General features: G+C 44.6%; 49 protein-coding genes and 6 tRNA genes (1 of these 55 running past the window's edge). 41 read left to right on the top strand and 14 right to left on the bottom strand.

Annotated elements, in window-relative coordinates; translation table 11 throughout:
• The first annotated feature begins 13 nt into the window (after positions 1-13).
• Both Xsto_RS03725 and Xsto_RS03730 read left to right on the top strand, forming a co-directional pair.
• A tRNA-Asp gene (locus Xsto_RS03725) sits at positions 14-90 on the top strand.
• Between the two features lie 7 nt (positions 91-97).
• Positions 98-173, top strand: a tRNA-Trp gene (locus Xsto_RS03730).
• A 151-nt stretch (positions 174-324) separates the two neighbouring features.
• Here Xsto_RS03730 and hdfR read toward each other — a convergent pair.
• A complete protein-coding gene (hdfR, locus tag Xsto_RS03735) occupies positions 325-1,161 on the bottom strand; it encodes an HTH-type transcriptional regulator HdfR (protein ID WP_099124134.1) in 837 nt (278 codons plus the stop codon).
• 116 nt (positions 1,162-1,277) lie between these two features.
• Here hdfR and Xsto_RS03740 point away from each other — a divergent pair, with 116 nt between their 5' ends.
• Entirely contained in the window at positions 1,278-1,616 is a 339-nt protein-coding gene (locus Xsto_RS03740; protein ID WP_099109288.1) for a MaoP family protein, read from the top strand.
• Positions 1,617-1,672: 56 nt separating this feature from the next.
• Here Xsto_RS03740 and Xsto_RS03745 read toward each other — a convergent pair whose 3' ends face one another.
• Positions 1,673-3,199 carry a YifB family Mg chelatase-like AAA ATPase gene (locus Xsto_RS03745; protein ID WP_099124135.1) on the bottom strand — a complete coding sequence of 509 codons (1,527 nt, stop codon included), beginning with the start codon at positions 3,197-3,199 and terminating at the stop codon, positions 1,673-1,675.
• 568 nt (positions 3,200-3,767) lie between these two features.
• Between Xsto_RS03745 and Xsto_RS03750 the strand changes: the two genes are divergently transcribed.
• The 6 genes from Xsto_RS03750 (at position 3,768) to ilvA (ending at position 10,347) form a co-directional block, all read left to right on the top strand.
• Entirely contained in the window at positions 3,768-3,860 is a 93-nt protein-coding gene (locus Xsto_RS03750) for an IlvGEDA operon leader peptide (protein ID WP_099109290.1), read from the top strand.
• A 137-nt stretch (positions 3,861-3,997) separates the two neighbouring features.
• Positions 3,998-5,644: an acetolactate synthase 2 catalytic subunit gene (ilvG, locus tag Xsto_RS03755; protein WP_099124136.1), complete on the top strand. Its 1,647-nt coding sequence runs from the start codon at positions 3,998-4,000 to the stop codon at positions 5,642-5,644.
• Positions 5,641-5,898 (top strand): acetolactate synthase 2 small subunit, encoded by a 258-nt coding sequence (gene ilvM / locus Xsto_RS03760; RefSeq protein WP_099109292.1) that lies wholly within the window; start codon positions 5,641-5,643, stop codon positions 5,896-5,898. The genes ilvG and ilvM overlap by 4 nt, the downstream gene beginning before the upstream one ends.
• A 25-nt stretch (positions 5,899-5,923) precedes the next feature.
• Positions 5,924-6,850, top strand: coding sequence for a branched-chain amino acid transaminase (locus Xsto_RS03765; RefSeq protein ID WP_099109293.1), 927 nt, complete (start codon positions 5,924-5,926; stop codon positions 6,848-6,850).
• Positions 6,851-6,946: 96 nt separating this feature from the next.
• Entirely contained in the window at positions 6,947-8,797 is a 1,851-nt protein-coding gene (gene ilvD, locus Xsto_RS03770; RefSeq protein ID WP_099124137.1) for a dihydroxy-acid dehydratase, read from the top strand.
• Between the two features lie 2 nt (positions 8,798-8,799).
• Positions 8,800-10,347 carry a threonine ammonia-lyase, biosynthetic gene (ilvA, locus tag Xsto_RS03775; protein WP_099124138.1) on the top strand — a complete coding sequence of 516 codons (1,548 nt, stop codon included), beginning with the start codon at positions 8,800-8,802 and terminating at the stop codon, positions 10,345-10,347.
• A gap of 83 nt (positions 10,348-10,430) precedes the next feature.
• On the opposite strand, the gene ilvY is transcribed toward ilvA, so the two are convergent.
• Positions 10,431-11,342, bottom strand: coding sequence for an HTH-type transcriptional activator IlvY (gene ilvY, locus Xsto_RS03780; RefSeq protein ID WP_099124139.1), 912 nt, complete (start codon positions 11,340-11,342; stop codon positions 10,431-10,433).
• Between the two features lie 166 nt (positions 11,343-11,508).
• Here ilvY and ilvC point away from each other — a divergent pair, with 166 nt between their 5' ends.
• Positions 11,509-12,987, top strand: a complete 1,479-nt coding sequence (gene ilvC / locus Xsto_RS03785) for a ketol-acid reductoisomerase (RefSeq protein WP_099124140.1) — start codon at positions 11,509-11,511, stop codon at positions 12,985-12,987.
• Positions 12,988-13,044: 57 nt separating this feature from the next.
• On the opposite strand, the gene Xsto_RS03790 is transcribed toward ilvC, so the two are convergent.
• On the bottom strand, positions 13,045-14,160 hold the full coding sequence (locus tag Xsto_RS03790; RefSeq protein WP_099124141.1) for a class II histone deacetylase: 1,116 nt from the start codon (positions 14,158-14,160) through the stop codon (positions 13,045-13,047).
• Between the two features lie 245 nt (positions 14,161-14,405).
• On the opposite strand from Xsto_RS03790, the gene rep reads away from it, so the two are divergent.
• Positions 14,406-16,436, top strand: a complete 2,031-nt coding sequence (gene rep / locus Xsto_RS03795) for a DNA helicase Rep (RefSeq protein WP_099124142.1) — start codon at positions 14,406-14,408, stop codon at positions 16,434-16,436.
• A 95-nt stretch (positions 16,437-16,531) separates the two neighbouring features.
• Here rep and gppA read toward each other — a convergent pair whose 3' ends face one another.
• Positions 16,532-18,040, bottom strand: coding sequence for a guanosine-5'-triphosphate,3'-diphosphate diphosphatase (gene gppA / locus Xsto_RS03800; RefSeq protein WP_099124143.1), 1,509 nt, complete (start codon positions 18,038-18,040; stop codon positions 16,532-16,534).
• Between the two features lie 37 nt (positions 18,041-18,077).
• Positions 18,078-19,361, bottom strand: coding sequence for an ATP-dependent RNA helicase RhlB (rhlB, locus tag Xsto_RS03805; RefSeq protein WP_099109301.1), 1,284 nt, complete (start codon positions 19,359-19,361; stop codon positions 18,078-18,080).
• Between the two features lie 134 nt (positions 19,362-19,495).
• Here rhlB and trxA point away from each other — a divergent pair, with 134 nt between their 5' ends.
• The 19 genes from trxA (at position 19,496) to Xsto_RS03900 (ending at position 37,356) form a co-directional block, all read left to right on the top strand.
• Positions 19,496-19,822, top strand: a complete 327-nt coding sequence (trxA, locus tag Xsto_RS03810; protein WP_369800383.1) for a thioredoxin TrxA — start codon at positions 19,496-19,498, stop codon at positions 19,820-19,822.
• Between the two features lie 705 nt (positions 19,823-20,527).
• Positions 20,528-21,787, top strand: a complete 1,260-nt coding sequence (gene rho, locus Xsto_RS03815; protein ID WP_010845326.1) for a transcription termination factor Rho — start codon at positions 20,528-20,530, stop codon at positions 21,785-21,787.
• Between the two features lie 360 nt (positions 21,788-22,147).
• Entirely contained in the window at positions 22,148-23,236 is a 1,089-nt protein-coding gene (wecA, locus tag Xsto_RS03820) for a UDP-N-acetylglucosamine--undecaprenyl-phosphate N-acetylglucosaminephosphotransferase (protein WP_099124144.1), read from the top strand.
• A gap of 33 nt (positions 23,237-23,269) precedes the next feature.
• Positions 23,270-24,325 carry an ECA polysaccharide chain length modulation protein gene (gene wzzE, locus Xsto_RS03825; protein ID WP_099109304.1) on the top strand — a complete coding sequence of 352 codons (1,056 nt, stop codon included), beginning with the start codon at positions 23,270-23,272 and terminating at the stop codon, positions 24,323-24,325.
• A 56-nt stretch (positions 24,326-24,381) separates the two neighbouring features.
• The gene (wecB, locus tag Xsto_RS03830; protein WP_099109305.1) at positions 24,382-25,512 is read left to right on the top strand and encodes a non-hydrolyzing UDP-N-acetylglucosamine 2-epimerase; all 1,131 of its coding nucleotides are present in this window, start codon (positions 24,382-24,384) and stop codon (positions 25,510-25,512) included.
• A complete protein-coding gene (wecC, locus tag Xsto_RS03835; protein WP_099124145.1) occupies positions 25,509-26,771 on the top strand; it encodes a UDP-N-acetyl-D-mannosamine dehydrogenase in 1,263 nt (420 codons plus the stop codon). The genes wecB and wecC overlap by 4 nt, the downstream gene beginning before the upstream one ends.
• Positions 26,768-27,868, top strand: a complete 1,101-nt coding sequence (gene rffG / locus Xsto_RS03840) for a dTDP-glucose 4,6-dehydratase (RefSeq protein ID WP_099124146.1) — start codon at positions 26,768-26,770, stop codon at positions 27,866-27,868. Before wecC ends, rffG begins: the two co-directional genes overlap by 4 nt.
• Positions 27,869-27,886: 18 nt before the next feature.
• Positions 27,887-28,762 carry a glucose-1-phosphate thymidylyltransferase RfbA gene (rfbA, locus tag Xsto_RS03845; protein ID WP_099109308.1) on the top strand — a complete coding sequence of 292 codons (876 nt, stop codon included), beginning with the start codon at positions 27,887-27,889 and terminating at the stop codon, positions 28,760-28,762.
• Positions 28,746-29,477 (top strand): dTDP-4-amino-4,6-dideoxy-D-galactose acyltransferase, encoded by a 732-nt coding sequence (gene rffC / locus Xsto_RS03850; RefSeq protein WP_099124147.1) that lies wholly within the window; start codon positions 28,746-28,748, stop codon positions 29,475-29,477. The genes rfbA and rffC overlap by 17 nt, the downstream gene beginning before the upstream one ends.
• Positions 29,464-30,612, top strand: a complete 1,149-nt coding sequence (gene rffA / locus Xsto_RS03855) for a dTDP-4-amino-4,6-dideoxygalactose transaminase (protein ID WP_099124148.1) — start codon at positions 29,464-29,466, stop codon at positions 30,610-30,612. The genes rffC and rffA overlap by 14 nt, the downstream gene beginning before the upstream one ends.
• 1 nt (position 30,613) lies before the next feature.
• Complete coding sequence (gene wzxE, locus Xsto_RS03860; protein WP_099109311.1) at positions 30,614-31,864, top strand: lipid III flippase WzxE; 1,251 nt, start codon at positions 30,614-30,616, stop codon at positions 31,862-31,864.
• Entirely contained in the window at positions 31,861-32,961 is a 1,101-nt protein-coding gene (locus Xsto_RS03865; RefSeq protein WP_099124149.1) for a TDP-N-acetylfucosamine:lipid II N-acetylfucosaminyltransferase, read from the top strand. The genes wzxE and Xsto_RS03865 overlap by 4 nt, the downstream gene beginning before the upstream one ends.
• A complete protein-coding gene (gene wzyE, locus Xsto_RS03870; RefSeq protein WP_099124150.1) occupies positions 32,958-34,376 on the top strand; it encodes an ECA oligosaccharide polymerase in 1,419 nt (472 codons plus the stop codon). Before Xsto_RS03865 ends, wzyE begins: the two co-directional genes overlap by 4 nt.
• A complete protein-coding gene (wecG, locus tag Xsto_RS03875; protein WP_099109314.1) occupies positions 34,367-35,104 on the top strand; it encodes a lipopolysaccharide N-acetylmannosaminouronosyltransferase in 738 nt (245 codons plus the stop codon). The genes wzyE and wecG overlap by 10 nt, the downstream gene beginning before the upstream one ends.
• A gap of 256 nt (positions 35,105-35,360) precedes the next feature.
• Positions 35,361-36,761 (top strand): bifunctional threonine/serine APC transporter ThrP, encoded by a 1,401-nt coding sequence (thrP, locus tag Xsto_RS03880; protein ID WP_099124151.1) that lies wholly within the window; start codon positions 35,361-35,363, stop codon positions 36,759-36,761.
• 148 nt (positions 36,762-36,909) lie between these two features.
• Positions 36,910-36,986, top strand: a tRNA-Arg gene (locus Xsto_RS03885).
• A gap of 75 nt (positions 36,987-37,061) precedes the next feature.
• Positions 37,062-37,137: transfer RNA gene (locus Xsto_RS03890), tRNA-His, on the top strand.
• A 16-nt stretch (positions 37,138-37,153) separates the two neighbouring features.
• Positions 37,154-37,240 (top strand) — tRNA-Leu (locus Xsto_RS03895).
• Between the two features lie 39 nt (positions 37,241-37,279).
• A tRNA-Pro gene (locus tag Xsto_RS03900) sits at positions 37,280-37,356 on the top strand.
• Positions 37,357-38,114: 758 nt separating this feature from the next.
• Here Xsto_RS03900 and hemY read toward each other — a convergent pair.
• The 4 genes from hemY to hemC are packed head-to-tail and all read right to left on the bottom strand — an operon-like array spanning position 38,115 to position 42,293.
• On the bottom strand, positions 38,115-39,323 hold the full coding sequence (gene hemY / locus Xsto_RS03905; protein ID WP_099109316.1) for a protoheme IX biogenesis protein HemY: 1,209 nt from the start codon (positions 39,321-39,323) through the stop codon (positions 38,115-38,117).
• 2 nt (positions 39,324-39,325) lie between these two features.
• A complete protein-coding gene (hemX, locus tag Xsto_RS03910; RefSeq protein ID WP_099124152.1) occupies positions 39,326-40,507 on the bottom strand; it encodes a uroporphyrinogen-III C-methyltransferase in 1,182 nt (393 codons plus the stop codon).
• A gap of 20 nt (positions 40,508-40,527) precedes the next feature.
• On the bottom strand, positions 40,528-41,301 hold the full coding sequence (gene hemD / locus Xsto_RS03915) for a uroporphyrinogen-III synthase (RefSeq protein ID WP_099124153.1): 774 nt from the start codon (positions 41,299-41,301) through the stop codon (positions 40,528-40,530).
• The gene (gene hemC / locus Xsto_RS03920; RefSeq protein WP_099109319.1) at positions 41,298-42,293 is read right to left on the bottom strand and encodes a hydroxymethylbilane synthase; all 996 of its coding nucleotides are present in this window, start codon (positions 42,291-42,293) and stop codon (positions 41,298-41,300) included. The genes hemD and hemC overlap by 4 nt, the downstream gene beginning before the upstream one ends.
• A gap of 659 nt (positions 42,294-42,952) precedes the next feature.
• On the opposite strand from hemC, the gene Xsto_RS03925 reads away from it, so the two are divergent.
• The gene (locus Xsto_RS03925) at positions 42,953-45,538 is read left to right on the top strand and encodes a class I adenylate cyclase (RefSeq protein ID WP_099124154.1); all 2,586 of its coding nucleotides are present in this window, start codon (positions 42,953-42,955) and stop codon (positions 45,536-45,538) included.
• Positions 45,539-45,668: 130 nt separating this feature from the next.
• Here the strand turns inward: Xsto_RS03925 and cyaY are convergent, their stop codons facing one another.
• Complete coding sequence (gene cyaY, locus Xsto_RS03930; RefSeq protein WP_099124155.1) at positions 45,669-45,986, bottom strand: iron donor protein CyaY; 318 nt, start codon at positions 45,984-45,986, stop codon at positions 45,669-45,671.
• Between the two features lie 76 nt (positions 45,987-46,062).
• Between cyaY and lptM the strand changes: the two genes are divergently transcribed.
• The 9 genes from lptM (at position 46,063) to Xsto_RS03975 (ending at position 53,810) form a co-directional block, all read left to right on the top strand.
• A complete protein-coding gene (lptM, locus tag Xsto_RS22115) occupies positions 46,063-46,278 on the top strand; it encodes an LPS translocon maturation chaperone LptM (protein ID WP_241537915.1) in 216 nt (71 codons plus the stop codon).
• 36 nt (positions 46,279-46,314) lie between these two features.
• Positions 46,315-47,139, top strand: coding sequence for a diaminopimelate epimerase (gene dapF / locus Xsto_RS03940; RefSeq protein ID WP_099109322.1), 825 nt, complete (start codon positions 46,315-46,317; stop codon positions 47,137-47,139).
• A gap of 24 nt (positions 47,140-47,163) precedes the next feature.
• Positions 47,164-47,868, top strand: a complete 705-nt coding sequence (locus Xsto_RS03945; protein WP_099124156.1) for a DUF484 domain-containing protein — start codon at positions 47,164-47,166, stop codon at positions 47,866-47,868.
• Positions 47,865-48,779 carry a tyrosine recombinase XerC gene (gene xerC / locus Xsto_RS03950; protein WP_099124157.1) on the top strand — a complete coding sequence of 305 codons (915 nt, stop codon included), beginning with the start codon at positions 47,865-47,867 and terminating at the stop codon, positions 48,777-48,779. The genes Xsto_RS03945 and xerC overlap by 4 nt, the downstream gene beginning before the upstream one ends.
• Complete coding sequence (gene yigB, locus Xsto_RS03955; protein WP_099109325.1) at positions 48,779-49,495, top strand: 5-amino-6-(5-phospho-D-ribitylamino)uracil phosphatase YigB; 717 nt, start codon at positions 48,779-48,781, stop codon at positions 49,493-49,495. Before xerC ends, yigB begins: the two co-directional genes overlap by 1 nt.
• 190 nt (positions 49,496-49,685) lie before the next feature.
• Positions 49,686-51,851, top strand: coding sequence for a DNA helicase II (gene uvrD / locus Xsto_RS03960; protein WP_479688476.1), 2,166 nt, complete (start codon positions 49,686-49,688; stop codon positions 51,849-51,851).
• A 139-nt stretch (positions 51,852-51,990) separates the two neighbouring features.
• Complete coding sequence (gene corA, locus Xsto_RS03965; RefSeq protein ID WP_099109327.1) at positions 51,991-52,941, top strand: magnesium/cobalt transporter CorA; 951 nt, start codon at positions 51,991-51,993, stop codon at positions 52,939-52,941.
• Positions 52,942-53,194: 253 nt separating this feature from the next.
• Positions 53,195-53,515 (top strand): type II toxin-antitoxin system RelE/ParE family toxin, encoded by a 321-nt coding sequence (locus Xsto_RS03970; protein ID WP_099124159.1) that lies wholly within the window; start codon positions 53,195-53,197, stop codon positions 53,513-53,515.
• Positions 53,505-53,810, top strand: a complete 306-nt coding sequence (locus Xsto_RS03975; protein WP_099124160.1) for a helix-turn-helix domain-containing protein — start codon at positions 53,505-53,507, stop codon at positions 53,808-53,810. The genes Xsto_RS03970 and Xsto_RS03975 overlap by 11 nt, the downstream gene beginning before the upstream one ends.
• 76 nt (positions 53,811-53,886) lie before the next feature.
• On the opposite strand, the gene rarD is transcribed toward Xsto_RS03975, so the two are convergent.
• From rarD to Xsto_RS03990, 3 genes are all read right to left on the bottom strand, one after another.
• Positions 53,887-54,777 (bottom strand): EamA family transporter RarD, encoded by an 891-nt coding sequence (gene rarD / locus Xsto_RS03980; RefSeq protein ID WP_099124161.1) that lies wholly within the window; start codon positions 54,775-54,777, stop codon positions 53,887-53,889.
• Between the two features lie 302 nt (positions 54,778-55,079).
• Positions 55,080-55,865, bottom strand: a complete 786-nt coding sequence (locus tag Xsto_RS03985) for a hypothetical protein (RefSeq protein WP_099109330.1) — start codon at positions 55,863-55,865, stop codon at positions 55,080-55,082.
• A 459-nt stretch (positions 55,866-56,324) separates the two neighbouring features.
• On the bottom strand, positions 56,325-56,810 hold the full coding sequence (locus tag Xsto_RS03990; protein WP_099109331.1) for a thioesterase family protein: 486 nt from the start codon (positions 56,808-56,810) through the stop codon (positions 56,325-56,327).
• Positions 56,811-57,068: 258 nt separating this feature from the next.
• Between Xsto_RS03990 and pldA the strand changes: the two genes are divergently transcribed.
• Positions 57,069-57,671 carry the 5' portion of a phospholipase A gene (pldA, locus tag Xsto_RS03995; protein ID WP_099109332.1) on the top strand. 258 nt of this gene lie beyond the right edge of the window, so only the first 603 of its 861 coding nucleotides appear in the window; the start codon lies at positions 57,069-57,071; its stop codon lies beyond the right edge, outside the window.

Here is a 57,671-nt window from a genome sequence, read left to right on the forward strand (position 1 = left end):
AACAGTATTCGGTGGTGCGGTAGTTCAGTTGGTTAGAATACCGGCCTGTCACGCCGGGGGTCGCGGGTTCGAGTCCCGTCCGCACCGCCACCGATTTAGGGGCGTAGTTCAATTGGTAGAGCACCGGTCTCCAAAACCGGGTGTTGGGAGTTCGAGTCTCTCCGCCCCTGCCAGTTAATAACTAAGTAATAATTTATAGTTTTCAGATTAATAGCCCAGCTAATTTTAGCTGGGTTTTTTCTTTTTGTTTTTTTGCATTAATAATCCCTCCACAGCTCTTTTGCTTAGAGTTTTATACGATCTAAGACTCTAGACTGAATCTCATCAATTTGTCACTGGAGCTTTTTCAACAGGTATTTTTAATAATTGTTGGATAAGTGTATGTTGGTCGCTATTTTGTAACCACACGGCATATAGTGGTCGTTTAATTTGCTCATTATCTGGTGCTATAACAAGTTTTGAATACTCTTCAAGCCAGTGAACTGGTAGGAATGTCGCAGCATTGACACTTTCCAATAGCTCTCTGGCAATATGTGCTGAGGTAGTGGTTATGATAGGAGGGTGCTCACTTTTCAGAATCAGTTGCTCTTGTTGGTGAAAATCTGCTCCCCATTCCAGCTTTATGTAATTTTCTATACCTTGTTCAATATTATTTTGAGTAGTTAATAAAACAAGCTGAATACTCCCGATCAGCTGACTCTGGAATTCATCCATTTTTGGTGGCTCTGTTGTGATTAAAAGATCTAATTCACGAGAGTGTAGCTGTTTAACAAGAGATTGCCGTGTGGAGACGCGTGATTCGATTCTGATTCCCTGATTATCGCAATAAAACATATTCAACCAAGGGGTTAGATAAGCTTCCCACAGAGATGCAGTAGCGCCGATAGAGAGCTCTGTATGTTGTGAGACATAGCTGATCTCTTTTTTCGCTAATTGCCAGGTATTCATTAACGATTCTGCATAGGGAACCAGACGTTCACCCGCAGCTGTCAGGCGAATATTATTGCGATGTCGTGTGAATAAATTAGCACCAAGTTGATTCTCCAGTTGTCGGATCCGAAAGCTAACGGCGGATTGTGTTAGATAGAGTGATTCAGCTGCCCGACCAAAGTGACGAGTCTTACTGACTTCCAAAAAGGTTTTCAGTAATTCGGTGTCCACATGCATCTCCAATAGTTTTTGTCGTTATGATTTAAATATTTTGTTTTACAGAATGTCAAGCCTCCCTAATACTCCGCGCCATAATTAGTATGACAGTAGAGTTAGGAGTGTGTCAGATGGCTGAAAGCTTCATCACGACTAATCGTTTTTTTGATAATAAACATTATCCACGCGGATTTTCCCGTCACGGTGATTTCACCATCAAAGAGGCCCAATTGCTAGAACGTCATGGCAATGCGTTCAATGAATTGGATCTTGGTAAACGTGAACCACAAACAGAAGAAGAAAAACTGTTTGTAGCAGTTTGCCGTGGTGAGCGTGCACCTGTAACAATAGCGGAAAAAGTATGGTTTAAGTATTTGGAGAAAATCAGACGTCCAAAACGTTTCCATACCCTTTCCGGCGGAAAACCACAGTTAGATCCTGCTGAGGATTTCACTGATAGTGATGATTAATATCATCATTGGGATGAAGGATCCATCAAGAGGGGCAAATATGCCCCTTTTCCACATTATCCAACCTGATTTTGTAGCTGAATAAGCAACCTATCCATGCTCCGGTAGCTGAGCGCTTCCATAATATCTGGCTTTTCTATTTTCTTTTGTTCTTTTAAGTCTGCAATAGTACGTGAAACTTTTAGGATTCGGTGCCATGCACGTACAGATAGTCCCAATTTTAGTAAAGTATTTTCCAGAAAGATGGCATCTTCCATCTTTAGTCTACAAACTTTTTCTGTTTGCTTACAGGTAAGATGGGCGTTTACATATCCATTGCGTTCTATTTGTATATTTCTGGCATTTTCTACTCTTTTTTTAACCTCGTGGCTACTTTCCCCATGTTTTGTTGATGATTTGCTGAGGATACCGGGAGGAAGCAGAGGAACGTCTATAGAAAGGTCAAAACGGTCTAAAAATGGACCTGATAGTTTGGCAAGGTAGCGTAATACCTGCTGTGGACTGCTGCGATTATGTAATCCCTGATGATATCCGGTCGGGCTTGGGTTCATGGCAGCGATCAATTGAACACGGGCAGGGAAACAAACTTTTGCTTTGGCTCGTGATATCACAATCTCGCCAGATTCTAATGGCTCACGTAATGCATCAAGAACAGTACGGTTAAATTCCGGTAATTCATCCAGAAATAAAACACCATTATGTGCAAGGGAGATTTCTCCGGGTTTAGGTATTGAGCCTCCTCCAACAAGAGCCGCCATTGATGAGCTATGGTGAGGCGCTCTAAATGGCCGTATATGCCATTTTTGAGGGTTAATTGACTGACCAGCCAGACTATTGATTGCCGCAACGTGTAACGCTTCCTGATGCGTTAGAGGTGGCAGTAGATCACATAGTCGGCTGGCCAGCATGGTTTTACCTGTACCGGGAGGTCCAAGTAACAAGAGATTATGACCTCCTGCGGCTGTTATCTCCAGAGCCCGTTTCGCTTGTTCCTGTCCAATAATGTCCTGTAGATCTAGAACAAGTGGCTCGGTTTTTAAAGTGATCGGAGCAGGAGAAAATAAGATGTTTTTTTCACCTCGCAGGAAGTGACAGACTTGCAGTAATCGGTTGGCTAATAACGTTTCATTTTGAGACAGAATAGCCAGTTCAGCCTGATTTTCTGTAGATAAAATTAACTGCCTGCCTGAATTTCTGGCACTAAGTGCGGCGGGAATTGCCCCCATAACCTTGCGTATCTCTCCTGAAAGCGCAAGCTCTCCTAAAAACTCATAATGATTTAACTCAGTTGACGGGATCTGTTCCGAAGCTGCCAGAATTGCAATGGCGATAGGTAAATCATATCTTCCCCCTTCTTTGGGAAGATCTGCTGGAGCCAGATTAACCGTGATCCTTTTTGCCGGGTAGGTAAAACCACTATTGATTAAGGCACTTCTGACACGATCTCTGGCCTCCTTGACAGTAGTTTCAGGTAAACCAACGAGAGTTAAACCGGGTAGGCCGTTACTGATATGTGCTTCTATTGTGACAAGCGGGGAATCGACACCGATAGTGGCTCGGGTGTAGATAATCGCAAGAGTCATAATGCTTTCCTTAGCCAAAAAAATCCATCATGACTTATTGAAAAATAATAAAAAGCCACCTTTTGTTATTTTGCGAAGCCTTTCGAAAATATAATTATTGTTATTACCACACTGACATTTTTTAATTTTAGCTATTTTATGTTATTTGTTGATTCTATTATTAATTTCTATTTTTCTTTGAATGAGTGGGGTTAGTTTCATTCTGGGTTGTTATCATGTTTATTATTACTTTTATTTAGATAAATGGATTATTTTACTGACTTATTATGATCAGTTTTTTTTGATAAACCCTGTTTTTATAAGCATCTATATATGATTTATAGGTCATTAAGTTACATTTTGATAATTTACTTAATTAATTATTTTACTAAAACGGTAGATAATGATTTTTTTCTCATCATGAAATAGATAAAATCCAGAGGATTTGTCTGCTTTTGTTTTATCTTACTGAAAATAATAAGTAATATTATTTTTTCGTAAAAAAATAAAAATAATCATTGTCAACAATAATAGAAAGTGATAATTCTAAAATATATGTCGAACCTATAAAAAGTAAAAACGAACCTTTATGAAGAAATATGTTCTCGTGATTAGCCTAATTATTAGCGTGGTAGTGATTATTCTACCGTGCGGGGGCGCACTTGGACGAAGGAAGGCGTAGACATAAAATACAGCCAGATTTCACAAAGACCCCCGCCCTAAAAAATAGAGCGGGGTTTTTTTTTAGCACTTATAAACAAACATAAAACAACATCACAAGAAGCCACTGACAGAGTAAATACCGATAGGAGGATGGCTATGAATGGGGCGCAATGGGTTGTACAGGCACTACGGACACAGGGAGTGGAGAAAGTTTTCGGTTACCCCGGCGGAGCCATTATGCCAGTGTATGATGCTTTGTATGATGGTGGTATTGAACATTTGCTATGCCGCCACGAACAAGGGGCGGTAATGGCAGCCATTGGTTATGCAAGGGCAAGCGATAAACCGGGAGTTTGTATTGCCACATCGGGACCAGGAGCAACAAACCTAATTACAGGGCTGGCTGATGCGCTATTGGATTCTGTGCCTGTGGTTGCCATTACCGGTCAGGTAAGTTCTGAAGTTATCGGTACTGATGCTTTTCAGGAAATCGATATGTTGGGGCTTTCTCTTGCCTGTACTAAACACAGTTTTCTGGTGGAGTCGCTGGAAAAATTACCTCAAATTATGGCGGAAGCTTTTTCCATCGCTATGGAAGGTCGCCCCGGTCCTGTTCTGATAGATTTACCAAAAGATATTCAGTTAAAACAGGGGGATTTTACACCTTATTTAAGCCCTGTTGTTACCCCATCTACTCTTCCTGAGAACGCACTGACACAAGCCCGCAATATGATGGTTTATTCTCAAAAACCTGTTTTATATGTAGGAGGAGGGGTTGGGATAGCGGGCGCAGTACCTGAATTACGTCGTCTGGTAGAAGAAACGGGAATACCGGTAGTTTCTACTCTTAAAGGATTAGGGGCTGCAGATGCCCAACATGAATGCTATTTGGGTATGTTAGGAATGCACGGAACAAAGGCGGCTAACTTAGCTGTTCAGTCCTGCGATTTACTGATTGCCGTTGGAGCGCGTTTTGACGACCGTGTGACAGGGAAATTAGATACCTTCGCCCCCCATGCCAAAGTCATCCATATAGATATCGATCCGGCTGAATTAAATAAATTACGTCAGGCACATATTTCATTAAAAGGTAATTTAAAAACATTATTACCTTATCTACAGCAGCCTTTATCGATCGAAGCATGGCAACAAGAAGTTAAGCAGTTAAAAGAAATACACGCATGGCGTTATGACTATCAGGGCGAAAAAATTTATGCCCCAGCCTTATTGAAACTGATATCTGATCGCAAGCCACCTAATACTGTTATTACCACCGATGTTGGACAGCATCAGATGTGGACAGCTCAGCATATGACGTTTGACAAACCGGAAAATTTTATTACTTCCAGTGGACTGGGAACGATGGGGTTTGGTATTCCAGCTGCAATTGGAGCGCAGATGGTGCGCCCGGGCGATATGGTTATTTGTATATCCGGTGATGGTTCTTTCATGATGAATGTTCAGGAGCTGGGAACGATTAAACGCAAGAAACTGCCAATCAAGATGGTTTTATTGGATAACCAGCGTTTGGGAATGGTAAAACAGTGGCAGGAGTTATTTTTTGACCGTCGTTATAGTGAAACAATCCTGACTGATAATCCTGACTTTATTACCTTAGCAAAAGCGTTTGATATTCCGGGCCAGCATGTTACTGAAAAATCACAGATAGATGCTGCATTGGACGCCTTGTTCAATAGTGAAGGCCCTTATTTGTTACACGTATCCATTGATGAATTTGAAAATGTTTGGCCATTGGTTCCACCCGGTGCAAGCAATGCAAATATGTTGGAGAAGTTATTATGATGCAACATCAACTTGCTATTCAGGCTCGGTTTTGTCCTGAGATTCTTGAAAGAATTCTGAGAGTTACCCGTCATAGGGGTTTTCAAATATGCGCATTGAATATGGATCATACAGTAGATAGTGATAGTGTATGTATTGAACTCACTGTTGCCAGCCAGCGCCCTGTAAATTTACTTTTTGCTCAGTTGGTAAAGCTGGTTGATGTTGCCGGTGTTGAGATACAACATAATAAATCACAATTGATAAGCGCATAGTGCGCGATGGAAAGGAAACAAAAGAATGACAAAGCAAGCTGATTATATTTGGTTCAATGGCGAAATGGTTCCTTGGGCTGATGCAAAAGTACACGTTATGTCCCATGCCTTGCATTATGGAACATCAGTCTTTGAAGGTATTCGCTGTTATAACTCCCATAAAGGGCCTGTTGTTTTTCGCCACCGAGAGCATATGCAGCGTTTACGTGATTCAGCCAAAATTTACCGTATGCCAGTGAGCCAGAGTGTTGATGAGTTAATGGAAGCTTGTCGTGCAACACTTCGCAAAAACAAATTAGTCAGCGCTTACATTCGTCCATTAGTTTTTATTGGTGATGTGGGTATGGGGGTTAATCCTCCCGAAGGTTATCAAACAGATGTCATCATTGCTGCTTTCCCGTGGGGAGCCTATCTCGGCGAAGAAGCACTGGATCAGGGGATTGATGCAATGGTTTCTTCGTGGAATCGTATAGCAGCCAACACTATCCCGACAGCGGCAAAGGCGGGCGGAAATTATTTGTCTTCTTTGCTGGTGGGGAGTGAGGCAAGGCGTCATGGCTATCAGGAAGGGATTGCTTTGGATGTTCATGGTTATATTTCAGAAGGCGCAGGTGAAAATTTATTCGAAGTAAAAAATGGTATTTTGTTCACGCCGCCATTTTCTTCTTCTGCCCTACCGGGGATCACACGGGACGCTATCATCAGATTGGCACAGGACCTTGGTCTGGAAGTGCGTGAACAGACTCTTTCCCGCGAATCGCTTTATCTGGCTGATGAAGTTTTTATGACGGGTACAGCCGCAGAAATCACTCCGGTTCGTAGTGTAGATGGTATACAGGTCGGGATTGGCCGGTGCGGGCCAGTTACCAAAAAGATCCAAAATGCATTCTTTGGCTTATTTGATGGCACGACAGAAGATAAATGGGGCTGGTTAGACCCTGTGAATCCTTAATAAAAAATAAAAAACTGACAGGCGGCTCGTTCCCCGCCTGTTTTCAGATGCTGATTAGATGCTATCAATATTAGACAGACACGGGAGTGAAAAATAATGCCTAAATATCGTTCTGCTACAACAACCCATGGCCGTAATATGGCAGGGGCGCGTGCTTTATGGCGTGCGACGGGGATGACTGATGAGGATTTTGGAAAACCTATCATTGCTGTTGTGAATTCATTTACTCAATTCGTACCCGGGCATGTTCATTTGCGGGATTTGGGCAAGCTGGTGGCAGAGCAGATTGAGGCTTCAGGAGGGGTTGCAAAGGAATTTAATACCATTGCCGTTGATGATGGTATCGCAATGGGGCACGGAGGAATGCTGTATTCATTGCCATCCCGTGAGCTGATTGCGGATTCTGTGGAATATATGGTGAATGCACATTGTGCGGATGCAATGGTGTGTATTTCGAACTGCGATAAGATCACCCCCGGTATGCTGATGGCATCTCTGCGCCTGAATATTCCGGTTATTTTCGTTTCCGGCGGCCCGATGGAAGCAGGAAAAACACGGTTATCGGATCAAATTATCAAGTTGGATCTGGTCGATGCCATGATTCAGGGAGCCAATCCGAATATCAGTGATGAACAAAGTGATCAGATTGAACGCTCTGCCTGCCCGACTTGCGGTTCCTGTTCCGGTATGTTTACGGCGAATTCAATGAACTGCCTGACGGAAGCTCTGGGGCTTTCTCAGCCGGGAAATGGTTCATTACTTGCTACACATGCCGATCGTAAGACTCTGTTTCTCAACGCGGGTAAGCGCATTGTTGAACTGACTAAACGTTACTACGAGCAAAATGATGACAGTGCGTTGCCACGTAATATTGCGACTAAAGCTGCATTTGAGAATGCCATGACGCTGGATATTGCAATGGGGGGATCGACAAACACTGTGCTGCATTTATTGGCCGCCGCGCAGGAGGGAGATGTTGATTTCACCATGACAGATATTGATCGTCTGTCTCGTCAGGTTCCCCATTTGTGTAAGGTAGCACCAAGTACCCAAAAATATCACATGGAAGATGTGCATCGTGCTGGTGGTGTGATTGGTATTCTCGGTGAACTGGATCGGGCAGGGCTTTTAAATCGCCATGTGAAGAATATTCTGGGTTTAGATTTGCCACAAACGCTGGCCCAGTATGATGTTATGCAGACCGCCGATGAAGCTGTAAAAAGCATGTATGCAGCAGGCCCGGCAGGTATTAGAACTACTCAGGCTTTTTCTCAGAACTGTCGTTGGCCATCTTTGGATACAGATAGGAAAGAAGGCTGTATTCGTGAACTGTCCTATGCCTATAGTCAGGATGGGGGGCTTGCGGTGCTGTCCGGTAACATTGCTGTGGATGGCTGCATTGTGAAAACCGCAGGAGTGGATGAAAGTATTCTGACTTTCCGTGGCCCAGCTAAAGTTTATGAAAGTCAGGAAGATGCCGTAGATGCGATTCTGGGTGGAAAAGTCGTAGCAGGTGATGTGGTTGTTATTCGTTATGAAGGCCCGAAAGGTGGCCCCGGTATGCAGGAGATGCTTTACCCGACGACCTACCTGAAATCAATGGGATTAGGTAAAAGTTGTGCTTTGATTACGGATGGACGTTTCTCGGGGGGGACATCGGGATTGTCAATTGGCCATGTCTCTCCTGAAGCGGCTAATGGTGGTTTAATTGGTCTGGTACATGATGGCGATATCATCGACATTGATATTCCAAACCGCAAGATTCAATTGGATGTCAGTGAAAAAGAGCTTGCCGAGCGGGTGCAGAAAGAATTATCCCGTGGCGATAAAGCATGGACACCCAAATTCAGGGAACGTCAGGTTTCTTTTGCCCTGCGTGCTTATGCTTCACTAGCGACCAGCGCCGATAAAGGGGCTGTGCGTGATAAGACTAAACTGGGAGGGTAATTGTGGTCGTTTATCCTCTTAATCCTGAACCTAAAGGGGCGGAATATCTCAAAGCAGCCCTAAGTGCGCCCGTTTATGACGTTGCTCAGGTTACGCCATTACAGGAAATGAAAAAAATCTCCGCTCGTTTAAATAACACCATTTTGGTTAAACGGGAAGATCGTCAGTTGGTACACAGTTTCAAACTGCGTGGTGCCTACGCGATGATTGCCAGCCTGACGGAAGAACAAAAAGTCAGGGGAGTTATTACGGCATCAGCAGGCAATCATGCACAGGGCGTTGCCTTATCCGCCAGTAAAGTGGGTATCAGAGCGACTATTGTGATGCCGGTAGCGACAGCCGATATTAAAGTTGATGCTGTGCGCAGTCTGGGTGGTGAAGTGCTGTTACATGGTGCGAATTTCGATGAAGCAAAAGCCAAAGCTATCGAAATGGCAAAGGAACACAGGTATACATTTGTCCCTCCTTTTGATCACCCGGCAGTCATTGCCGGTCAGGCAACTTTGGCAATGGAATTGTTACAGCAGGATGTTCACCTTGATCGTATTTTTGTTCCGGTTGGCGGTGGCGGGTTAATTGCAGGTGTTGCTGTTCTGATTAAACAACTTGTACCAGAAATGAAAATTATTGGGGTAGAAGCAGAGGATTCTGCCTGCCTGAAAGCAGCACTGGAAGCCGGACATCCGGTCGATTTACCGAGAGTGGGTTTATTTGCGGAAGGTGTTGCCGTCAAGCGTATTGGGGATGAAACATTCCGCCTTTGTCAGAAATATGTTGATGATGTCATTACAGTTGATAGCGATGCTATTTGTGCTGCCATGAAAGATATTTTTGAAGACGTGCGTGCCATTGCTGAACCTTCTGGTGCTTTGGCACTGGCAGGATTGAAGAAATACGTCCAGCAGCATCAAATCAAGGGAGAAAGGCTCGCGCATATTCTTTCTGGTGCGAATGTGAACTTCCATGGTTTACGTTATGTTTCAGAGCGTTGCGAACTGGGAGAGCAGCGTGAGGCTTTGCTGGCAGTCACTATTCCTGAACAGAAAGGCAGTTTCCTGACATTTTGTCAGATGCTGGGAAGCCGTTTTGTGACAGAATTCAGTTATCGTTATTCGGATTCTGCCGAACCAAATAAGGCTCGCGTTTTTGTCGGTATCAGACTGAATCGTGGAAATACGGAACGTATTGAAATTATTGAAGAGTTAAAAGCGGCAGGTTATCAGGTCGCTGATTTGACCGATGATGAAATGGCGAAACTGCATGTCCGCTATATGATTGGCGGCAGGCCATCCAAGCCGTTGCAGGAGCGATTATTCAGCTTTGCTTTCCCTGAATCGCCGGGCGCTTTGCTGAAATTTTTACAGACATTAGGGGCGCACTGGAATATCACGCTGTTTCATTATCGTAGTCATGGCACGGATTATGGACGAGTATTGACGGCTTTTGAACTTTCAGAGGAAGAACTCCGTTTTGACCGACATCTGGATGAGTTAGGCTACGAATATCATGATGAGACGAATAATCCCTCATTTAATTTGCTGTTGAGATAGGAATACTCGGGCCTGTGGGAAACAGAGATAGCGCCATAACAGGCGCTATTAGTTTAATGATGAAATTTCTTCTGTTCTTATCATCATCCAATGCTTGATGAATGACTATCAGACGATAGCAACCGCCAAAATGCTTTTATCAACGGCTCATTCAGCCGCTTGCTTAGTGCACAAACGCCTAATTCAAATGGTTCAACCAACGAAATATTTTCCAGCAGCGATATACGGCTGCGTACCGGTTCAGGGCTGTTTTCAACGACAACCGCAGGAATGAGAGCGATACCGCAACCTAAAGCAACCATCGATACAATGGCTTCATGGCCTGAAACGGTTGCATAAATTTGTGGATGATTAATTTTGTGGCGGCGGAACCAAAGCTCAATACGCTTACGAGAGGGACCATGTTCCGGCAGAATGAATGGGATCTCATTCCAGTCAGGATATTCTTGTGTGGCTAATGATCTCACAGCACAGGGTAAAGCCGGGGCGATTAGGACTAGCGGGATTTCGCCAATCTTGGTAAAACTGATGTTATCAGGCAGTTTCTCAGGTTTACCTGCAATACCCAAATCCGCTTCTTCAGACTGGATTTTATCAACGGCATCGGCGGCATCGCCTGTTGTCAGTTTGATCTCCACCAAAGGGTGTTCCGCCCGGAATTTATCCAGAACCTGAGGAAGGTGGCTATAAGCGGCTGTCACTGAACAGAAAAGGCGTAATTCTCCCGTTAATGACGGGCTTTGGTGATTCAGCGAGTGAAGCAGTTGCTGATATTGTAATAATGTATGCTGGGCAAATTGTTTTAGCTGTTCGCCCGCAGTGGTGAGTTTTACTGTCCGGTTATCCCGCAGAAACAGTGGGTGAGCCAATTGATCTTCAAGGCGCTGAATTTGGCGTGAAAGCGTAGAAGGGCTGACATGCATTGCTTTAGCCGTGCGGCCAAAATGACAACTTTCTGCAAGATGTAAAAACAGTTTTAAATCACGTAGATCCATCGTTTCAGTGCCTTCTGCTGAAAGTTTTTTCTGTAAATTGTCTCAAAAAAGATATGTTGCGTAAACTGCAATATAGTCTTGTCAATATATCAATTTAAGCAATGTCTTTCATGGCATATATTGGCTGAATGCAAACAACATCACACCTAATTATATCGGAGTCACCATGGCTAATTATTTTGATACATTGAATTTACGCCAGCAGTTGGCGCAGCTGGGCAAATGCCGTTTTATGGCAAGAGAAGAATTTGCTGACGAGGCAGGGTATTTAAAAGGCAAGAAAGTGGTGATTGTCGGGTGTGGTGCTCAAGGCCTGAATCAGGGGCTTAATATGCGTGACTCCGGTCTGGATATTGCCTATGCCCTGCGTAAAGAAGCCATTGAAGAAAAACGGGCTTCGTGGCGCAAGGCAACTGAAAATGGTTTCAGAGTCGGTACCTATGAAGAGTTGATCCCACAGGCTGATTTGGTTATTAACCTGACGCCCGACAAACAACACTCTGCCGTTGTTCAGGCTGTTCAGCCATTGATGAAAGAAGGTGCTGCGCTGGGGTATTCCCACGGTTTTAATATTGTCGAAGTAGGTGAACAGGTTCGCAAAGATATTACTGTTGTGATGGTTGCTCCGAAGTGTCCGGGAACGGAAGTGCGTGAAGAATATAAGCGTGGTTTTGGTGTTCCGACTCTGCTTGCTGTACATCCGGAAAACGATGTAAAAGGCGAAGGGATGGCAATTGCGAAAGCATGGGCAGCAGCAACCGGAGGCCATCGGGCAGGCGTTCTGGAATCCTCATTTGTCGCAGAAGTAAAATCTGACTTGATGGGTGAGCAGACCATTCTGTGTGGCATGTTACAGGCAGGTTCTCTGCTGTGTTATGACAAGCTGGTGGCTGATGGCGCAGAGCCGGGTTATGCCGGTAAACTTATCCAGTTTGGCTGGGAAACTATCACTGAAGCCCTGAAACAGGGTGGGATTACTCTGATGATGGACAGGCTTTCCAATCCGGCAAAACTGAGGGCTTATGCGCTTTCGGAACAGTTGAAAGCTATTCTGACTCCGTTATTCCAGAAACATATGGATGATATTATTTCCGGCCAATTCTCTTCAGGCATGATGGCGGATTGGGCGAATGACGATAAGGATTTGTTGAACTGGAGAGCTGAAACCGGTCAGACACCATTTGAAAACTATCCTGATTACAGCGGTCATATCAGCGAGCAGGAATACTTTGATCATGGTGTATTAATGATTGCCATGGTTAAAGCCGGGGTTGAGCTGGCATTTGAAACAATGGTGGATTCAGGCATCATCGAAGAGTCTGCTTATTATGAGTCACTGCATGAACTGCCATTGATTGCGAATACCATTGCTCGTAAACGTCTCTACGAAATGAACGTCGTCATCTCTGATACGGCTGAATACGGTAACTACCTGTTCTCTTATGTGGCAGTACCTCTGTTACAGAAAGAATTTATGTCATCTTTACAGGCAGGGGATTTAGGTAAAGCTGTTGCTGATAATGGTATCGATAATGCTCAGTTGCGTGATGTTAACGATGCGATTCGTAACCACCCGATTGAAACTATAGGCCGGACTTTGCGTGGTTATATGACTGATATGAAACGCATTGCTGTTGGCGGATAATTCTGATGATGCTATGCCCGATACATCGTATCGGGCATACTATTTTCCTCGTTCGGGCTACAAATGAAATCTCTGTTTCAGCGCATCAATTTCCTGACGCTGGAATGTGTTAAAATGTTCCCTTGGCTGTTGCCTCTGGACCATTTCCAGTAAAGGATCCTGAACTTCCGTGCGAACGCCGCTTAATTCTTCCAGCACAGCCAGACCACAGAAAGGTACATAGAGTTCTGAATAACCACCTTCATGGACAACAACCAGCTTACCATCACATAATTCATCAGCTGTCTGCTGTATTTTGCGCGTCATTTCTCGGAAGCTGTCACTGTGTAATTGCATGCGAGCCAGCGGGTCCATGGCATTGGCATCATAGCCACTGGCGACAATAATCAACTCAGGCTGGTAACGGTATAATGCGGGCAGGACGATTTGATCCATGGCATACATGTAGCTGTTGTGTCCGGCTCCGGCCATCAATGGAATATTGATATTGAAACCTTCTCCTTTATCCGCACCGATATCGTCTTCTCCACTATATCCTTCGGGATAGCAACCATCCTGATGCAGGGAAATAGTTAAAACGTCATCACGTTCGCAAAAAATATGTTGTGTTCCGTTACCGTGGTGAACATCCCAGTCAACGACTGCAACCCGCCCAAGCCCAAACTGCTTTTTGGCTCGTTCAATGGCGAGGGGAATATTGGCGAAATAACAAAAACCCATTGCTTGATCTGGCAGGCAATGGTGTCCGGGAGGTCGGGAAAGGCTATAGGCGTTATCGAGTTCACCATGCAGGACGGCCTCTACCGCAGCACAGGTCAGTCCGGCAGACAGTTTAGCTATTTCATAGCTGCCAGCCCCTACAGGTGCTGCGTGCCCAAGCAAACCGGTTCCATTATCGCTCATAGACTTAAAACGTTGTAAATACTCGGTTGGGTGGATGAGTTTTAAGGTCGCTTCATCAAGAGGATCAGCACCTGATAGCTGCAATGAACGGCTTAAACCAGAAACATCCATTAAATTTTTCATTCTGCGTTTGGTTTCTGGTGATTCAGCATGCCCCGACCCAGAAGGAGGTTGTATCCATCCTCCAACAGGAAGCATGACAACATGCTGTATGCCGGAATTGTGCCAGAAGCAGCTTTCATCAAAGAAAAAACCGGTTTTTCGTAACATATTGCATCCTATTTGACAGGTTTTATGACATTGTTATTTATTACATATAGAAAAGTAGTAAATCTATTACGGATTAGGAATTTTAAGATCGATAAAATAATAATTTTTGATTGTTGAGTATTAGATTCACTCAAGAATAAATCATCGTAGTGGCCTGACTGGTGAAGAAAAACGCCTTATTACATGGCTTTCTGCTACAATTTCGTTCCTTACTTTTTTCATCCTGATATAACTTTCAAAACAGTATGCGATTAAATCCCAGCCAACAACAAGCGGTTGAATTTGTGACAGGGCCTTGTCTGGTTCTGGCAGGTGCAGGCTCCGGTAAGACCAGAGTTATCACCAATAAAATAGCCCATCTGATACGTGCCTGCGGTTATCAAGCCCGCCATATTGCGGCGGTGACCTTTACCAACAAAGCTGCACGAGAAATGAAAGAACGTGTGGCACAGACATTAGGACGTAAGGAAACCAGAGGCCTGATGATTTCCACTTTTCATACGTTGGGATTGGAAATCATTAAGCGTGAATATAAAGCGTTGGGCATGAAGAGTAATTTCTCTTTGTTCGACGATCAGGATCAAATGGCTTTGCTGAAAGATTTGACGGCGGATTTACTGGAGGAAGACAAAGATCTATTACAAAAACTGATCTCAAGTATTTCTGGCTGGAAAAATGATCTGATGTCACCGGAGCAGGTAATCAGGCAGGCTCGCTCAGAACAGGAACATTACTTTGCTGAGTGTTATCGGCGTTATGATTTACACTTGAACAGTTGTAATGTGCTCGACTTTGATGATCTGATCACTAAACCAACGTTACTGTTAATGCGGGATGAAGAAGTCAGGGAGCGCTGGCAGAATAGAATTCGTTATCTGCTGGTGGATGAATATCAGGACACCAACACCAGCCAGTATCAGCTGGTAAAATTGTTGGTTGGCAACCGGGCACGTTTTACGGTGGTTGGTGATGATGATCAATCAATTTATTCTTGGCGCGGTGCCCGTCCACAAAACCTGATCCTGTTAAAAGAAGATTTTCCTCAGCTTAATGTGATCAAGCTGGAGCAGAATTACCGCTCATCAGGGAGAATACTGAAATCGGCAAATATTCTGATTGCAAATAATCCCCACGTTTTCGAGAAAAAACTGTTTTCTGAATTGGGCTATGGTGATCCTCTTCGTGTGATCGAAGCCAATAATGAAGATCATGAAGCTGAACGCGTAGTCGGTGAGTTGATCGCACATCACTTTATCAATAAAACCGATTATAAGGATTACGCAATCCTGTATCGCGGTAATCATCAATCCCGCATTTTTGAAAAAATGCTGATGCAAAGCCGTATACCGTATCGTATTTCTGGTGGAACTTCATTTTTTTCCCGGCCGGAAATTAAGGACTTACTTTCTTATTTGCGCGTACTGACTAATCCTGATGATGACAGCGCTTTTCTACGGGTTGTCAATACACCACGTAGAGAAATAGGTGCGGTGACGGTTCAGAAGCTAGGCGAATGGGCCAAGCAGCGTAACAAAAGTCTGTATCATGCCAGTTTCGATCTTGGTCTGGAGCAGAATCTCTCTGGTCGTGGATTGGCAGCCTTACAGCGCTTTACCCACTGGATAAATGAAATTTCACATCAGGCAGAACGAGATCCATTGTTAGCTGTGAGGGATTTATTGCATGGCATGGATTACGAAAGTTGGTTGCATGAAACTTCCCCCAGCCCTAAAGCGGCTGAAATGAGGATGAAGAATGTTAACCAGCTTTTTACCTGGATGAGTGAGATGTTCGAAGGGGATGACCTGAATGAACCGATGACACTTTCTCAGGTCGTAGCCCGCTTCACTCTGCGGGATATGTTGGAGCGCGGAGAGGAAAGTGAGGAGTCGGATCAGGTACAGCTTATGACGCTACATGCTTCCAAAGGGCTAGAATTCCCTTATGTTTTTATGGTGGGTATGGAAGAGGGATTATTGCCACATCAGAGCAGTATTGATGAAGATAATATTGAGGAAGAACGACGTTTGGCGTATGTCGGTATTACCCGCGCCCAGCGTGAACTCTTTCTCACCCTGAGTAAAGAGCGCCGTCAGTACGGGGAACTAATACGCCCGGAACCGAGTCGGTTTCTGTTAGAGCTGCCTCAGGATGATCTGGACTGGCCGCAAGGCAAGAAAGTGGTCAGTGCAGAAGAACGCATGAAACGGGGGCAGTCACGTCTTGCTGATATCAAATCCCGTTTTGGCCTTGGGCAGAAAACGGGCGGTGACTGATCTCGTCAGGAAAACCTGCCGTAATCCCTCGCCCCTGCTGTATTTTCAGGCATGTATCTGGGGTGAGGGATTCATTTTTTTATAAGGTGCCGGGTTTATCCCAAATGAGTGTTGCTCTGCTCTTCAATAAAAAGTGGCCAGTGGACATAATGTTGCCATGTACTTTCCTGATGCAGAATTTCAGCCCTGAGAGGATGCTGGGCTTGCCACTGATATGGAAGCGTGATGGTAAGCGTTTCATTTTCAGCCTGTAAACGCAGAGCAGACAAAGAGTCATCCTGCCGTCGGCTGGCGAAAATAATGGCGAGACGCAGTAAACGACACAATCGCAGTGCCAGCTGTGCCGGTAAGGCATTTTGCTGATTCAGTGATGCTAAATCGATAGCTCCGCTCTGATTTTGCAATAATGTCGCTAGCAGGCGTTTTTGAGCAGGGGTGTAACCGGGTAGATCTAAATGACTAATCAGATAAGCAGAATGAGCCGGCCCCTGACGGAAATCGATACACAGGCCGATTTCATGCAGCAAACAAACACTGACTAACAGTTCCCGGCATCGCTCATCCAGTTCCCATGTTTTAGCAACTTGCTGAAAGAAATGTTCTGCCAGTTGTCTGACGCGCAGTGCCTGTTCTGCATCAATCTGAAAACGCTGCTGAATATTCTGTAGGGTTCTGGCCCGGACATCCTGCTCGACAGGTAATTCCAGCATTCCGTAAACCAGACCTTCCCGCAACGCGCCTCCTGCCAGAATCATGCTCTCAATTTCTAATGCCTGAAAGATAGCAATCAGGATTGCGAGGCCACTTGGAAAAACCAGTGCCCGCTCCAGAGTCAGGCCATTTATTTCCAGCTCTTCCAGCTTCCCGCATTCAATCGCCTTAGATTTGAGTTGTTGCAGTTTGGGCAGAGTGATAAGTTCATCCATGCCCTGAGCAATCATTATCTCCTGAAGCGCCTGAACGGTGCCGGATGCTCCGACACAAATCTGCCAGCCCTGTTGCAGCAGTGTTGTGGTGACCGGAGCAAGGATCTGGTGAGCTGCCGCTTCTGCTTTGGCAAAGTTTTCTTCTGTCAGGCTGCGATCATTGAAATAACGTTCGAGCCAGGTAACACAACCCATCTCAAGGCTGAATAACTGTGTGGCATTTGCGCCTGTACCTGTAACCAGCTCTGTACTGCCCCCGCCAATATCCACCACCAGACGCTCCTCCGGACCGCCTGTGGTGTGAGCAACGCCCTGATAAATCAGTCGGGCTTCTTCTTCCCCTCTGATAACTTTGACCGGGGAACCTAAGATTTCAGAGGCTTTCCCGACAAACTCACCGGAATTTTCAGCAAGTCGCAGTGTAGCTGTCGCGACAACGCGGATCTGTGGAGCAGGAATATCCTGCAAATATTCCGCAAAAAGGCGAAGGCATTGCCATCCTCGTTCCATTGCCTGCTGTGATAAGTGGTTATTTTTATCTAATCCAGCGGCCAGCCTGACCTTACGCTTGATTCGGGCAACCACCTGAATACTATCGGATACTCTGCGGACAACCAGCATATGAAAGCTGTTTGAGCCTAAATCGATAGCGGCATAGAGCGAAGAAGAACTCAGCATTTTGTTATTCCAGAATTACATTAATCAGCCTGAACATTTATGGATTGCGTTTACGATTACGAACAGTGTTTCCACGGCGTGGCATATTAGTGCGGCGTGGATGTCCCCCTGAACGCGAACGGTTACGGCGTTTGGGCACTGGTAAATCTTTCAGCAATGCATCACTGTTATATTTGCTTACAGGGATCTGGTGCTGAATATATTCTTCAATAGCTGGCAGATTCAGCGCGTACTCTTCACAAGCCAAACTGATTGAATGACCACTTTCGCCTGCTCGACCGGTTCGGCCAATGCGATGGACGTAGTCTTCACAGTCATCCGGCAAATCATAGTTAAATACGTGTGTTACTGATGGAATATGCAGCCCGCGTGCAGCAACATCGGTAGCAACCAGAATATCCACATTCCCCAGACTGAACTCTTCCAGTATGCGCAGGCGTTTTTTCTGTGCGACATCACCGGTCAGCAGGCCGACACGATGACCATCGGCAGCCAGATGTGCCCAGATATCTTCACAGCGATGTTTGGTATTAGCAAAAATAATACAGCGGTCTGGCCACTCTTCTTCCAACAGGGTCTGTAGCAGACTCATTTTCTCTTCATTGGAAGGATAAAACAGTTCTTCCTGAATGCGGTGCCCTGTTTTCTGTAATGGTTCGACTTCGACATACTCAGGATTGTTCATCTGCTCAAAAGCTAACTCACGTACCCGATAAGAGAGTGTAGCGGAAAACAGCAGCGTCATACGCTGAGTCGCAGAAGGAATACGACGGAATAGCCAGCGGATATCCTTGATAAAACCAAGGTCATACATCCGATCCGCTTCATCCAGTACAACAACCTGAATAGCGCTGAGATTAATATATCCCTGCTTAGCATAATCAATCAGGCGGCCTGTAGTACCAATGATGATATCAACACCGGCTTCCAGTACTTTTAGCTGCTTATCATAGCCATCTCCGCCATAAGCAAGCCCCATTTTCAGCCCGGTGGCTTCAGCCAGTTCTTCTGCATCAGAATAAATCTGGACAGCCAGTTCGCGGGTCGGAGCCATAATCAGCGCGCGTGGCTGATTGGTTTTATGATCCGCCGCAGCGGGGTGGCTTAGTAAATAATGAAAAGTAGACGTCAGAAATGCCAGCGTCTTACCCGTTCCTGTTTGTGCTTGCCCCGCAACATCTTGGCCTTCGACAGTAAAAGGCAATGTTAGCGCCTGTATTGGCGTACAGTTTGAAAAGCCCTTTTTATCAAGGGCTTCAATGACCTTGGGGTGCAATGCGAAGTCGGAAAACTTCTTTTCTGTCAAATGTGTTTTGCTCATAGTGTGGTAGAATATCAGCTAACTATTGCTTTAAGAAAGTGTATCCGCTGAAATAAAGACACCTTATGTTGGTTAATGTAGACTGATAACCTAAAAGATTTTACTTTGGAGTCCAATTAATGAGTGAAAAGATTGTGAGTGCTGGCGTTATTCATCTGGCAGACAGTGACTTTAATGAAGATAAACTGCAATCAGAAGGTATTGTTCTGGTTGATTTTTGGGCAGAATGGTGTGGTCCTTGCAAAATGGTCGCTCCTATTCTGGATGAAATCGCGGCAGAATATGCAGGTAAGCTGACTGTTGCTAAACTGAATGTTGATGATCACACCGAAACCGCACCAAAATTTGGTATCCGTGGTATCCCGACACTGATTCTGTTTAAAGACGGTGAGAAAGTCGCAGTAAAAGTGGGAGCTTTGTCAAAAACTCAACTGAAAGAATTTTTGGAGCCATACCTCTAACTTAGAGTTTGCTCACAGTAATTAAGGACGTTTAGCGGATAAGGTGATTTATCTTACTGACAGCTAGACGTCCGCTACGAAGCATGGTAAGTTAGCGACCACGTGCTTATATGGAACATGCATAGAAAAATTTTCATCATCTGCATGAATAATTGACAACGGACATGTTACATACTAAACAATCTGTAGTGTCTGATAAATCTGTTATCTCTGACACCTTGAAATATCTGATGGCATATCGTATTTAGTACAGTATCTAAAAGCATATAGTATCTAAAAGCATATATAGTGAGTCATTCAGTATATAGCCTGATGCTGAAGACGTCTTTATGCTAACATCCCAATGATGTTTTCGTTCCAGCGTCTATGTTGAAGCCTTCTTTTACTGAACCTCTTTTGCTGAGATAATATTTGCTAAAACAGTATTTGTTGAAACGGTACTTACGCTGAGATAGCTTTTCACTGAGATAGTTTTTAGTTCTGAACTTAATCACATTTTGTTATTACCATCTCAGCCGTGCATTCACAGTTTGTTAGCCTTATTTTGAAATCAATTAGAGTACTTCAGACTATTACCTTGTAATATAAATTTATATGTTAAAAGGTTGTATTTGTTTTGGGTACAAATAAACAGGCACCGATAACGCTGCCATACCATTCACGTTCATAGTTCGAGATATACCCCGAGTTAAAGAACCCACCATTATGAATCTTACCGAATTAAAAAATACGCCGGTATCAGAGTTAATTACTCTCGGCGAAAATATGGGGCTGGAAAATCTGGCTCGTATGCGCAAGCAAGACATTATTTTCTCTATCCTCAAACAGCATGCGAAGAGCGGAGAGGATATTTTCGGAGATGGTGTGCTGGAGATATTGCAGGATGGATTCGGTTTCCTCCGCTCAGCAGACAGCTCCTACCTTGCAGGCCCCGATGATATCTACGTTTCTCCTAGTCAAATCCGCCGCTTTAACCTCCGTACCGGTGACACCATTTCAGGTAAAATCCGCCCACCGAAAGAAGGTGAACGTTATTTTGCCCTGTTAAAAGTTAATGAAGTTAACTTTGATAAGCCAGAAAATGCCCGCAGCAAGATCCTGTTTGAAAACCTCACTCCACTTCATGCTAATAACCGTTTGCGTATGGAGCGTGGTAATGGTTCTACAGAAGACCTGACAGCCCGGGTTCTGGATTTGGCTGCACCTATCGGTCGTGGTCAGCGTGGTCTGATTGTTGCACCACCAAAAGCGGGTAAAACTATGTTGCTGCAAAACATTGCGGCGAACATTGCACATAACTATCCAGACTGCGTATTGATGGTATTGCTGATTGATGAGCGTCCGGAAGAAGTGACCGAAATGCAGCGCCTGGTCAAAGGTGAAGTTATCGCTTCTACTTTTGATGAGCCTGCTTCCCGCCACGTTCAAGTGGCTGAAATGGTCATCGAAAAAGCAAAACGCCTGGTTGAACATAAAAAAGACGTTATTATCCTGTTGGATTCCATAACCCGCCTTGCCCGTGCATATAACACCGTTGTTCCGGCTTCTGGTAAAGTGCTGACTGGTGGTGTGGATGCCAATGCTCTGCATCGTCCAAAACGTTTCTTTGGTGCAGCACGTAATGTTGAAGAAGGTGGTAGCCTGACCATCATCGCTACAGCGCTGGTTGATACCGGTTCTAAAATGGATGAGGTCATTTACGAAGAATTTAAAGGTACAGGTAATATGGAATTGCACCTGTCCCGTAAGATTGCAGAAAAACGTGTTTTCCCTGCGATTGATTACAACCGTTCTGGTACGCGTAAAGAAGAGTTGCTCACGACTCAGGATGAGCTACAGAAGATGTGGATATTGCGTAAAATTATTCACCCTATGGGTGAAATTGATGCAATGGAATTCCTTATCAATAAACTGGCTATGACAAAAACAAACGAAGAATTTTTCGACTTTATGAAACGTTCGTAGTCTGCAAATAACAATTAATAGTCCATAAACAAAAAGTAATTAAGCGATCACTTCTTCAAAAAAACGCCACTCTTCTGTGGCGTTTTTTATAGATAGAGTTTAAGTTACCACAAAATGGCATGTATTTTGCTTATTTATCTTTAGAAGATACGTGTTCCTAAGCAGTGCTGAAATAGGTGCTCCGTGAATAATTATTGATCACGATCTACGACTAGTTTTACCAGTGTGTAGTTATCTTACATTTATTGTTGGCACCTTATTTATTGACTGGATGCTTATTTAATAAGTTGATCTTAAAGGGAATATAAAAGTCAATGAATAATATATGCTCTACCATTCTTTTTGCAGAGAGTTGTTATTGTGAATATTCCCAGTATAACTGCTGAAATTTTATGCATCTTTGTATTCTCATTTATATTTTTATTTGTGTCGCGTAAGGTCTCACAACATATCGGCCTTGTAGATAAACCTAATTCCCGTAAATGTCATCATGGAGTAATCCCCCTGGTAGGAGGGATATCTATCTTTTTTGGGATTTGTTTTGGCTTTGCGATAACAAAAGAGTTTATCCCCCATAAATGGATATATTTATCTTGTGCTGGAATACTGGTTTTTATTGGTGCACTAGATGATCGTTTTGATCTTAGTGTAAAGATCCGGGCGATAATTCAAGCCTTAGTTGGCATTAGTATGATGTACTTTGCTGGGCTTAGATTAGAAAATCTGGGTGAGGTTTTTGGGCCATGGGAGATGGCGCTTGGGCCATTTAGCTATGCCGTCACCCTGTTTGCGGTCTGGGCAGCTATAAACGCTTTCAATATGATGGATGGTATTGATGGCCTGTTAGGCGGCCTGTCCTGTGTCTCTTTCGGGGCTTTGGGTATCCTGCTGTATGAGAGCGGCAATACAGCTTTAGCATTCTGGTGCTTTGCATTTATCGCCGGGATACTGCCTTATATTTTTCTTAATCTGGGGCTGTTGGGTAAACGCTTTAAAGTCTTTATGGGAGATGCCGGGAGTACATTAATTGGCTTTACCATTATCTGGTTGCTGACTGAAGCGACTCAGGGTGGAAATCGTTCTATCAATCCTGTGACGGCTTTATGGATCATTGCCATTCCGTTGATGGATATGGTTGCAATTATGTATCGCCGATTACGTAAGGGAATGAGCCCGTTTTCACCAGATCGCCAGCATATTCATCACTTAATCATGCGTGCTGGTTTCACGTCCCGTCAGGCCTTTGTCTTAATCACGATGGCTGCAGCGTTGTTAGCGGGGATTGGTATTATTGGCGAACGACTGGATTTTGTTCCTCAATGGGTAATGTTGGCATTATTTTTGCTTGCATTTATGTTGTATGGTTATTGCATCAAAAGAGCATGGCGTGTAGCCCGTTTTATTAAGCGGTGGAAACGCCGGATGCGTCGGGTTGCAAGCCATCACTAAAAAAACATCGGCTTATCAAAGAGGTTTTGCGCAGTGGAAAACTCAGAAACGAAATCTAATCAGGATCAAACGGTTACAGAGCATGAACTGGATATTCGTGCGCTATGTTGTGCTCTGTGGCGTGGAAAGATATGGATTATCGCACTGGCAATAATTTTCGCTGCTGTTGCTCTGGCTGCATCGTATCTGATGCAGCAAAAATGGAGCGCAACCGCTATTGTGGATTTACCGACAACTAATAATCTGGGGAGTTATTACTCACAACAGCAATTTTTGCGCAATCTGGATACGCATATTAATGCTTCACCGGAAGCTCAACTGCCGACCATTCCCGATGGGGCTTACAAAGAGTTCATGATACAGGCTGAAGCTTATGATACTCGTCGTGAATTCTGGCTGCACTCCAATTATTACAAACAGCGTCATGACGGTAAAAGCAAAGCTGATGCGGTGTTACTGGAAGAATTAATCAACAATATTCAGGTGACACGTCGCGGTGAAAAAAATGCCCAGAATGAAAGTATCAAACTGACGGCAGAGACAGCCGCTGATGCTAATCGGCTTTTGCGGGAGTACATTGCTTTTGCTAACCAACGTGCGAGTACTCATCTGAATGACGAAATAAAAGGCGCATGGGCAACACGGACTCAGTCAATGAAAGCGCTGGTCAAACGGCAGGAACTCGTCGCCAAGGCCATGTATAACCGTGAGTTGAACGTATTGCAGCAATCATTAAAAGTTGCTGAAAAACAGGGTATTCAGCGTAACCAGACAAACATTCCCATCGGCGAATTACCTGAATCCAAAATGTTTATGCTGGGAGTCCCATTACTACAGGCTCAGCTTGAAACATTGGAGGCTACAGGCCCTAATTACAGTATCGATTATGATCAAAATATAGCGATGCTATCGACACTCAGTGTCGGCCCTACTTTGCAGAACACTTTTCAGACCTACCGTTATCTTAGAACGCCAGAAGAACCTGTTAATAGAGACAGTCCTCGCCGTGTATTTATGATGGTTTTGTGGGGAGGTGTAGGTCTGTTGATTGGTGCTGGAGTCGCATTAGCGAGGCGTTCACGCACATAATTTTATATTCCTTTGTGGAACTACCCAGCAATGATTAACAAAATAAGAGAGCCACTGTGAAAGTGTTAACTGTGTTTGGTACTCGCCCGGAAGCCATCAAAATGGCGCCGCTGGTACACGCTTTAGCCGAGGATAGTGATTTTGAGGCAAAAGTTTGTGTGACCGCACAGCATAGGGAAATGTTGGATCAGGTACTGAACTTATTTGGGATCAAGCCGGATTTTGATCTCAATATTATGAAGAAAGGGCAGGATCTGACGGATATTACCTGCCGGATACTTGAATCCATAAAGCCGGTATTAAATGAGTTCAAGCCAGATGTAGTACTGGTACATGGTGATACCACCACTACAATGGCGACCAGCCTGGCGGCTTTTTATCAGAGAATACCGGTAGGACATGTTGAGGCAGGGCTGAGAACAGGCGATCTTTACTCTCCATGGCCGGAAGAGGCCAACCGTAAAATTGCAGGTCATCTGGCAACGTATCATTTTGCTCCGACAGAAAACTCCCGCAGTAACCTCTTACAGGAATCTATAGCAGACAACGCTGTTTTCGTTACGGGAAACACCGTTATTGATGCTTTACTCTGGGTGCGTGATCGCATTATGCATGATGACAGATTAAGGGGACAGCTTGCTGAGCTTTACCCTTTTATTGATCCTGCTAAAAAGATGATTTTGGTAACAGGTCATCGTCGAGAGAATTTTGGTGGTGGTTTTGAGCGAATCTGTGAAGCACTGGCGCAAATCGCCAGAATGCATCCAGATGTGCAGGTTGTGTATCCTGTACACCTGAATCCCAATGTATGCGAACCGGTAAAACGTATTTTGCATGGTATTGATAATATTATTCTTATCAGCCCACAGGATTACCTGCCCTTTGTTTATCTGATGGATCACGCCTATTTGATCCTGACTGATTCAGGCGGGATTCAGGAAGAAGCTCCCTCACTCGGTAAGCCCGTTTTGGTCATGCGTAATACTACAGAGCGACCGGAAGCGGCTGATGCGGGTACTGTGCGGCTGGTAGGAACAAAAACCCAAACTATTGTTGATGAAGTCACGCGTTTGTTGACGGATGACTCCGCTTATCAACAGATGAGCCGGGCCCATAATCCTTACGGGGATGGCAAAGCTTGCCAGAAAATTCTGGAAATATTGAAGAAAAATCAGGTGACATTATGAGTTTTGAAACAATTTCTGTGATCGGTCTTGGTTATATCGGTTTACCTACTGCGGCAGCATTCGCTTCCTGCCAGAAAACGGTTATTGGTGTTGATGTTAACCAGCATGCAGTGGAGACGATTAATCGTGGAGAGATTCACATTGTTGAGCCTGATTTGGATCAAGTTGTAAAAACAGCTGTTGAAGGTGGTTATCTGAGAGCGGTAACTTCGCCTCAGCCAGCGGATGCATTTTTGATTGCGGTTCCTACGCCTTTTAAGGGCGATCATGAGCCTGATATGGCTTATGTTCATTCAGCAGCAGAATCCATTGCACCTGTTTTGAAAAAAGGCGATCTGATTATTCTGGAATCAACCTCGCCTGTCGGTGCGACGGAACAAATGGCCGAGAGGCTGGCAGAAGCCCGACCGGATCTCTCCTTTCCGCAACAGGCAGGGGAAAATTCAGATATTGATATCGCTTATTGTCCTGAACGGGTATTGCCGGGTCAGGTCATGGTGGAGTTAATCAAAAACGACCGAGTTGTGGGAGGAATGACTCCAAAATCCTCTTCCAGAGCAAGCGATCTATATAAAATTTTCCTTGAAGGTGAATGTGTTGTCACCAACGCCAGAACGGCAGAAATGTGTAAGCTGACTGAGAACAGCTTCCGGGATGTTAACATCGCCTTTGCCAATGAACTCTCGCTTATCTGCGCTGAACAGGGAATTAATGTCTGGGAATTAATCCGTCTGGCAAACCGACATCCTCGGGTCAATATCCTGCAACCGGGGCCGGGAGTTGGGGGGCACTGCATTGCAGTCGATCCGTGGTTTATTGTGTCACAAAATCCTACTCAGTCTCGCCTGATCCGCACCGCCCGCCTTGTAAACGACGACAAACCACTTTGGGTGGTTGATCAGGTGAAAGCCGCAGTCGCGGATTGTCTGGCTGAAAGCGACAAGCGAGCCAGTGAAATTAAGATTGCCTGCTTTGGTCTGGCATTTAAATCAAACATTGATGATTTACGTGAAAGTCCGGCCATTCATATCACTAAAATGATTGCGCAGTGGCACGCTGGTCCTACTCTGGCTGTTGAACCGAATATTCACGAACTGCCTCATTCACTGGAAGGTGTGGTGGAGCTGGTCAGTCTGCAACAGGCACTGGAAGAGGCTGATGTAGTATTAATGCTGGTGGATCATCGTCAGTTTAAGGCTATCAATGGCAGCCAGATAAAACAAAAATGGGTTGTAGATAGCAAAGGAGTCTGGCGTTGAAACGTATTCTAATTACTGGTGGAGCAGGGTTTATTGGTTCTGCGGTGGTTCGCCACATAATCAATCACACTGAAGACAGTGTGGTTGTGGTCGATAGCCTGACTTATGCCGGAAATATTGAGTCACTGACCCCGGTCGCTGATCATCCTCGTTATGCGTTTGAGCAGGCGGATATCTGTCATCGTGATGCTTTGGAACGTATTTTTCAGCAATATCAGCCTGATGCGGTGATGCATCTGGCGGCGGAAAGCCATGTTGACCGCTCTATTGATGGGCCAGCGGCGTTCATTGAAACCAATATCATTGGTACTTACACCCTATTAGAAGTGGCTCGTGCATTCTGGCAGCAGTTAGATCAGGAAAAACAGGCAACATTCCGTTTTCACCATATTTCAACGGATGAGGTCTATGGTGATCTGCATGGTGAAGAGGGCTTTTTCACAGAAACGACACCTTATGCACCGAGCAGCCCTTATTCAGCATCCAAAGCATCCAGCGATCATCTGGTCAGGGCATGGCGACGCACTTATGGTTTACCAACCGTGATCACGAACTGCTCTAATAACTATGGCCCTTACCATTTTCCGGAAAAGCTGATCCCTCTGGTGATCCTGAATGCACTGGCGGGTAAACCTTTACCTGTTTACGGTAAGGGAGAGCAGAGCCGTGACTGGCTGTATGTGGAAGATCACGCACGGGCACTGCATCTGGTAGTGACTCAGGCTGTACCGGGCGAGACATATAATATTGGCGGCCATAACGAGCGCCGTAATATTGATGTGGTCGAGACTATTTGCGAGTTGCTGGAAGAATTTAAGCCGGAAAAACCAGCCGGTGTGGCGCATTACCGAGAGCTGATTACCTACGTTACAGATCGTCCGGGGCATGATATGCGTTATGCCATTGATGCCGCAAAAATTGAGCGTGAATTAGGTTGGAAACCACAGGAAACGTTTGAATCCGGTATGCGTAAGACAGTGCAGTGGTATCTGGCAAACGAAAATTGGTGGCGCAGGGTGCAGGATGGCTCTTATGCGGGAGAACGTCTTGGCTTGTCTGAACATGATGGACAGTTTGATCATTGCGGAAATAAATAAACCCATCAGGGGGATGACATGAAAGGAATTATCCTGGCAGGTGGCTCCGGCACACGCCTGTACCCGATAACACGCGGCGTCTCAAAGCAGTTATTGCCTATTTATGACAAGCCAATGATCTACTATCCGTTGTCAGTCTTAATGCTGGCAGGGATACGCGATATCCTGATTATTTCCACTCAGGAAGACTTACCTGCCTTTAAACGTTTACTGGGTGATGGTGAGCGTTTTGGCATTCATCTGAGCTATGCAGTACAGCCTTCGCCGGATGGTCTGGCGCAGGCATTCCTGATTGGTGAAGAGTTTATTGGTGATAATCCTTGTTGTCTGGTGCTGGGTGACAATATTTACTTTGGTCAGGCATTCAGTCCGAAACTACAAAGTGTGGCGGCCCGTAGTCATGGCGCTACCGTATTTGGCTATCAGGTTATGGACCCTGAGCGGTTCGGTGTTGTGGAGTTTGACGAACAATATCGCGTACTTTCTATTGAAGAGAAGCCAGCACAGCCAAAATCCAATTGGGCGGTGACCGGGCTTTACTTTTATGACAACAACGTTGTGGATTTCGCTAAGCGGGTAAAACCATCCATTCGCGGAGAGCTGGAAATTACCAGTATCAATCAGATGTATCTGGAGCGGGGCGAGCTGAATGTTGAATTACTCGGGCGTGGCTTTGCCTGGCTGGACACCGGTACCCACGACAGCCTGATTGAAGCCAGTATGTTTGTGCAGACTGTCGAAAAACGGCAGGGCTTCAAAATTGCCTGTCTGGAAGAGATCGCATGGCGTAATGGCTGGATGAGCGATGAGCAGGTCAGAGCTTCTGCGGCAGAGTTAACTAAAACAGGCTATGGTCAATATTTGCTGGATTTACTCAATGTCTATTCACGCTGATATTGAACCTCTGGCATGGGACAGCCAATTTTTTGGCCTGTCCACTGCCCGTCTGAACATCATAACGGCTTCTTCACCGGCTACTGCGCCAATCACCGCATTGCAGTTGGATGAGTACGCTTTAGTGCAGGCAAAAGTACCGGCTCAACAGGTTTATCTGATTGATCAATTATCGGCACTGGGCTTTTCTCTGGTGGAAGGTGAAGCAGATTTACGGTTATCCATTAGCTCGGAAAAAGCTGACAGGGGTCAGGCGCTAATAACCGCGACTCCACAGGATATTCCACTACTGAAAGCGGCGGCTGCCAACGTATTTTCAACCAGTCGCTTTCGTACACCCTGGTATCAGGTGAATGATAGTGGCCGTTTTTATGCTGCATGGGTTGAGAAGGCGGTTTTGGGCACCTTTGACCATGAGTGCCTGCTTGTTAATGATGAGTGTGGCAATCCTGCTGGTTTTGTCACCATGAGAAAGATAGGAAGTCATGAAGCACGGATAGGTTTGCTGGCGGCAATGCCGGGCAAATTGCAGCAGGGGATCGGAAAAAAATTAATGTCAGCGGCGCAACAATGGTGCCATAACCATGAGATACAATGCCTGAGAATTGCAACGCAAATCAGCAACATCACGGCTTTGCGCCTTTATACACGTAGTGGTGCAACAATCGAAAGCACTGCATATTGGTTATACAGAGGACGAAATGATTCCATTTAACAAACCCCCGGTTGTCGGCACTGAACTGGAATATATGCAACAGGCGATGGCCAGTGGAAAATTGTGTGGTGATGGTGGTTTTACCAAACGTTGTGAAGAGTGGATGGAGAAACGCTTTAGTTGTCCGGATGCTTTGCATAAAACAAAGGTGTTGTTAACGCCTTCTTGTACCGCTTCCTTAGAAATGGCGGCAATACTGTTGAATATCCAGCCGGGTGATGAAGTCATCATGCCGAGCTACACCTTTGTTTCGACTTCCAATGCCTTTGTTCTGCGTGGGGCAACCATTGTTTTCGTGGATATTCACCCGGACACGATGAATATTGATGAAACCAAAATTGAAGCAGCCATCACGGATAAAACCCGCGCTATTGTACCAGTGCATTATGCGGGGGTAGCTTGTGAAATGGATAGCATTATGGCATTGGCAGAAAAATACAATCTGTATGTCGTCGAAGATGCTGCACAGGGCGTGATGTCAACCTATAAAGGGCGTGCGCTGGGGACGATTGGTCATATTGGTTGTTTCAGCTTTCATGAAACTAAAAATTACTCAGCCGGAGGCGAAGGTGGAGCGACACTAATCAATGATCAATCCATGCTTGCCCGTGCCGAAGTTATCCGTGAAAAAGGGACTAACCGTACTCAGTTTTTCCGGGGGCAGGTAGACAAATATACCTGGCGTGACATTGGTTCCAGCTATCTGCTTTCTGACTTACAGGCGGCATTTCTGTGGGCACAACTGGAAGTCGCGGATAAAATTAATCATCGTCGTCTGGCGCTATGGAATAACTATTATCAGGCGCTGAAACCATTGGCTGATAAAGGGCTGCTGACTCTGCCTGTAGTGCCAGAAAATCTGGAACATAATGCCCACATGTTTTATATCAAACTGAAAGATGTGGCAGAACGCAGTGAATTTAATCGCTTTATGAAAGAAGCGGATATCCTGACGGTATTTCATTATGTTGCTTTGCATACCAGCCCGGCTGGTGAGAAATGTGGCCGTTTTCATGGCGAAGACCGCTTTACTACCCGTGAAAGTGAGCGTCTAGTGCGTTTACCTATGTTTTACAATATTACTGATGAAGAACAACAGGTTGTCATCAGTCGCATCAAGGAATTTTTTGCCTGATATGTCACTTGCCAAAGCCTCAGTCTGGACGGCTGGCTCCACACTAATCAAAATTGGTGTGGGGTTACTGGTCGTTAAACTTCTGGCCGTCTCCTTTGGCCCGGCAGGGGTGGGGCAGGCGGGAAATTTCCGCCAGCTCATTACTGTCTTGGGAGTATTGTCTGGCGCCGGGATTTTCAATGGAGTGACCAAATATGTAGCGGAGCACCACTCTCAGCCGGAAAAGCTCAAGGCTGTACTGGGAACGTCATCCTCAATTATTCTGGGGTTTTCTACCCTGCTGGCGGTAGTGTTCCTGTTATTCAGTGAAGCTATCAGCATTGGCCTGTTTGGTCACAACCATTACAAAACTGTTGTGCAGGCGCTCGCATTTATTCAAATGGGAATCGCTTATGCCAACTATTTTCTGGCTATTTTGAAAGGGTTCCGCGATGCTCAGGGAAATGCACTGGCAATTATACTCGGCAGCCTGACAGGGGTGATTGCTTATGGCCTGTGTTATTGGCTGGGGGGCTATGAAGGCGCACTGGCTGGGCTGGCTTTAGTTCCTGCTTTGGTGGTTTTGCCGGCAGGAATGATGCTACTGCAACACAAAACGATAGTATTGTCAGCACTGAAACCTGCATGGGACCGCGCCATTGCCAGCCATTTGGGGAAATTTACGCTGATGGCCTTGCTGACTTCCATTACACTACCCGTCGCTTACATCATGATGCGAAACTTAATGGCTGAGCGTTATAGCTGGGAAGAAGTGGGGATTTGGCAGGGTGTAAGCAGTATTTCCGATGCTTATTTACAATTTATCACAGCTTCTTTCACCGTTTATTTGCTACCGACTCTTTCTCGACTGGAAAGTAAAAATAAGATCACCAGTGAGATCGTAAAGGCGCTGAAGTTTGTATTACCCGCAGTGGCTGTTGCCAGTTTTTCCGTCTGGTTACTGCGTGACTTTGTTATCTGGCTATTGTTTTCAGATAAATTTACTGCAATGCGGGATCTATTCGCGTGGCAGCTGGTGGGAGATGTTCTGAAAGTTTGTGCCTATGTTTTTGGCTATCTGGTGATAGCAAAAGCCGCCTTACGCTTTTATATATTGGCGGAAGTCAGCCAGTTTCTGTTGCTGACCGGCTTTTCTCACTGGCTGATCCCGATAAATGGAGCGCTTGGGGCAGCACAATCTTATATGGCGACCTATGTCGTTTATTTTAGCCTTTGTTGTAGCGTATTTATTATTTATTGCAGACGAGCATGACAACCTTAATCCACGTTCTGGGATCGGATATCCCACATCACAATCAAACGTTACTGCGTTTTTTTAATGACGTACTGGCACAGGAAACTAAGCCTTCAGCCAAGCCGTGTTTTATGGTGGCGGCTAAAGATGCTTCATGGCAAGACCCTTTATGGATAGCTGAAAATTATCCTGCTTTAACTATCACAACTTATGAAAACAAAGCAGTATTATCACAGGCAGTCATCGCAATGGCACAGGAAGACCGGGCTAACCGCTTCTTTTTTCATGGGCAGTTCAATGCAGGCTTGTGGCTGGCTTTATTAGCCGGAAAAATCAAAAGCCACCAATTCTGGTGGCATGTGTGGGGGGCTGATTTGTACGAGGATTCCTGCCAGCTTAAATTTCGTATGTTCTATCTGTTGCGCCGTCTGGCTCAGAAGCGGGTAGGGAGAGTATTTGCGACACGGGGGGATCTTAACTATTTCGCGAAATCGCATCCACGAGTACCGGCTTCTCTGCTCTATTTCCCAACACGCATGACGCCTTCGCTGACAGTGAAAGATAAATTATTTTCACCTGAAGGGATCACCATTTTACTGGGGAATTCAGGTGATCAATCTAATCGACATATTGAAGCACTACACAAAATTCATCGTCAGTTTGGTTCAGAAGCCCGGGTTATCCTGCCAATGGGTTATCCCGATAATAATAAGGCTTATATCCAGAATGTAGAACAGGCCGCATTATCGTTATTCCGGGCTGAAAATATCCGAATACTGAAAGAAAAAATGACATTTGATGAGTATTTATCATTACTGCGTCAATGTGATTTGGGCTATTTTATTTTTCAGCGTCAGCAGGGAATAGGAACGCTTTGCCTGCTGATTCAACAAGGGATCCCTTTTGTTCTGAGTCGCCAGAATCCATTCTGGCAGGACCTAGCCGAACAGCAAATACCGGTTTTGTTTGATGGTGATGAGCTGAATAAGCATTGGGTGCAGGAAGCGCAGCGTCAGATGCTGTCTCTCGATAAGAAGGCAATCGCTTTTTTTGATCCTAACTTTGTCAAAGGGTGGAAAGTTGCCCTGCTGGAAGCATCTGGAGAGTTGCAATGACGTTGGTGCAATTTGGTGGGTTGTTTGTTGTTTATGCAATCTCGTTGATTTTTATTCTGACACTGACGTATCAAGAATTTCAGCGCGTTCGTTTTAATTTTAATATTTTTTTCTCACTGCTTTATCTGCTGACTTTTTATTTTGGTTTTCCACTGACAAGCATACTGGTTTTTCAGTTTGATGTGCAGGTTGTACCGGTGAGTTCACTGTTGTATGCAATATTGGCATCAACTTGTTTCTATGCCATTTATTATGTCAGTTATAAAGTACGTCTCAGGTATCGGGTATCGGAGAAGGAGAGCGCAACAAGTGGTCTTGTTCCGCGTAAGCCATTGTTCACCATGAACCGGGTGGAGACTAATCTGGCGTGGCTTTTGTTGGCGGGCATAGCTATTTTCTCTGTCGGCTCTTTCTTCCTGCAAAATGGTTTTCTGTTATTTAAGCTACAGTCGTACAGCCAGATCTTTTCCAGTAAGGTTTCCGGGGTAGCGCTTAAGCGCTTTTTCTACTTCTTTATCCCCGCCATGCTGGTGGTATTTTTTCTGAAACCGACCAAAACGCGTTGGCTGTTATTCTTAGTGGGAACCGTTGGGTTCGGCATTCTGACTTATGTGATTGTCGGAGGGACACGAGCCAATATCATTATTGCGTTTGCACTGTTTCTGTTCATAGGTATTGTCCGGGGTTGGATTACATTGTGGATGCTGCTTATGGCCGGTGTTATTGGGATCGTCGGTATGTTCTGGCTGGCCCTGAAGCGTTATAGCCTTGATGTGAGCGGAGCAGAAGCGTTTTATACATTCCTGTACCTCACCCGTGATACTTTTTCTCCGTGGGAAAATCTGGCTTTGCTGTTGGATAACTACAGCAAAATTGACTTTCAGGGATTGGCCCCGATTATCCGGGATTTCTATGTTTTTATTCCAAGCTGGGTCTGGCCGGACAGGCCGAATCTGGTCTGGAACACAGCTAATTATTTTACCTGGGATGTGTTGAATAACCACTCTGGTTTAGCGATTTCCCCGACGTTGATAGGCTCGCTGGTTGTTATGGGGGGCGTGTTTTTTATACCACTTGGGGCAGTTGTTGTTGGCATGATTATCAAGTGGTTTGACTGGATTTATGAAGCCGGGAAACAGGAAAAAAATCGTTATAAAGCAGCTATATTACAGGCATTCTGCTTTGGCGCGATTTTTAACATGATAGTCCTTGCCCGTGAAGGTATGGATTCTTTTGTTTCTCGTGTTGTATTTTTTGGTGCTGTTTTTGGTCTGTGCCTGATAGTAGCCAAATTATTGTACTGGTTATTCGATAGTGCCGGGCTTGTTCGGAAGTTTGTCATCACCAATATGTCTGTATCATCAATCATCAGAAACACCTGCTCGGGTGGATTTAAGGAGCAAAAATGGCGCTGAATGATATTCGTAAATATCGTATCCGTGGTCTGGATCTGTGGGGATTTCAGGGAATGTCCCATTTCCTCGATCATCTTTTCCAGGATGGGCAGGTCAAGACAGGGACACTGGTGGCTATCAACGCAGAGAAAGTGCTTACTGCTGAGAAAGATAAGGCATTGAGTACATTGCTGGATGAAGCGGAATATCTTTATGCAGATGGCATCAGTATTGTGCGTGCCATTCGGCGTAAATATCCGGATGCGCAGGTATCACGCATTGCAGGCGCGGATTTATGGGAAGTCCTGATGGAACGCGCTGGACGTGAAGGTACTCCGGTCTTTTTGGTGGGAGGAAAACCGGAAATTCTGACGCAGACAGTAAACAAACTTCGTAAACAGTGGAACGTCAATATCGTAGGCAGTCAGGATGGTTATTTTACCACTGATGAGCGCAACGCCGTATTTGAACGTATCCGTGCCAGTGGTGCAAAGATTGTTACGGTTGCAATGGGCTCGCCAAGGCAGGAAATTTTTATGCGTGACTGCCGAAAAGTGCATTCTGGCTCACTGTATATGGGGGTCGGAGGAACGTATGATGTTTTCACTGGGCATGTGAAGCGTGCGCCGAAAGTCTGGCAGAACTTAGGTCTGGAATGGCTTTATCGTCTGTTGTCGCAGCCTAGCCGTATCCGCCGGCAAATCAAGCTGTTGAGATTTTTGGGTTATTACTACAGCGGCAAGCTGTAGGTGATATTTTAATTGCGGTTAACCCACTGTGTCTGTCTTAACGTTACGTATGGCGCAGTGGGCGGCCTTACCTTAGTCCACTTCATTTAACTATCTTCGTTGACTCGATTTTACAATTTTTTATTTCACTGATAAGCAAAACGTGCTTTGATCCCTGCCTTTTTACAACTTATCTTCACAACCATTGATTATTAATTCCTGTATTTTTTCTGTTTGCAAATAAATATAGACACCATAAAAATGGATAGGGAGTTTTATGAGTGATTCGAAACAAGATCTGCCCGAGCAGGGGCTGCAAAGAGGACTTGAAGCGCGACATATTGAGCTGATTGCGTTAGGTGGCACAATCGGTGTCGGGCTGTTCATGGGCTCTGCCAGTACCCTGAAATGGGCTGGCCCCTCAGTTTTACTGGCTTACATTATTGCCGGTCTTTTTGTCTTTTTCATTATGCGGTCAATGGGCGAAATGCTATTTCTTGAGCCTGTTACCGGTTCATTTGCTGCTTTTGGTCATAAATACCTCAGCCCCTACTGGGGATGCCTGACCGCTTGGGGTTACTGGTTCATGTGGGTTTCTGTCGGGATTTCAGAAATTACCGCTGTGGGAGTCTATGCTGAGTTCTGGTTCCCTGATTTACCACAATGGGTAGCAGCTTTGGTGGCGGTTGGTCTGGTGGCACTGGCTAATCTGGCAGCTGTGCGGCTGTATGGAGAGCTGGAATTCTGGTTTGCAATGATCAAAGTCACCACGATTATTGTGATGATTTTGGTGGGTATCGGGCTGATATTTTTTGGGTTAGGTAATGACTGGCAAGCCATCGGTCTTGATAATCTGACGACTCATGGTGGTTTCTTCGCTGGTGGTTGGAAAGGATTTTTGTTTGCATTGTGTATTGTGGTTGCATCCTATCAGGGCGTCGAGTTGGTTGGTATTACCGCTGGTGAAGCCAAAAACCCACAGGTTACCCTGAAAAAAGCAATCAACAATATTCTGTGGCGTATTCTGATTTTCTATGTCGGGGCGATTTTCATTGTTGTCACCCTGTTTCCATGGACTGAGATAGGCAGCCATGGCAGCCCGTTCGTCATGACTTTTGCTAAAGTGGGCATTGCCTCTGCAGCGGCAGTGATTAACTTTGTGGTACTGACTGCGGCCCTTTCCGGATGTAATAGCGGCATGTACAGCGGAGGTAGGATGTTGTATGCGCTGGCTGAAAATCGTCAGTTGCCGGCTTCCTTGCGTAAACTATCGAAAAATGGGGTACCGGTCAGATGTGTTGCAATCACTATTGGGTGTCTGATTGCAGGTTCCAGCCTGAATTATTTGATCCCGAATCCACAGTCTGTTTTTGTGTATGTCTATAGCGCCAGTGTCTTGCCGGGAATGGTGCCGTGGTTTGTGATTCTGGTGAGCCAGTTACGTTTCCGTCAGCATCATCAGGAAGCCCTGAAACAGCACCCGTTTAAATCAATACTTTTCCCTTATATCAATTATCTGACATTGATTTTCTTGTCTTGTGTATTGATTGGGATGGCGATTAATCCGGACACGCGTTTTTCACTCATGGTTGGTGGTGCCTTCCTGCTGATTGTGTCACTGATTTATTGGGTAATAAAATTTATCCGGGAACAAAAACAGGTAGAAAATGTAGGGTAAATTTTCATCTGAAAAACAATTTGCGGTGGGAAAGTGCTGCCTTTATCAACGAAATGAATAAAGCATAATCAAACGCACCATTTCTTTAAAAAAAGCACTGGACAGTTGGAGATTAAATCCGTACTATCCTCCACCGCAACGGCGTTAAGCGCCCGTAGCTCAGCTGGATAGAGCGCTGCCCTCCGGAGGCAGAGGTCTCAGGTTCGAATCCTGTCGGGCGCGCCATTTAAAGCGTGCAAGAGCAGTGACAATGGGTTATCGTGGTACGGCGTTGTAAGCAGTAATAAAAGATATGTTATGGTGGCTATAGCTCAGTTGGTAGAGCCCTGGATTGTGATTCCAGTCGTCGCGAGTTCGAGTCTCGTTAGCCACCCCATCTTTTTTATGACATTGCGAGGGTGGCGGAATTGGTAGACGCGCTAGCTTCAGGTGTTAGTGTCCTAACGGACGTGGGGGTTCAAGTCCCCCCCTTCGCACCATAAAAAAGAAAACGAGTATCTTAGCTTTAAAAAATATTTCGGCGAGTAGCGCAGCTTGGTAGCGCAACTGGTTTGGGACCAGTGGGTCGGAGGTTCGAATCCTCTCTCGCCGACCAGATTCTTAAGAAAAGCCCTGCTTTAAGCAGGGCTTTTCTTATTGTATTTAAAGAAAATAAAAAATATTTTCCTTTCCCTAAATCTCCTTTACTTTTCTGATACTCGATTCTTTTGAAACAGATTGTTTTTATGAGTTTGCAATTTTATTAACTTTTTGTTTTTAAAATTGTTTTAATCTCAGTGTTGTATTTCAACGACAAACGATACCCTTTATTGTCTCTAATTGGAGACGTGTAACTATTTGATTATATTTGAGTGTAATTTAGATGCTGAATTGGTGTCTCAAATGAGAGACGGTATTTGGCGTACTTTGTGGAAAGCCAGCTTATTTATTTTGTCTCTTATGCTGTTTTTTCATCGAGTGAACTTTAGATTTGGGCCATAGAGTTATTTATGCGCACAGAATTGGGTGAGGAGAAAATCTGGCATGAAAAATGCATTAGTAAAATCGTAGATGCTCATCCCACTCCTTATGACAGCATAGCTTCATAAACCTCGGGATGATGTAGAGCTGATGCTGGTGCCTATGGTCCATGTTATAGATGAGTAAGCAATTTTCTTTTCATCACGAACCGGACATAACGTTGAGTGAGGCACTATCCGTCTGTAGACCTGATTGTATTTATGCACCTGTCTTTTATTGTGACAGGTGTTTTTTTTGCCTGTTATTTTCTCTTCGTCATCTTGATCCGTATTTTTGCCATGATTAACGGTGATATCCCTGTCTTAATTGTTAATCATGACAAATTTCTAAAGGTTACGCTTCTTCCGAGGTACTTTCTCGTTTCAGTGTCAGCATAAAGCCTTTAGTACGTATTTGAGCTGCTTCTTCACGTTTATGCAGCCTATCCAGCGCATCAGCAAGCCAGGCGTAATCATGGGCATCAGGACGCTGCTCAAGGGCTGCTTTAAATGCTGTTTCTGCTTTAGCCCACTCGCCGTGACGTAATGCTACTTGTCCCAATGTACTGTTAAGCAGAGGTGTTTCACCATGTTGCTTCAGTAAATGTGACAGTGATTTTTGCACGACCTCGGAATTGCCCGCTTTTAAGTGAGGAAGCAGCAGTAACAGACGCTCATCATATTGTTGCTTTAATCCGTCGAGAATAATTCGCTGTGCAGTTTCATGATCATTACACTCGATCAGATGTTCAGCCATCGCAACCTGTAGTGCTGTTTCATTGCGGATCTTGCGGTGTTGATCTTTCCACCATGCTTTTAATCCGGCATTGCCTTTTTCTGCCATGACCTGATTCATCAGCCCGATATACGCTTGCTGATGCAATTGAGACATTTGCTCTTCGTCATGCAGGCCCACTTTCTTGATCGCAGGTAAAATATCAATCAGCGACTGGTAGGCACCTGAGCGCATATATGCCTGTTCAGCCAGCCGTAACACTTCCGGATGTCTCGGTGCGGTATCCAGTAACTTATCTACACTGTTACGTGCTGCATGGGTTTCCCCTTGTGCTAACTGGATACGTGTGCGGGTAATATCGACAGGCAGTTGGTCTTTATCCGCAACTTCGGCGGCACGCTCGATATATTGATTGGTGCGGAAATAATCCCCTCGTTGCTGCGCCGCTTCTGCAGCAAGCAGGTAGTTAACGACAGGGTCTTCAGCATGATCAGCATTACGTGTCATTAAATGTTCAACCTGTTTGAAGTCCCCTTCAGCCAGCTTGAGTAATGCTTGTCTGGTTTGTAAACGGGCGCGCTTACGCTTATACCCGCCAAAAATCCAGCTATGGGTAAAAGTGCTGGTGCGTTTTAATCTGCGGTAGCACCAGCCGATAAAAATCAGCAGGAATTGCAGCAGAAGGAACATGATCACTAAACCGGTCACGCTGGTAGTGATATCGTAATTGTCGGTCTGGATAAGAACGTATCCCTGATGCCCGGACAGGAAAGGGCCGAGAACAACACCGATAATAAGAATGACAAACAATAATAATATTTTCAGCATATTCAACCCTCCTGAACAGGTGTTTCCGCCTGAGTTGGGGCATTTTCAGACTTTGGCTGATGCTGGGCTCCCGGCAGAGGTTGAGAAGCCGGCTGATAGATACGCTTACGTACTAAATCGGCCAGAATGGGCTGGCTGCTTAATTGTTCAGGCATTTCAATGGAAAGAGGCTGTTTTTCCAGCGCTTTCACTTCTTCCAGAAAGGTAATTGTGTCTGGTAATGAGGTATCAAAATAAGCGTTCACCCAGGTTGAAACAGATTCTAGTGAGTCGCGATAAGTATCAATTTGTCGGCGGGGAACCGCCTGGGCTGCAATTAACAGTTTAGAGCGAATATTTTCTCGCAGGTAGATTTCCTGCTTTGGTGCTAACAAAGGCTCTTTGGAGCCATCACGTGGTCTGATCGTGATGAAGTTATCCATAAAACTGTGCCAGCTTTTGCTCAGGTTCTGACGCCAGTCAGAGAGTGAAGCACTGATCTCTTTACCGTCTTCATCCATGGGTTTACCCTGTTCCACTTTATCAACCAACGGTAAGTTATCTACCTGATTTGATAAGTTATTCAGGTTCAGAATGATACCATCCAGATCGACTTGTTTAATTTTGGACAGCGTATCCATATCTGTCTTAATCGCTGAACGGGCAGGCATTAAGCTGGAGTCATTCATATCCGCAAGACTGTTGTCAGCATCTTTTAGCAGTGCAATGGCGGTGGCGATATCCTGATCACCCCATATCTTGCGGCTGGCCATTTTCACAAGAAAATTTGCTTGTGCCAGACGCCAGTTCTCAACATCAGAATTCGTAACAGCAGAAACTCTATCTCGAAGTTCTGCCATGTGGTTGTCTACTTGTTGGATTTGTTGCTGGTTTTTCGTCCCTTCTTTCTGCAAGCCCTGTTTTAACTGTTCAATTTTGCTATCAGCATCCTGCTTATCGACAGATTGCTGTTGTATGAGGGAAGCAACCTGAGTTTGCAGATTGAGGTTTGCGGTTCTTAATGCCTCGTTCTGTTGTTTATTGTGATAATAAAGATAAAGCCCACCGGCGCCTACTGCCAAGGCAATGGCAATTGAGATAGCACTGCCCACCCATCCATAATTTCTGGATTTGCGAGGAGCCTTTTCAGGCTGCTGAGGGTGTTGTGTCTCAACCGCATTAGTGGATTTCTTTTGTTCCGTCATAATGGACATCCCATATTGGTTTATTCCAGCGCCTGCATTAAGGCGTCATTATCTGCACTCTTGGCTACTTTTATTACTTGCCAGCCCAGTGTACGGGCGATACTGGCGAGGCGCTCACTGACCACAATCAGTCGGCAATTTAATAACCACGCTTTGCTATTACTACTATCATTAGCGTTACCTTCAGCGCTATCACCTTCAATAACTAAGTTATATAACAGTCGTAACATTTCGCCACTGGTAACAACGAGGGTTTTTATACCACATCGCTGCCAGTAATGACTGAACTCAGCTGAGTGATATTTGACAGCTCGACGTGCATAGCATTCACAGTAGTCGACTTCTGCTCCTCTTGCCCGCAGGGTTGAAGCAATCACTTCACGGCCACCATTACCCCGGAGTAATAAAACTTTTTTATTCTCCACCTGCTGCAAGGAGGGGAGTTGCAGTAAATCTTCACTTGTTTCTCCCTGCTCTGGCCAGAGAATGTTTTTCCCTGTTTTTTGATGAAAAAACTGGGAAGTTGATTTACCGATACCATAATAAGATAGTCTGTCAGACCATGACAGGCTATCTTGTCCAAGCTGCTCACAGGCATAATGAACGGCATTTTTGGATAGCAGAAAAACAAAATCACCTGCCGTTAGCCTTTGCAGTTTATGAGACAGCAAGGGCAAATCCGCCCCCGGGTGAATTGAAATAAGTGGCGCACTGAATGCCGTTTTACCAGCAGCTGTTAACCGATTAACCAATTCTTCTCCTGCGGGGGCAGGGCGGGTGATTAAGATACTCATGCAGGTAGATCTCTCTGATAAACGTCAGCCAGAATCTGGCGGGCACCTTTCTCCAATAATTCTTCGGCCAGTGAAATACCCGCCTGACAAGCTTCTTCGGATGATATTGCTTTATCACTGCTGATGGTGCTTTTACTACAGCTAGTTCTTTCACTACAAATAGTTCTTTCGCCCCGGATGATGTTACTGCCATCAGGTGCGCCAACAAGCGCTCGTAGCCAGATATTATCACCCTGCCAGATGGCATAACTACCAATAGGAACCTGACATCCCCCTTCCAGACGGGTATTCATGGCTCGTTCAGCGAGGACACAAATTTCCGTGTTTTTATGATTTAAAGGTGCAAGTAACTCACGGGTCTGCATGTCATCCAGACGGCACTCGATACCAACGGCACCTTGCCCGACAGCCGGAAGCAGTAATTCCGGCGCGAGTGGCATCCGGATGCGATCTTCCAGCCCTAATCTTTTCAGCCCGGCAGCCGCAAGGATAATTGCATCATAATCACCCTTGTCCAGTTTACTTAAACGGGTGCCAACATTGCCACGTAAGTCGCGGATCACAAGGTCAGGACGAAGCTGGCGTAGTTGACACTGGCGGCGCAAACTGGATGTGCCGACGATACTGCCGATTGGGAGGTCATCGAGTGAGGCGTATTCTACTGAAACAAAAGCATCTCGTGGATCTTCCCTTTCACAGATTGTGACCAATCCCAAACCATCAGGAAATTCGACTGGGACATCTTTCATGGAATGAACGGCAATATCAGCGCGATTTTCAAGCATTGCCAGTTCCAGCTCTTTTACAAATAACCCTTTGCCACCAACCTTGGCGAGAGGGGTATCAAGAATTATATCTCCACGGGTGGTCATAGGAATTAATTCAACCTGCAAATCAGGATGAAAATGTTTTAGTTGTTTTTGAACATATCGAGCTTGCCACATAGCCAGAGGGCTTTGGCGAGTCGCAATGCGAATGGTTTTCATTGTCATGGATAATAGTATTGGATAATTGTATTAATTAACGGCAATTGGAGGTTTTTAACCTCAGAAGTGAAAAGTAGAACCGTAAAAATAGATCTCTTTTAACACTTCGATAATGTTTTTTCCAGTTAAGAAAAACTCGAATAGTATATAAATATACAGTCTTAATTGGTAAAAATAATTTTAAATATTAAAATAATATTTTAACTAAATAGAGAAAATAAACAAAAAGATTGATTTAAAATCAAATTCCTATTTGTCATTTATCTGTTGTGAAAAAATATAAAGATGTTTATCAATTAAAATTAATCAAATGGTTATCTAAAATTCACTGTTTACAATATGTTATCTGAGCAATATAGAAATTAGATGAATATAAAATCTATTTCAAAAAACATATTTTAGTCTCAAATTTGTGATTAACTTAATATTTTACAAAGGGTTAATTGATTATTTGGGGTTGTAGGACAGGCGAAAAAGTGGTATTGCGGGCTTTACGCTTTAGCTGCAAGGTGTTAAATTGATCACGTTTCCGACAAATAAGTTAGTAAAGAAATCTAAAAATAATTTTTGTAAATTGCACGTTAACAGGAATAAAGCGTTAGCGGGCGCTGGGCCTTAGTGGAAACTGGCGATTGTAAGCACTGAAACTGAAGCAGGCAAAACACTTGTATCTTTATATTGAAACGCTGAAGCAGCGGCTGGATGCAATTAATCAGCTTAGGTTAGAGCGTGCGACTGACTCGATGAGTGCCACGTTTAAGCAGGTTTATAATTTAATTCCAGTATTATTACATTATCATCACCCAATGATGCCGGGTTATATCGAAAACGACGTTCCTCATGGCGTTTGTTTTTTTAAACCTGATGAAACCCAGCTATTTTGGATTAACGATATGGAATACCAGCCAGCTGGTGTTTTATCTCATTCCTCTAATGGTGAATTGCCAATTGCGGGTATTTACTCGATGGGCAGCACCTCTTCTATCGGGCAAAGCTGCTCTTCTGACTTAGATATTTGGGTTTGCCACCAATCATGGCTGGATAATAGCGAAAAAGATTCATTGGAACAAAAATGCAGTTTAATACAACAGTGGGCCGCTTCACTGGGTATTGAGGTTACATTTTTTCTGATAGATGAGAATCGTTTTCGCCATAATACCAGTGGCAGTCTGAATGGCGAAGATTGTGGTTCAACTCAGTATATTCTTCTACTGGATGAGTTTTATCGCACTGCGGTTCGGATGGCAGGTAAACGCTTGCTATGGGCGATGGTCCCTGTAGAAGAAGAAGCGAATTACGATGATTATGTCACCTCTTTATATGCTCAGGGGGTTTTAACACCTAATGAGTGGCTGGATCTCGGAGGGTTGGCGGAATTATCGGCGGAAGAGTATTTTGGTGCTAGTTTATGGCAGCTTTATAAAAGTGTCGATTCTCCTTATAAAGCCGTATTGAAAAGTCTGTTGCTGGAAGCTTATTCCTGGGAATACCCCAACAGTAAATTGCTGGCGACAGAAATGAAGCAACATTTCCATGAAGGCTTGATTATCTCTTATGGTCTTGATGCTTATTGCATGATGCTTGACCGTGTTACCCATTACCTGACGGCGACTAACGATATGACGCGTCTGGATTTAGCCCGGCGCTGCTTTTATCTGAAAGTTTGTGAAAAAATTGAGAGTAGTGACGGTGCTCAGGGATGCACTGGATGGCGGCGGCAGGTTATTGCTCAGTTAGTACAGGAATGGGGATGGGATACTGATAAACTGGCGATACTGAATAACCGCAATTCATGGAAAATTGAGCAGGTACGTACAGCGCATAATGAGTTGCTGGATACCATGATGCAAAGTTATCGCAACCTTATCCGTTTTGCCCGGCGTAACAATTTAAGTGTGAGTGCTAGCCCGCAGGACATCGGCGTATTGACTCGTAAGTTGTATGCTGCGTTTGAAGCACTGCCCGGCAAAATCACATTAGTTAATCCACAAATTTCACCGGATCTGTCAGAACAGGATCTGACATTTATTTATGTTCCCCCGGGGCGTGCAAATCGCAGTGGCTGGTATCTTTACAATCGTGCCCCGACAATAGAATCTATCATTGGTCATCAGCCGCTGGAATATAATCGTTATTTAAATAAGCTGGTGTCATGGACCTATTTCAACGGGTTGTTGACGGAAAAAACCCGCCTTCATATTCGCAATGGTGATTCTCAGGCAGATAAGAAGAATTTGGCTGATTTAGTTAACGATATTTCCACTCATTTCCCGATTCGTTTGCCTGCTCCGACACCAAAAGCACTATACAGTCCCTGTGAGATCCGCCATCTGGCAATTATTGTTAATTTAGAAACTGATCCAACTACCCGGTTTTCCGATCAGATTGTGCATTTTGATTTCAGAAAGTTAGATATCCTGAGTTTTGGTGAATCACAGCAGTGTATGGTGAGCAGCATCGATCTGCTTTACCGTAATTCATGGAATGAAGTAAGAACGCTGCATTTTAATGGTGAACAATCCATGCTGGAAGCGCTGAAAACCATTCTGGGCAAAATGCATCGTGACGCCGCACCTCCAGCGAGCGTTGAAGTCTTTTGTTACAGTCGGCACTTGCGTGGGTTGATTTGTACCCGTGTCAGGCAATTGGTTTCAGAGTGTATCGAATTACGTCTTTCCAGTAACCGTCAGGATCTTGATCGCTGTAAGGTATTACGTATTTCCGGTCAAACTTGGGGGCTGTTTTTTGAACGGTTGAATGTCTCAGTACAAAAACTGGAAAATGCGGTTGAGTTTTACAATGCAATTTCAAATACCAAGCTGCATGGTTTACCGATTAGAGTTGATAACAAAGACAAACAGCTACCTTCTATTATTGATGGGTTTGCCTGCGAAGGAATAATTCAGTTTTTCTTTGAGAATATTGAGGGCACTCAGGGTTTTAACATTTATATTCTTGATGAATCAAATAAGGTAGAGATCTACCCTCATTGTGAAGGAAGTAAAGAAGAGCTGGTACGTGATGTCAGCCGTTTTTATTCTTCATCCCATGATCGATTCACTTATGGTTCCAGTTTTATCAATTTTAACCTGCCACAGTTCTATCAGATCATAAAGAAGGGTGAACGTACTCATGTAGCTCCATTTATGGATGGGCAGTCACTGCTGGATCATGAGACAGATAGTGTTACCGTGCTGGAGACGGGTGAAGCTATCAGGGCGAATAGTCAGTACCATTCTTGCCACTATTGAATTCAATGAGCTATCGCTGGAATAGCCGGGCGTTTGTCATACATATTTGTCATAAAAGTGCCGTATTTTCGATACGGCACAAATGCCGATAATTGCAGCTCTATATAAAAGCTAGCTAAATAGCAACGAGCTAAAACAGGAAAGGCTCGCCGCTCTGCTCGGTGATTGCTTGTCCCAACATAGAAAGAAAGTCGTTGCCACTACGGTCGCAAACCCATTGGTTATCGCGATAATCGAAGTGATAACCTCCATTTTTAGTTGCCAGCCAGATTTGATGAAAAGGTTCCTGTCGATTGATAATGATTTTGCTACCATTATCAAAACTCAGCGTCATTACTCCGCCATTGGTTTCACAGTCAATATCTGCATCACCTTCATAATTATCCAATTGTTCTTCAATGTGTGACATCAATTGATCAGCCAATTGATGAAATTCGCTATCGTTCATATTCATTTCCTATTTGCTTTTCAGGGCCTAACTGCGATTATAGAGAGTATTGGCGTATGAATCACAGGCATTAATTATGATGAACAAACAATTCCGTTGGTCACTTGCTATCATAACATTACTCTCTGTTACAGGTTGTGGCCTGAAAGGTCCTCTCTACTTCCCTCCGGCAGAGCCAGCGGCACCTCAGGTTTCAGTTAATAAAACACAGCCTGCGGGTCATGTTTCTCAGGACAGCACGTCTAATAAAAACGATACTTCTAAAAACAATATCTCAGCGAGTGCCCAATAAGCGTGAGCTGGTAATGGGCTTTCATTGGAGTGGTATATGCAATTCTCCAAAATGCATGGTCTTGGCAATGATTTCATGGTTGTTGATGCAGTAACCCAGAATGTTTATTTTTCACCGGAATTAATCTGCCGGTTGTCAGATAGACATACTGGCGTAGGATTTGATCAACTGCTGGTTGTTGAAGCACCCTATGATCCTGATTTAGATTTTCATTATCGTATTTTTAACGCGGATGGCAGTGAAGTATCTCAATGTGGCAATGGGGCGCGTTGTTTTGCCCGTTTTGTTCGTTTACGGGGATTGACGAATAAGCGTGATATTAAAGTCAGTACACAGGCAGGCCAAATGGTACTGAGCATCAATCATGATGATCAGGTCTGTGTCAATATGGGGGAACCGGTCTTTGAGCCTCAGTCTGTTCCCTTTCGTGCGAATAAAGCCGAGAAAACTTATATCATCCGGGTCATGGAGCGCACTGTGCTCTGCGGTGTCGTATCAATGGGGAATCCCCACTGTGTTATTCAGGTTGATAATGTGGACACGGCAGATGTTGAGGTACTCGGCCCTGTTCTGGAACGTCATGAACGTTTTCCTGAGAGAGTAAACGTTGGTTTTATGCAGGTCGTAAATCGTAACCATATCCGTTTACGTGTATTTGAACGGGGTGCCGGAGAAACCCGGGCATGCGGCAGTGGCGCGTGTGCGGCTGTTGCGATTGGTATTCAGCAAGGTCTGCTGGATAAACAGGTCCGTGTTGATTTGCCCGGTGGTTCTTTGCAAATTCGTTGGGATGGGCCGGGGCAGCCACTTTATAAGACCGGGCCTGCAACTCACGTTTATGACGGTACAATTCACTTGTAATTGTGAAATATAAGGCATTGGAAAATGGGTAAAGAAAACGAACCATTACATACTGAAAGCATGTTGGATGATCAGATGGTGGTGGATTATCTGCTGAATAACCCCAATTTTTTTATCCGTAATGCTAATGCAGTTGACAGGATACAGGTTCCTCATCCGGTACGTGAGTGTGTTTCTCTGATGGAATGGCATATGAACCGTCAGAGAAAACGGATCGGTTATCTGGAAGACGATCTGATACATCTGGTGGAGCAGGCAAAACAGAATGAGATCCTGTTTAACCGCCTGCTGCAATTGCTTGCTGAACTTTCTGCTGCCGAAAGTTTGCAGGGTTTTCTTTCCCGTTTGAGTGCCTGGGCTAAAACACTGGGTCTGAGTAACTGCTATATCCGGCTGTTTTCTGATAAGTGGTTGCTTGGTGCTCCTCTGAATGCACCGGATTTGGCAATATCCCGTAATGCTTTTGAGTCTGTCCGTATTCAGCGATTCGGCGACAGTAACCATTATCTTGGGCGATTACATGGCCCGGAAATTTTACTGTTGATGCCTCAGGCCCGTCATGTCGGTTCTGTCGCAGTGTCTCTTTTAGGAATGCAGGGAGAGCTGGGCATGGTGATCTTCAATAGTCATGACAAGCAACATTATTACGAGGGCATGGGAACGGATCTGCTGGATCAGTTAGCTAAACTATTACCGGGGTTGCTGTCCCGTTGGATCGAGCGAGCATGAGCCAGCCAATTGATTCACTCCTTGAGCCAGTAGAGGCTTTCCTGCATTACCTGCGGGTTGAGCGCCGTTTAAGCCCGATAACAATAATCAACTATCGTCGGCATTTGGCGGTGCTGGTCGAAATGTCGCTGGAAATGGGAATAACCGAGTGGCAGGCACTTGATGTCACCAAAGTCAGAATGTTCGCTACCCGTAGTCGTCGGGCTGGATTACAGTCTGCCAGCCTTGCCTTGCGTCTTTCTTCCTTGCGCAGTTTTCTTGACTGGATGGTAACGCAGGGAAAAATGGAAGCTAACCCGGCTAAAGTTGTTAGCACGCCACGTAAAAAACAGCATCTACCTAAGAACATGGATGTCGATGAGGTAAATCAGCTCCTCAATATTGACCTGAATGATCCGTTGTCCGTGCGTGACAGAACAATGATGGAAGTCATGTATGGGGCGGGCTTACGTTTGTCAGAGCTGGTTGGGCTGGATTGCCGGCATCTGGATTTGGAAAACGGTGAAGTCTGGGTATATGGTAAGGGCAGTAAGGAGCGTAAAGTCCCTGTCGGCAGAATTGCACTGGAATGGCTGCAACGCTGGCTGGTAATGCGGGAATTGTTTGAACCGGAAGATAATGCTGTTTTCATTTCTACCCAAAGTGGTAAACGGATGTCTACTCGCAATGTGCAAAAGCGATTTGAACAATGGGGAATTCGTCAGGGAGTAAACAGCCATATTCATCCCCATAAACTGCGTCATTCGTTTGCGACACATATTCTGGAATCCAGTGGTGATCTCCGGGCAGTGCAGGAGCTGTTGGGCCATGCAAATTTATCGACTACCCAAATATACACCCATCTGGATTTTCAACACTTAGCCAAAGTTTATGATGTGGCTCACCCCAGAGCAAAAAGAGGGAAATCATAATGCGTTTTTATCGGCCTCTCACGCCGTTTGCGGCGATGACATTCGATCTGGATGATACACTTTACGATAATCATCCCGTTATCGACAGAACCGAAAAAGAAGTATTGTGTTTTATCAGGCAGTACGATAGCAAATTCAGCCATTTTTGCCGTGAAGATCTGTATGTATACCGTCAGGCGGTGCTTGAGATGGAGCCTGAAATATACCACGATGTGACATTATGGCGTCGACAATCTGCCGAGCTGATGTTCAGCTACCATGGTTTTAATCGTGAAGAAGCAGTACGTGGTGCGGATGAGATTATGTCCTGTTTCACTTATTGGCGTAATCAGATTACAGTACCGGAATCCACGCATAACACTTTATCGGTACTGGCAGAAAAAATACCGCTGGTGGCGATCACGAATGGTAATGCAGAACCCGCTGAATGTGGTCTGGCCCCTTATTTCAAATTTGTACTCAAAGCCGGCGTGGACGGGCGTTCTAAACCTTACCCGGATATGTACCATCTGGCGGCTGAACGGCTGGCATTGCCGGCAAATCAAATCCTGCATGTTGGTGATAATTTGCAGACAGACGTTGAAGGCGCGATTCGCAGTGGGATGCAGGCTTGCTGGATCAATATTGAAAATAAAAATCTCATGCAGGAACCGGAAGGGCGACTGGTTCCACATGTTGAGATTTCTGACTTGGATTCTCTGATCGCACTGATATAATTTCAGACTGTAAATCTATATATACCCAATGGATTTCGAGTTGCATCGCGGCGGCAAGGGAGAGAGCCCCCAGGAGCATAAATAACTATGTGACTGGGGTGAACGAGCGTAGCCAACAAAGAGGCAGCTTGAAAGACGAAGGGTATAGAAAAACAGTGACAGCGGTCATTGCTAACAACTGATGGTAATTATGGACGTCTCTTATCTGCTCGAAAGCCTGAATGATAAACAACGTGAAGCCGTTGCAGCACCCCGTACCAATATGCTGGTACTGGCGGGAGCCGGTAGTGGTAAAACCCGCGTATTGGTGCACCGGATCGCCTGGTTACTGTCAGTTGAACATGCCTCACCTTTTTCCATTATGGCGGTGACATTTACCAATAAAGCCGCAGCGGAAATGCGCCATCGTATTGAAAACCTGATCGGCACCAGTCAGGGCGGTATGTGGATTGGAACATTCCATAGTCTGGCTCATCGTTTACTGCGGGCCCATCATTTAGATGCCAATCTGCCTCAGGACTTTCAGATTCTTGACAGTGATGATCAGCTGCGTCTGATCAAGCGGATCATTAAGGCGATGAATCTGGATGACAAACAGTGGCCTGCCCGTCAGGGCATGTGGTACATCAACGGTAAAAAAGATGAAGGTTTGCGCCCTCGGCATATTGAAAGTTACGGCAATCCGGTAGAAGTTACATGGCTGAAAATCTATCAGGCCTATCAGGAAGCCTGCGATCGGGCCGGATTAGTGGATTTTGCTGAGCTGCTGTTACGCGCTCATGAGCTGTGGCTGAATAAACCACAAATATTGCAACATTATCGCGATCGTTTTACTAATATTCTGGTAGACGAATTTCAGGATACCAACAGTATTCAATACGCATGGATACGCCTGTTAGCAGGCGATTCAGGCAGAGTCATGATCGTGGGTGATGATGATCAGTCTATTTATGGCTGGAGAGGGGCGCAGGTCGAAAACATCCAGCGTTTCCTGAAGGATTTTCCCGCTGCGCAAACTATTCGTCTGGAACAAAATTACCGTTCTACCAGTAACATACTTAAAGCCGCTAATGCCCTGATTGCACATAACAGCGATCGTCTGGGTAAAAATCTGTGGACAGAAGGCAGTGAAGGAGAACCTATCTCACTTTACTCGGCTTTTAATGAATTAGATGAGGCACGTTATGTGGTCAGTCGCCTGAAGAACTGGCTGGATAACGGAGGTGCTTTGAAAGAGTGCGCTATCCTGTATCGCAGTAATGCTCAGTCCCGTGTATTGGAAGAAGCATTGTTACAGGCTTCCATGCCTTACCGGATCTATGGTGGCCAGCGCTTCTTCGAACGGCAGGAAATCAAAGATGCGTTGTCTTATCTGCGCTTAGTGGCAAACCGTAATGATGACGCGGCTTTTGAGAGAGTAGTGAATACGCCGACCCGGGGAATTGGCGACAGAACCCTTGATGTTGTGCGCCAGATGGCGCGGGATCAGCAGAAGACACTCTGGGAAAGCAGTCAATTGTTGATTCAGGAAAAGGTACTGGCAGGCCGGGCGGCATCAGCTTTACAGCGTTTTATCGAATTAATTAACGCGCTGGAAACGGAAACACAGGAAATGTCGCTGCATGTGCAGACTGATCGGGTTATCCGGGATACTGGCCTGTGGGCGATGTACCAACAGGAAAAAGGTGAGAAAGCACAGGCGCGTATCGAGAACCTTGAGGAGCTGGTTACTGCGACCCGTCAGTTCAGCTATCAGGATGAAGACGAAGATATGATGCCGTTGCAGGCTTTTCTGTCTCACGCGGCGCTTGAAGCAGGTGAAGGGCAGGCAGATGCTTATCAGGATTCTGTCCAGCTGATGACCCTGCATTCGGCAAAAGGGCTCGAATTCAGGCAGGTCTTTATTGTTGGCATGGAAGAGGGAATGTTTCCAAGCCAAATGTCCATTGATGAAGGAGGGCGTCTGGAAGAAGAGCGCCGTCTGGCTTATGTCGGTGTGACAAGGGCAATGGAAAAACTGACGCTGACTTATGCTGAAAGTCGCCGTTTATATGGTAAAGAGGTGTACCATCGCCCATCGCGTTTTGTCGGTGAGTTACCGTCAGAATGTGTCACTGAAGTTCGTCTGAGGGCAACAGTATCCCGACCGGTGAGCCATAAGCGGCTGGGAACACCGATCAGCGCCAATGATAGTGGCTACGCTTTAGGGCAACGAGTCCGCCATCCTAAATTCGGTGAAGGAACGATTGTTAATATTGAAGGCAGTGGGGAGCATTGCCGTTTGCAGATCGCGTTTCAGGGTGAAGGCATCAAGTGGCTGGTCGCCGCTTATGCCAGACTTGAAACCGGCCAATAATAATCCGGTCGAATGTTGACAGGCTTTTTCTTCTAGACCCTATGGATTTCAACAAAGAGGCAGTTTGAAATACGACGGGTATAAGCGTAACATTCGCGCCTTACGATGAACGTAGGGAGTATAAGGAGACTTATGGTACATGCTGAACGCATTTAAATTAGAGAATAATCGCCTGCTCCGTCTTGAACTTGAAGAAGGTGATACATTATCCGACTCCATGTGGGTAGATTTGGTTGGGCTGGGAGACGATGATCGACTCCGGGTTCAGAACGAATTAGGACAAATCCTGGCGACCCGCACTGAGCTGGATGATATCGAGGCTTCGGCGCGTTTTTTTGAAGATGAAGATGGTCTGCACGTCCACTCATTCTTCTATTTTGAAGACGCCGAAGACCATGCTGGCAACTCGACAGTCGCATTTACCATTCGTGACGGTCGTCTCTACACATTGCGAGAGCGTGAACTCCCTGCATTCCGATTATACCGAATGCGCGCCCGCAACCAGACTATGGTTGACGGGAATGCTTATGAATTACTGCTGGACTTATTCGAAACCAAGATCGAACAGTTGGCAGATGTCATTGAAAATATCTACAGTGTGCTGGAATCCCTGAGCCGGGTCATTATGAACGGTAAACAAGGGGATGAATTTGATTCAGCTCTGTCTAACCTTGCTGAGCAGGAAGACATTGGCTGGAAAGTGCGCCTTTGTCTGATGGATAGCCAGCGCGCTCTTAACTTCCTTGTGCGCCGTGCCCGTTTGCCTGCTAACCAGTTAGAACAGGCGCGTGAAATCCTGCGGGATATCGAATCCCTGTTGCCACATAACGAATCCCTGTTCCAGAAAGTTAACTTCCTGATGCAGGCGGCGATGGGCTTTATTAACATCGAACAGAGCCGGATTATCAAGATATTCTCCGTTGTTTCTGTCGTGTTCCTGCCCCCGACGCTGGTGGCTTCCAGCTACGGTATGAACTTCGAGTTTATGCCGGAATTACACTGGACATTTGGTTATCCGGCTGCGATTGGTGTGATGATCGCTGCGGGACTGGCACCTTACCTCTACTTTAAGCGGAAAAACTGGCTGTAATCTTTCCGGCTTTCACTTTTTAAGTCGCTATTTTGGCGGCTTCTGCTGCCTCCAGTTACATAGTCAGCTATGTTTCTGGGGGATGCCTCTCGTTATACTACTGTTTGTCATTTCACTTAAGGCTATGGAATTGTTGCGATAACTATAGCGTTTATAACCTATAGGTAATATATAACTCTTGAGTTATAATTATCTGTGGTATATGCTAGTTATACAATTTGGCAGAGCGTTTATGCTTAAATTGAGGGGGAATATGTTTCAACTAGAGTTTCACCCTGAAGTGCTGAATGAAATTTCTCGGTTAAATACAATAATAAAAGCTAAGGTTTTGAATGCGCTTGATAAGTTGGAAGCTCGAGGTTATGAATTGCGCTACCCAGATACAAGACTTATTCAAGGGCAGCTTTTTGAATTAAGGACAAGCGGGAAAGATATATCAAGGACTTTTTTTGCATTTGAGAGGAACAGAAAAATATATGTTCTTCGCACTTTTATCAAAAAAAGTGCAAAAACACCAAACTCAGAAATTGAATTAGCATTAAAGCGACTGAAGGAGTTACTTGATGAAAGTTAAAGGTATCCCATACTCTGACGTGAAAACTACATTACTTCAAGATCCTGAGGTTTTATCAGCATATTTGGCTGAGAAGAAAAAAGAAGAGATGAGAGAGTTTCTCATTAACATGAGGAAGAAAGCGGGTTTAAATAGTAGCCAAGTTGCTGAAAAAATGGGAATTAGCCAACCAGCTGTCAGCAAACTGGAAAACAATGCAATCAACGCGAGCTTATCCCGACTGGAACGCTATGCTGAGGCATGTGGCACTTCATTGAAGATAAGCTCAGAAGATGGCGAACTTCGCTTATTTTGAACTATTCTTTTTGTTTAAATAATAACTGACCCTATTTATCAGGATGATTTCGGGTCAGTTCAGTAATAATGCCGATTTACTTCCGCAAACGGCGTTGTGTATAAAGCGCATCCAGCGTAAACACAATTAAAGCAGCCCAGATAAAACCAAATGTGATCAAACGATCTGAGCCAATCTTCTCACCGTAAACCAGTGTTGCCAGCAGGAACATCAATGTTGGTGCGATATACTGGAAAAAGCCCAGCGTGGATAAGCGCAGGTGAGCAGCCGCAGCGGTGAAAAACAACAATGGGATTGTCGTAATGATCCCCGCTGCAACCAGAAGTAGATTCAGGGAAATCGTGTTATTCAGCATATTGCTAGTCGGGGTATGAGTGAAAAACAGCAGGTAAGTCAGTGCGACCGGGAGTACCCAAATAGTTTCAATCAACATGCCGGTTTGTGCGTCCACGCCCAGCTTTTTACGGATCAGGCCATACAGGGCAAATGTTGTTGCCAGATACAGGCCAATCACAGGCACAGAGCCAAATTGCCATAGCTGAATAAAGACGCCGGTGAATGCCAGCCCTACCGCAATCCACTGCATACGACGGAAACGCTCACCGAGGAATATCATTGCAAACAGCACACTGACCAGTGGATTGATAAAATAACCAAGACTTGCTTCCAGCATGTGATTATTGTTGACTGCCCAGATATAAACCAGCCAGTTACTGGCAATAGTAAAGGCGGTGATACCTAATATCAGCAGATTCTTTGGTTGCTTTATTACAGTCAAAACCTGACGCCAGTGACGAGTTATTGTCAGCATCAGTACCATAAAGAAAACCGACCAGATAACACGATGCGATACGATTTCATCGGGTGGCACGTACTGTATTTCTTTGAAATAGATGGGAGCCAACCCCCAAATCAAGTAAGCACCTAAGGCATATAAAATACCTTTGGCTGTCTGTGGTTCGTTCATAATATCCTTGAATGTTCAGAGAGTGTTCAGAAAAAAATGAGAAGAGCTTATTAGATGTTAGCCCATAGAGCCATACAATGTGTCACTGGGTTAACCAATTTACAAGGGGTTAATAGTATGAATGATAAATAAAAAATTACACCCTGTATAATTGGTGTTTAACTCTGAATTTATTTAATTATTTAGGATGATAATCCAGTGAAGTGTAATGAATTGACTTTTTTAATCAATCTCTAGCATTGTGGGTGGAATATAAGAACTAGCAGGGTGGTCATTAAAGTTTACATCTTTACACTATCAAATTACCTGAACCCTGTCATTGTTCTAATCGGCAAGCCAAATTTATCAGGGCAGTCTAACCCTCGCACTTTGACAGCAAAATCATTATTTCTTAATTGATTACATAACTGTGCAATATCTTTCGGTGTCCAGTAGATATTTTTTCCGTATCCTATTTTCTGAATGTTTGTTAATAAACTGTCTACATCTCCTGCTTTTAATATTCTGGCGACCATTACAGCACAATTTTTGTTAACAAGATTATAGCTATGGCTGATTTGATGATTACCATATGTTTTTCCACTATAGATTTCATTTTTTTTAGCCTGCATTTTTTCAACATCTAAGCCAATGAGGTAATACTCCAAATGAGGCTGTACTGCGAAATCATCCTGAGTATTCCCGAATACTCCTGCCTTGGATACAATTCCCCTGAGTATATTGGCATCACCAGCGAAACTCACATAGTTATTACCGGTTGTTCGTGATGGATGTTGTACAGATGCTGAAGGCCAGTCTCTTTCGGTCACGTTGTAAGGCGCTGGAGGGCTGGAATCTCGTGAAAAAACAGACTCTCTTGACGGGTGCCTTTCAACTCTAGATAAAATAGAAGAGGCAGAACGCCTTCTTTCACTTTGTGGCGTTGGATTGTCAGGGAAATCCGATGGCCAGGGATATTTGGGTACTCCACCAACATAAATAGCGGTGTGTCCCAGTTTCCATCTTTGACAAGGATACCAGATATAGACAACAGCAGAGATGGGTTTCCCAGAGAGGATTTCTTGTTCTGCTTTTGTTCTTGGGTTCATGGTTTGCTCCTTGTTATCTTTATTAATTGATATTTCAGTAAATAATTTCCTGAGATTTTTTGGGTATTACAAAAGTTAACAAATATTAACGTGAATTCTGTGTAACAGCGATATAACATGCTTTTTTGACAATATCCAAAATAGCGGCCAGATATGTTTGCGTAAAGTAAATTATGGCGGGGTATTATTAAATCATTTAACTTGGGCAATATAATGGGTTGATTAAAAAACATTAATCCTTGCTATTTAATCAATTATTTTTTCTGCATGACGATTTATTGAAGATAATTACTTAATTTTCATCGGATAAAACGTAGCAGAGTAATAAGCAGAATAAATATAAAGAGTTTCTGATATAGAATAATTCAGTTTTAATAAAATTCATGGGCTTATAAGTAAATTTTTCTGAAAAAAGGAATGTATTCCTTATCACATTCCTTTATTTAACAATATTAAACATCATCCAACCAAATAAGTCCCTGTTGCACTTGCAATATGCACTTGTTTTTCATTGTGTAATTCTATTCTGGCAACAGATACTTTATTGCCGGCACGGATAATATTACTGCTGGCCGTAAATATTTCTCCACGACCGGGACGCAGGTAGTCAACACGCAGGTCTATCGTACCTAAAGTGGGTAGACGCTTTTTTATTTCCTCAAGCGTGATTGTTTTCATCATGTTCAGCGCACCGCCGGCACAGACTAAACCACCTGCAACATCAAGGATTGAAGCTATGGCTCCGCCGTGTAGGATCTTTTGAGCCATATTGCCCAATAGTTTATCCTGATTGCAAAATTGAAGCTCTGCGTAGTCCTGCTCAAAACGAATCAATTCAAGTCCTAAAAGTTGGTTGAATGGCATCTGATAAATAAAAACCTCACCTATAATTTTACGTGCTTCTTCTTGTGTTAAAGGTTGAGTCGGGTGCTGTATCGTTTCCATGTTGAACTTCCTGATAATTAGAAAAATAAATTTAATATCATTAGAGTGTTATCTTTGGTTAATAACTTGTTAATTTTATGCTTTTATTTACCATCTTGCCAGTCTGAGAAGTGCTTCGAAAAAACAATCTATTGAGGAAAAAGTTACTATAAAAAATCCCCGTTTCGAGTTTAGAATATCCAAGTGATTTTTTTGCTCTTAATATTCTTATCTTCTTACTTCTTTATCTTTGAACTATCACGATTAGGAAAACCAGAAATGCAATTGCGGTGGAAAATACTGGTTATTACCTGTTTGTTATCAACATTAGCTTATGGCTCAGATAAACAGGCTGACGCAGTTAGAGGCAGTGTAATTTCGGCAATGCTGCAAGAATATGATTCGCCTTTTATGCTCTATCCTTATGATACAAATTATATTCTTTACACTTACAGCTCCCGGATAAATAAACAGGCAATTAGCAGTTATGATTGGGTTGATCATGCCCGTAAAGATGAAGTTCACTTTCAGGTCAGTTTTGGTTTTCCAATATGGCGAGGTATTGTTGGTGAAAATTCATTGCTGGGGGCTTCTTATACACAGCGTTCATGGTGGCAGCTCAGTAATAAAAGAGAATCTTCTCCATTTCGTGAGACGAATTATGAACCGCAGTTATTTCTGGCATGGCTGACCGATTATGAACTGGCCGGCTGGCACCTGCGGGAAATTGAAGCGGGTATTAATCACCAGTCTAATGGTCGTCCGGAATCCACTTCCCGTAGCTGGAACCGGGTTTATGCTCGGCTGATGGCACAAAAAGGAAACTGGCAGGTAGATTTGAAACCGTGGTATCGCCTGACTGAAAGTAACAAGCGTGATGAT

The sequence above is a fragment of the Xenorhabdus stockiae genome (assembly GCF_002632825.1).
Lineage (GTDB): Bacteria > Pseudomonadota > Gammaproteobacteria > Enterobacterales > Enterobacteriaceae > Xenorhabdus > Xenorhabdus stockiae.

Bases quoted from the DNA above. Each gene is read 5' to 3' on its own strand.
- rfbA (WP_099109308.1), top strand. From the start codon at position 27,887: ATGAAAGGAATTATCCTGGCAGGTGGCTCCGGCACACGCCTGTACCCG.
- ilvD (WP_099124137.1), top strand. From the start codon at position 6,947: ATGCCTAAATATCGTTCTGCTACAACAACCCATGGCCGTAATATGGCA.
- rhlB (WP_099109301.1), bottom strand. From the start codon at position 19,361: ATGAGCAAAACACATTTGACAGAAAAGAAGTTTTCCGACTTCGCATTG.
- lptM (WP_241537915.1), top strand. From the start codon at position 46,063: ATGATGAACAAACAATTCCGTTGGTCACTTGCTATCATAACATTACTC.
- ilvY (WP_099124139.1), bottom strand. From the start codon at position 11,342: ATGGATCTACGTGATTTAAAACTGTTTTTACATCTTGCAGAAAGTTGT.
- hemC (WP_099109319.1), bottom strand. From the start codon at position 42,293: ATGACAATGAAAACCATTCGCATTGCGACTCGCCAAAGCCCTCTGGCT.
- rarD (WP_099124161.1), bottom strand. From the start codon at position 54,777: ATGAACGAACCACAGACAGCCAAAGGTATTTTATATGCCTTAGGTGCT.
- wzxE (WP_099109311.1), top strand. From the start codon at position 30,614: ATGTCACTTGCCAAAGCCTCAGTCTGGACGGCTGGCTCCACACTAATC.
- Xsto_RS03750 (WP_099109290.1), top strand. From the start codon at position 3,768: ATGAAGAAATATGTTCTCGTGATTAGCCTAATTATTAGCGTGGTAGTG.
- ilvC (WP_099124140.1), top strand. From the start codon at position 11,509: ATGGCTAATTATTTTGATACATTGAATTTACGCCAGCAGTTGGCGCAG.
- uvrD (WP_479688476.1), top strand. From the start codon at position 49,686: ATGGACGTCTCTTATCTGCTCGAAAGCCTGAATGATAAACAACGTGAA.
- dapF (WP_099109322.1), top strand. From the start codon at position 46,315: ATGCAATTCTCCAAAATGCATGGTCTTGGCAATGATTTCATGGTTGTT.
- wecC (WP_099124145.1), top strand. From the start codon at position 25,509: ATGAGTTTTGAAACAATTTCTGTGATCGGTCTTGGTTATATCGGTTTA.
- Xsto_RS03945 (WP_099124156.1), top strand. From the start codon at position 47,164: ATGGGTAAAGAAAACGAACCATTACATACTGAAAGCATGTTGGATGAT.
- xerC (WP_099124157.1), top strand. From the start codon at position 47,865: ATGAGCCAGCCAATTGATTCACTCCTTGAGCCAGTAGAGGCTTTCCTG.
- rffC (WP_099124147.1), top strand. From the start codon at position 28,746: ATGTCTATTCACGCTGATATTGAACCTCTGGCATGGGACAGCCAATTT.
- hemD (WP_099124153.1), bottom strand. From the start codon at position 41,301: ATGAGTATCTTAATCACCCGCCCTGCCCCCGCAGGAGAAGAATTGGTT.
- ilvG (WP_099124136.1), top strand. From the start codon at position 3,998: ATGAATGGGGCGCAATGGGTTGTACAGGCACTACGGACACAGGGAGTG.
- Xsto_RS03740 (WP_099109288.1), top strand. From the start codon at position 1,278: ATGGCTGAAAGCTTCATCACGACTAATCGTTTTTTTGATAATAAACAT.
- Xsto_RS03765 (WP_099109293.1), top strand. From the start codon at position 5,924: ATGACAAAGCAAGCTGATTATATTTGGTTCAATGGCGAAATGGTTCCT.
- hemX (WP_099124152.1), bottom strand. From the start codon at position 40,507: ATGACGGAACAAAAGAAATCCACTAATGCGGTTGAGACACAACACCCT.
- Xsto_RS03990 (WP_099109331.1), bottom strand. From the start codon at position 56,810: ATGGAAACGATACAGCACCCGACTCAACCTTTAACACAAGAAGAAGCA.
- ilvM (WP_099109292.1), top strand. From the start codon at position 5,641: ATGATGCAACATCAACTTGCTATTCAGGCTCGGTTTTGTCCTGAGATT.
- hemY (WP_099109316.1), bottom strand. From the start codon at position 39,323: ATGCTGAAAATATTATTATTGTTTGTCATTCTTATTATCGGTGTTGTT.
- Xsto_RS03745 (WP_099124135.1), bottom strand. From the start codon at position 3,199: ATGACTCTTGCGATTATCTACACCCGAGCCACTATCGGTGTCGATTCC.
- Xsto_RS03970 (WP_099124159.1), top strand. From the start codon at position 53,195: ATGTTTCAACTAGAGTTTCACCCTGAAGTGCTGAATGAAATTTCTCGG.
- Xsto_RS03790 (WP_099124141.1), bottom strand. From the start codon at position 14,160: ATGTTACGAAAAACCGGTTTTTTCTTTGATGAAAGCTGCTTCTGGCAC.
- rffA (WP_099124148.1), top strand. From the start codon at position 29,464: ATGATTCCATTTAACAAACCCCCGGTTGTCGGCACTGAACTGGAATAT.
- thrP (WP_099124151.1), top strand. From the start codon at position 35,361: ATGAGTGATTCGAAACAAGATCTGCCCGAGCAGGGGCTGCAAAGAGGA.
- Xsto_RS03985 (WP_099109330.1), bottom strand. From the start codon at position 55,865: ATGAACCCAAGAACAAAAGCAGAACAAGAAATCCTCTCTGGGAAACCC.
- rho (WP_010845326.1), top strand. From the start codon at position 20,528: ATGAATCTTACCGAATTAAAAAATACGCCGGTATCAGAGTTAATTACT.
- gppA (WP_099124143.1), bottom strand. From the start codon at position 18,040: ATGCTGAGTTCTTCTTCGCTCTATGCCGCTATCGATTTAGGCTCAAAC.
- Xsto_RS03975 (WP_099124160.1), top strand. From the start codon at position 53,505: ATGAAAGTTAAAGGTATCCCATACTCTGACGTGAAAACTACATTACTT.
- wecG (WP_099109314.1), top strand. From the start codon at position 34,367: ATGGCGCTGAATGATATTCGTAAATATCGTATCCGTGGTCTGGATCTG.
- yigB (WP_099109325.1), top strand. From the start codon at position 48,779: ATGCGTTTTTATCGGCCTCTCACGCCGTTTGCGGCGATGACATTCGAT.
- corA (WP_099109327.1), top strand. From the start codon at position 51,991: ATGCTGAACGCATTTAAATTAGAGAATAATCGCCTGCTCCGTCTTGAA.
- rep (WP_099124142.1), top strand. From the start codon at position 14,406: ATGCGATTAAATCCCAGCCAACAACAAGCGGTTGAATTTGTGACAGGG.
- cyaY (WP_099124155.1), bottom strand. From the start codon at position 45,986: ATGAACGATAGCGAATTTCATCAATTGGCTGATCAATTGATGTCACAC.
- wzyE (WP_099124150.1), top strand. From the start codon at position 32,958: ATGACGTTGGTGCAATTTGGTGGGTTGTTTGTTGTTTATGCAATCTCG.
- Xsto_RS03865 (WP_099124149.1), top strand. From the start codon at position 31,861: ATGACAACCTTAATCCACGTTCTGGGATCGGATATCCCACATCACAAT.